The following is a 57,127-nucleotide window of genomic DNA, read 5'->3' on the forward strand; positions in this document are numbered from 1 at the left end:
GCCTGGGTCGTGGCAATATCGGCGCTGTAGAAGATCAGCAGGGCGCCTCCCTGGTGGCTGTGGCTGCACAGATCCGCCCGGTAGAAGCCGCCATCCAGCCCTTCTCCCGCAAAGGCGCAGTAGTCGGGGCCGTAATCGACGAACTGCCAGCCAAAGGCTCCCTCGAAGAAGGCTTTGGTGGCGGCGAGATCCCTGGCGGCAAACTCCACATAGTTCAGTTTTTCATGGGACTGGGTCATGCACGGCTCCTTGCTAGATGGATGTTGCCTGAGTGGTTGCCCTATCTGGGCTGCCAGCGCTGCTGGGTCCGTGGGGTGGAGCCGGGTAGTGCCTTCCAGGGAGTCAGCTTGAGTTGCTTACGGCGCACCCAGAAGACGATGGCCATCAGCAGCCCGACACCGATGGCAAAAAAACTGGTCTGGCGCAGGGCATACCCCAGGCTCACCTCATGCTCCCAGCCGAAGAACCACATCAGCAGACCCCAGATGATGCCTGTCGGCAGCCCCATGGTGAGCAGGTTGACCATAAAGTGCTCATAGTAGGGCGGTCTGATATTGATCCCCGCCTTGCGCAACAGCCAGATGAGTGGCGGGTTGTAGTTGAGTTCCTTAATGCCCTTGCTGGCCAGCTCTTTGTGGGCGGCGAACAGGCGGTGTTCAAATGACATCTGCTTCCCTTTCATAACAGCAAAGCGGAGCTGGCGACAAGACGCCGGCTCCGAATATCCCTATGTAGGCGTCGATTGTAACCTTGTTGTGGGCTGGAGAGTTAGCGCCAGATCCCATCCTGGGGGTGAGGGATTGACCGAGCCTGAGGGAGGGGCGGTGGTGCAAAGGGGGGCACGCCAAGGCTCGACTGCCCCGGCGTGCGGATGACAGGGCTCAGCACCTGCTCACAGAGCCCGGCCATCGTAGTGCTGCACCGGCAGGGCGTCGGGATCCACCCCTTCCAGACAGCGGACATTGACGGCGACGATGTGATTGCCCTTGGGATCCACGCCGTCGCAATAGGGGTGGATGCCGCACACCGGGCAGAAGCGGTGTTTGACCACGTGTTTGTGGAAGGTGTAGGTGCTGGCCGCCTCGTCCGGGGTCAACAACGTCAGCTTGGCGCGCGGCAGCATCCACAGCAGGGATCCCTTGCGCTGACAGATGGAGCAGTTGCAGGCCATGGCCTGGGTCAGCTCCCCCTCCACTTCAAATGCCACCTTGCCGCAGTGGCAGCTTCCCTTGTACTTCATGACTGACTCCTTGGTTGATGGATCCCCGAGCAGGCGCCTGCGTGATCCAGGGCATGCCTGTCACGGGGCGATAAGCGACCCGCCTCAGTATAGTCAGGCCCCATTGCGGGGGCCGGGAGCGACAAGGGGACTGTCTGCAGGGAATGGTTGCGGCGCCAGTAAAGGGGCTGATCGTCCTCATCCGTCTTGCCAACTAACGGGCATTACGCCTATAAAGACCCATCTTTCTTGCCGGGATAACAACAATGAAGACCCATTCCGATGAACTGACCCTGTTCGTGGCCGTGGTGGAGGCGGGCAGTTTTCGCCAGGCGGCGGAGAACCTGGGGATGGACAATTCCGTGGTGAGCCGCGGCATCAAACGGCTGGAGGAGAAACTCTCGACCGTCCTGCTCAATCGCACCACGCGGCGGGTCAGCCTGACGGAGGAGGGGAGCTGGTTCTATCAGCGGGCGGTGCGGATCCTGACCGAGATGAGCGAGGCGGAGGGGCATCTGCTGATGCGCCGGGAGCAGCCGGAAGGGGTATTGCGGGTCGATGCCGCCACCCCTTTCATCCTGCACCGGCTGGTGCCCCTCATCGGCGAGTTCCGTCGCCGCTACCCCGGCATCGAGCTGCAACTGCACAGCTCCGAGGGTTTCATCAACCTGATGGAGCGGCGGGTGGACATGGCCATCCGCATCGGCGAGCTGACGGATTCCTCCCTGCGGGCCCTGCCGCTTGGTCGCTCCCGGCTGCGGTTGCTGGCGTCCCCCGCCTATCTGGCGGCGCGAGGCACGCCGCGCCAGCCGGCGGATCTGCTGGCAGGCCACGAGCTGCTCGGCTTTTTGCACCCCGATCACCTCAACCACTGGCCGCTGCTGAGCAGCGAACAAGGAGACAGATTCGCCATCACCCCGACGCTTAGGGCCAGCAGCGGCGAGACCTTGCGTCAGCTGGCGCTGGCGGATCAGGGGATCGTCTGTTTGTCGGATTTCATGACAGGGCCGGACAGGGCGAGCGGCGCCCTGGTGGAAGTGCTGGCTCGCAGCAACAGCGGCGCGTCCCGCCCTATCCATGCGGTGTTTTACTCCGATGCCCAGCGGGATATCCGGCTGCGGGTCTGGCTCGACTTCCTGAAGGAGCGACTCGGCGCCAATGAGCTGTGACGGGCCGATTTTGACAGCGCATTTGTGCTGTTTTTATGGCTTTCAAAGCATAAACAAGAGGCCGACATCGCTGTCGGCCTCTTTTTCATCTCACGAAAGGACAGGTCGCCCTATCAATCCTCTTCTGCCCAGCGGCGGGAGCGCTCCACGGCCTTCTTCCAGCCGTTGTAACGCTTGGCGCGATCGTCTCTGTCCATCTGCGGGATGAACTCGCGGTCCACGCTGAACTTGTCTTCCAGCTCTTCCGAGCTCTTCCAGAAGCCGACCGCGAGGCCCGCGAGGAAGGCCGCGCCCATGGCGGTGGTCTCGATGCGGGTCGGACGCACCACTGGGGTGTGCATCATGTCGGCCTGGAACTGCATCAGGAAGTCGTTGGCGACGGCGCCGCCATCCACTTTCAGGGATGCCAGCTTGATGCCGGAGTCCTGCTGCATGGCATCCAGCACGTCACGGCTCTGGTAGGCGATGGATTCGAGCGCCGCGCGGATGATGTGGTTGCGGTTCGCACCCCGGGTCAGGCCGACCATGGTGCCGCGAGCGTAGGGATCCCAGTAGGGGGCGCCCAGGCCCACGAAGGCCGGTACCAGGTAGACGCCGTTGGTGTCACCCACCTTGGAGGCGAAGTAGTCGGTGTCGCGGGCATCGTGGATGATCTTGAGTTCATCACGCAGCCACTGGATGGTGGCGCCGCCCATGAACACGGCACCCTCGAGGGCATAATTCACTTCCCCTTTCGGGCCGATGGCGACCGTGGTCAGCAGGCCGTTGCTGGAGCGAACCGGCTCGGTGCCGGTGTTCATCAGCATGAAGCAGCCGGTGCCGTAGGTGTTCTTGGCCATGCCTTTCTCGAAGCAGAGCTGGCCGAACAGGGCGGACTGCTGGTCACCGGCGATGCCGGCGATGGGGATGCGGGAGCCGCCGCCACGGGTGGTGTAGCCATAGATCTCGGAAGAGGGTTTCACTTCCGGCAGCATGGACATGGGGATGCCGAGCTCGTCCAGCATGCGCTCATCCCACTTCAGATCGCGGATGTTGTAGAGCATGGTGCGTGACGCGTTGGTCGGATCGGTGACATGCACCTCGCCGTTGGTCATCTTCCACACCAGCCAGGTGTCGATGGTGCCGAACAGCAGTTCGCCGTTCATCGCCTTCTCGCGGGCCCCTTCCACGTTGTCCAGAATCCACTTCACCTTGGTGCCGGAGAAGTAGGCATCCAGCACCAGGCCGGTGTTCTCGCGCACATACTCTTCCAGGCCGCGGGCTTTGAACTCCTCGCAGATGGCGGCGGTGCGGCGGCACTGCCAGACGATGGCGTTGTAGATGGGCTTGCCGGTGGCCTTTTCCCACACCACGGTGGTTTCACGCTGGTTGGTGATGCCGATGGCGGCGATCTGCTCGCTGTGCAGGCCGCTCTTGGCCAGCACCTCGGTGAAGACGGAAGACTGGGTGGCCCAGATCTCCATGGGGTCGTGCTCGACCCAGCCCGCCTTCGGGTAGTGCTGGGTGAATTCGCGCTGGGAGGTCGCGACTATGTTGGCGTCCTGGTCAAACACGATGGCGCGGGACGAGGTGGTGCCTTGATCCAGGGCGACGACATATTTCTTTTCAGCAGACATGATGTTCTCCACGTTTTTATTTTCCACGTTTTTATACGCAGGGGAGGGCCGCTCTTACGCGGCGGCCTCTTCTTTATTGGACAGCTTGGCGGCCTCTTCGGCGGCGGCAACACGGTTGCCCGGCACGCAGGGAGCCAGCACTTTCACATAGAGGGCGGTACCAATCTGGGCGCCGACGATGGGGCCGAGGATGGGAACCCAGAAGTAGGGGTTGTCACGACCACCGGTCAGGGCCACGTCACCCCAGCCGGCGAAGAAGGCGAACAGCTTGGGACCAAAGTCACGGGCCGGGTTCATGGCAAAGCCGGTCAGGGGGCCGAGGGAGGCGCCGATCACCGCGATCAGGATACCGATCAGCAGGGCGGCGGCGAAGCCCTTGGGAGCACCGTTGTTGTTGTCACCGAGCGCCATGATGCCGAGCATCAGCACGGCGGTGATCACCAGTTCCACCGCAAAGGCCTGCATGTTGGAGAGCAGGGCATTGGGATAGGTGGAGAAGATGCCGGCGGTACCGAGGCTCTCGACGCTGCCACGCACCACGTTGTGAGTCAGTTCCCACTGGGTGAAAAGGTTATCATACAGGAAGTAGACCAGGGCGGCGGAGGCGAAGGCACCCGCTATCTGGGCGATGATGAAGGGCACCACCTTGCGCTTGTCAAAACCGGCGAAGGTCATCAGTGCCAGGGTCACGGCCGGGTTCAGGTGGGCACCTGAAATGCCGCCGGTGACATAGATGGCGATGGCAACGCCCAGACCCCAGGTAATGGAGATTTCCCATTGCCCGAAGTTGGCGCCAGCCAGCACCATGGCGGCCACACAACCGACGCCGAAGAAGATCAGCAGGCCGGTTCCGATAAACTCGGCGATGCACTCGCCAAGCAGGGTATTGGGTCTTTGTATGCTCATACCTTTTATTCCTTATATCCACCCAGAGTAGGTTTGATGTTCCGTTTCGTTATCTTTTCGTCCTAGTTATTGCGCCCGAAAACGTTTCTTCTTGTTGTTTGAGTTGACGCAAACGTTATGCTCGTTTGCGCTCGTTCTTGGACGAGTGAGAAAATAACTCTTCTGCGCCGATTCACCATCCCCTCGCCATCGGAAATGTGGGCAAGATCCCACTCATTGCTAATAAAATGTGACTAATAACCGCTAACTTCGATTGGATTACCACTTAGTGGGTACTGCGAAACCTTGTTTCATAAGGCCTTTTGGTTAATGAGCAAACGCTCATTCGATGGTTTATTTTGTAATAAAACTGCAATAATTGAGTCTTCATCACAGATTAAATGTTCACAAGTGAGCACAATTGGCTCGCTTGCGAATGAGGTCTTCCTTGGTCGCAGCTGTACTCGGGGCACTCTCAACGGCCCATAACAACAATAAGGAAGCAGAACATGCTTAGTCTCTTCAGGCCCGCACCCCATATCGAGCGGTTGCCGGCCGACAAGGTCGATCCCTTCTACAAGCGCATGCGCTGGCAGGTGTTCTTCGGGATCTTCTTCGGTTATGCCGGTTATTACCTGGTGCGCAAGAACTTCAGCCTGGCCATGCCCTATCTCATCGAGCAGGGCTTCTCCCGCGGTGATCTGGGTCTGGCCCTGTCCGGGGTCTCCATCGCCTATGGACTGTCGAAATTCCTGATGGGGAACGTGTCGGACCGCTCCAATGCCCGTTACTTCCTCTCCGCCGGCCTGCTGCTCTCGGCCGGCATCATGTTCATGATGGGGACGGTGCACTGGGCCACCTCCAGCATCGCCATCATGTTCGTGCTGCTGTTCCTGAACGGCTGGGTGCAAGGGATGGGCTGGCCTCCCTGCGGCCGCACCATGGTGCACTGGTGGTCACAGAAAGAGCGGGGCGAGATCGTCTCAGTCTGGAACGTGGCCCACAACGTGGGCGGCGGCATGATAGGCCCGCTGTTCATCCTCGGCATGGGCTGGTTCAACGACTGGCGCAGCGCCTTCTATGTACCGGCGGCGGCCGCGGCAGCCATCGCGGTGATCGCCTTCTTCGTGATGCGCGACACCCCGCAGTCGGTCGGTCTGCCTCCCATCGAGGAGTACAAGAACGACTACCCGCAGGACTACAACGAGAGCCACGAGCAGGAGTTCTCCGCCAAGGAGATCTTCATGAAGTACGTGCTGCACAACAAGCTGCTGTGGTACATCGCCATCGCCAACGCCTTCGTTTACCTCATCCGCTACGGTGTGCTGGACTGGGCACCGACCTACTTGAAAGAGGCGAAAGACTTCAGCGTGGATCACTCCTCCTGGGCCTATTTCCTCTATGAGTGGGCGGGCATCCCGGGCACCCTGCTGTGCGGCTGGATCTCCGACAAGATGTTCAAGGGCCGCCGCGCACCGGCCGGCATCCTGTTCATGGTGCTGGTCACCATCGCCGTGCTGGTCTACTGGCTGAACCCGGCGGGCAACCCGAGCGTGGACATGATGGCCCTGGTCGCCATCGGCTTCCTCATCTATGGCCCCGTCATGCTGATCGGCCTCTACGCCCTGGAGCTGGCGCCGAAGAAGGCCGCCGGTACCGCCGCAGGCTTCACCGGGCTGTTCGGTTATCTGGGGGGCGCCGTGGCCGCCAACGCCATGCTGGGCTATACCGTCGACCACTTCGGCTGGGATGGTGGCTTCATGGTGCTGGTGGTCTCCTGCGTGCTCTCCATCGTGCTGCTGGCCATGACCCTCAAGCACGAGAACCAGTCTCTGGCACACAAGGCTAGCGTCAACAAGGCATAAAACGTGATCCTGCCCTTATCGATCCGAAAAGGGATAGGGTACACTGCCAAAGGCCCCGCACTGCCGGGGCCTTTTTTCGTCTCATCTGCGGAGTGCAAGCGTGAAGCAAACCCAACGACATCTGGAGATCCTGGACGTCCTGACCCGGCAGGGCTTCGTCTCGACCGACGATCTGGTGACCCATTTTGACGTCAGCCCCCAGACCATTCGTCGGGATTTGAACGATCTGGCGGAGCAGAACAAGATCCGGCGTCATCACGGCGGAGCCTCCCTGCATTCGAGCACGGTCAACACCGCCTACAGCGCCCGTAAAGTGATGCAGCTCAAGGAGAAGGAGCGTATCGCCCGCGAGGTGGCCGCCAATATCCCGGACGGCTCGTCGCTGTTCATCGACATCGGCACCACCACGGAAGCCATCGCCCGCGCCCTGCTCGATCATCGCGAACTGCGCATCGTCACCAACAACCTGAACGTCGCCAGCATTCTCACCGCCAAGGATGACTTCACCGTCATCATCGCAGGGGGCGAGATCCGCAACCGGGACGGCGGTATCGTGGGGGAGGCGACCCGGGACTTCATCGGCCAGTTCCGCATGGATTACGGCGTCATCGGCATCTCCGGCATCGACAACGATGGCTCACTGCTCGATTTCGACTATCACGAGGTGAAGATCGCCCAGGCCATCATCGCCCACTCCCGTCAGGTGTTCCTGGCCGCGGATCACACCAAGTTTGGCCGCAACGCCATGGTCAACCTCGGCAACCTCAGCCAGATCCATGCCCTGTTCACCGACGAAGAGCCGCCGGAGCGGCTGATGCGGCTGATGACCCAGCACCAGATCCCCTGCCACATCTGCTGAACCTTCTGCACCCGCATTAGCACAGGCCGCCTCCGGGCGGCCGCTTTGACTCTGCGCTTCGCCCAATCCCCCGCACATTTCCCTGCGCCTGCCGCGCACGCTTGTGCACGGCACCTTCACGGCCACTCTCGCGGCTTCGTCTGCGCGTCGTTATCCGGGTTGCGACCGAGTGACCAGACGGTCACCGACTGGCAGCATTTTTAGCATTGTCAGAACAATCCCGATCACATTTCCTCCATGAAATGTTCGTTTATCATTTTTTAATGTTCTAATATGAGCGAAATCAAACATTGCCACCGTGGCAAACCCAAAATAAGAAAGTAGGTGAACATGAGCGAACATTATGATCTGGTCGTCGTCGGCGGCGGCATCAACGGGGTCGGCATTGCGGCAGATGCGGCGGGGCGCGGGCTGAAGGTGGCGCTGTTCGAGGCGCAGGATCTTGCCTCGGCTACCTCTTCCAACTCCAGCAAGCTGATCCACGGTGGCCTGCGTTACCTCGAGCATTACGAGTTCCGGCTGGTGAAAGAGGCCCTGGCGGAGCGGGAGGTGCTGCTTGGCATGGCCCCCCACATCGCCCGTCCCATGCGCTTTCGCCTGCCTCATCGCCCACACCTGCGACCGGCCTGGATGATCCGCGCCGGCCTCTTCCTCTATGACAACCTGGCCAAGCGGGATCGCCTAAAAGGCAGCTGCGGGGTGCGTTTCCTGCCGCAAGATGGCCTGAAACAGGGGATCAACAAGGGGTTCGAGTATTCGGATGCCTGGGTGGATGATGCCCGCCTGGTGGTGCTCAACGCCATGCTGGCCCGGGACAAGGGGGCCGAGGTGCAGACCCGCACCCGCTGCGTCAAGGCGGTGCGCGGCTCCAAACATTGGACCCTGACCCTGGAGCGGGAAGGGGGCGAGCAGTTCAACGTCAGTTGCCGCGCCCTGGTCAATGCGGCCGGCCCCTGGGTCAAGACCTTCTATGACGAGAGCCTGCACGAGAAATCCCCCCGTGGCATTCGCCTCATCAAGGGCAGTCACATCATAGTGCCGCGCATCCACGAGCGCGAAGAGGCCTATATCCTGCAAAACGAGGACAACCGCATCGTCTTCGTCATTCCCTATCAGCAGGACTTTTCCCTGATCGGCACCACGGACGTGGAGCATAAAGGGGAGCCGCGAGACGCCAAGATCAGCAGCGCCGAGGTGGAGTATCTGTGCAAGGTGGTCAATGGCCACTTCAACCACCAGATAGCGCCATCCGATGTGATCTGGACCTACGCCGGGGTACGTCCGCTGTGCGATGACGAGTCGGACTCCCCCCAGGCGGTGACCCGCGACTACACCCTGGAGCTCAGTGGCGAGTCCGATGGCGCCCCGCTGCTCTCCGTGTTTGGCGGCAAGCTCACCACCTATCGCAAGCTGGCCCAGGCCGCCTGCAACAAACTCAAACCCTGGTTCGGCCAGATGGGGGAAGACTGGACCGCCACCACCCGCTTGCCCGGCGGCGAGTTCGACTGCACCACGAGCGAACTGGCCCGCGCCTATCAGCTCGAGTTCGACTGGCTGGATGAACGCAGCGCCCATCGTATCGCCGAGGCGTATGGCAGCCAGGCCCGCCTCTGGCTGCACGAGGAGCGCGGCCAGCACTTTGGTGCCGGTCTGTATGAATCCGAGGTGCGCTACCTCATCAACCGGGAGTGGGCCCACAGTCTGGAAGACATCCTGTGGCGCCGCAGCAAGCTGGGGCTGCGCCTCTCCGAGCCCGAGCAGCAACAGCTGCAAGCCTGGCTCGGCGAACATCATCACGCCTTGCCCAAGGCGAGCTGACATGATGGCGGGCGGCCCTGGCCGCCCGCCGCATTACTGCAACAAACCTCTGCTATAACAATCACCTACATCCAATAAACAATAACAAAGAGCACTAGCCATGAAAAAATCCTCCCTTTCCCTGGTCGCCCTTGGCCTCGGGGCCGCACTCAGCTTGCCTGTACTCGCCGTCGACGAAGGCAAGGTGGTCATCGCCCACCGCGGCGCCTCCGGTTACCTGCCCGAACACACCCTGGAATCCAAGGCGCTCGCCTATGGCATGGGGGCCGACTATCTGGAGCAGGATCTGGTGATGACCAAGGATGACCAGCTGGTGGTGATGCACGATCACTTCCTGGATGGCATCACCGACGTGGCCGAGCGCTTCCCGGGCCGTGCCCGCGCCGATGGTCGCTACTATGTGGTGGATTTCACCCTGGCTGAGGTGCGCTCACTGCGCATGACCGAGCCGTTCCAGCTGGTGGATGGCAAGCAGGTGCCCGTCTACCCGGCGCGCTTCCCCCTTTGGCAGTCCAGTTTCAAGATCCACACCTTCCAGGAAGAGATCGAGATGATCCAGGGGCTCAACAAAAGCACCGGCAACAACATCGGCATCTACCCGGAGATCAAGGCCCCCTGGCTGTTCCGTCACGAGGGCAAGGACATCTCCAAGGCGGTGCTGAAGGTCTTGAAGCAGTACGGCTACACCAGCAAGGAGAGCAAGATCTACCTGCAGAGCTTCGATGCGGATGAGCTCAAGCGCATCGACGGCGAGCTGATGCCGGCGCTTGGCATGGACTTGAAGCTGGTACAGCTGATGGCCGAGACCGACTGGAACGAGACCATGGTCTACGACGCCAAGGGCAAGGCGACCCCCTATGACTACGACTGGATGTTCAAACCGGGGGCCATGAAGACCATCGCCACCTACGCCGATGGCATCGGTCCCTGGAAGCCGATGATCGTCACCGAGCCGGGCACCCCGGGCAAGCCGGTCATCACCGGCATGGTGAAGGAGGCCCACGCCGCCGGTCTGAAAGTGCATCCCTATACCTTCCGTCAGGATGAAGGCCAGATCCCGGCCTATGCCAAGGACTTCACCGATCTGCTCAACATCTTCCTCTATCAGGCGGACGTGGACGGGGTGTTCAGCGATTTCCCGGACAAGGCGGTCGCCGTCATCAAGGCGCACGGCAAGGCATAACAACGAAAAGAGAGCATGGGAACGCAAGCGGGGCCGGTGCCCCGCTTTTTTATGCCTGATAATGGCAAAGGGGAGTCATCTGCCTGTGACCTAGGCTCTTTGTGTGTAAAATTATATTTACGATCATTTGTGCTTTGGAGGTAAGGAACACCCGTTTTTATGGCTGTTTAGATTCGCGGGGTGGTCGTTTATTCACCTGTTGAGCCGTTTCACCGCTGGTTTCACTTGATTGTTTGTTTTTCCTTGGTAAGGTGGGGGCGGTTGCGTAACAAAGTGCTGACTCGTGTAAACATAAAAATACACTCGCACTTTTGGCTTGATACAGTAGAGAGAATGAGAAAATGCAAAGAGATCCCCTGAACAACATCCATATCCAGTCCGAACAAGTGATGATCACGCCTGCCCAGCTCAAGGAGAAACTGCCCATCTCCGATCGCGCGCTGGCCTTCGTGCAAGGGGCCCGCAACACCATCGCCGACATCATCCATCGTCGCGATCACCGTCTGCTGGTGATCTGTGGGCCCTGTTCCATCCACGACATGGACGCCGCCAAAGAGTACGCAACCAGACTCAAAGCGCTGCATGATGCCTATCAGGATTCTCTCTACATTGTCATGCGGGTCTACTTTGAGAAGCCACGCACCACGGTCGGCTGGAAGGGCTTTATCAACGATCCCAACCTCGACGGCACCTTCGATGTGGAGCTCGGGCTGCACCGCGCCCGCGAGCTGCTCTGCTGGCTCGCCGAGCTGGAGTTGCCACTCGCCACCGAGGCGCTGGATCCCATCAGCCCCCAATACCTGGCGGAGCTCTTCTCCTGGTCGGCCATTGGTGCCCGCACCACGGAATCCCAGACCCATCGTGAGATGGCGTCCGGGCTCTCCATGCCGGTCGGCTTCAAGAACGGTACCGACGGTAACTTGGGCACCGCCATCAACGCGCTGCAGGCGGCTTCCAGCCCCCACGCCTTCATGGGCATCAACCAGCAGGGACAGGTCGCCTTGCTGCAGACCCAGGGCAACCCGGATGGCCATGTGATCCTGCGCGGCGGCAAGCACCCGAACTACGATTCGGTCAATGTGTCGCTGGCGGAAGAGGCGCTGGAGAAGGCGGGTCTGCTGCCGGGCCTGGTGGTGGATTGCAGCCACGGCAATTCCAGCAAGGATCACCGCCTGCAACCCAAGGTGGCGGACAACGTCATCCACCAGATCCAGGAGGGCAACCGCTCCATCATCGGGGTCATGCTCGAATCCAACCTGCTGGAGGGCAACCAGTCCAGCGAGCAGCCCAAGGCGCAGATGCGCTACGGCGTCTCCATCACCGATGCCTGCATCGACTGGGACACCACCGCCGACTTGCTGGCTCGCTGCCATCGCCAGCTGGCCGCGCCCCTCAAGGGCAGAACCGCGTCTTAAGCCGTGGTATCTTGTCATCACTGACTTGGGAGGAGAGCGCCACGGCCAGCGGTCGTGGCGCTCTCATGACATCTGTTGCGATCGATTGGATCACAGGGCGCGGCCAGGGGCGGCGCCAACAAGGACTGGATATGGCCGAAGAGTTGAATGCCCTCAGGGACAAGATAGACGCGGTGGACAAGCAGCTGATCGATCTGCTGGCCGCCCGTCTGGCCCTGGTGGGGGAAGTGGGTGAGGTGAAGAGCCGTCATGGCCTGCCCATCTATGCGCCGGACAGGGAGGCGAGCATGCTGGCCCGCCGCCGCGCCGAGGCCGAGACCCTGGGGGTACCCGGGGATCTTATCGAGGATGTGCTGCGCCGGGTGATGCGCGAATCCTATATTCTCGAATCCGCCAGCGACAAGGAGCATCACTTCAAGTGCATGAATCCGGCCCTCGGCAAGGTGGTGATCATCGGCGGACAGGGCCAGCTTGGTCGCCTGTTCGGCCAGTTGTTCAGCCTGTCGGGTTACCGGGTCGAGAGCCTGGAGCAGGCCGACTGGCCGCGCGCCGACGCGATATTGAGCGGCGCCGGCATGGTGATGGTGGCGGTGCCCATCGACGTGACCTGCGACATCATCGACCGGCTCGGCAACTTGCCCGCCGACTGCCTGCTGGTGGATGTGACCAGCGTCAAGGCCGAGCCCCTTGCCCATATGATGGCGGTGCACAAGGGGCCTGTATTGGGGCTGCACCCCATGTTCGGGCCCGACGTGGCGAGCCTCGCCAAGCAGGTGATCGTCTGCTGTCAGGGACGGGAGCCCGCCGCCAGCCAGTGGCTGCTGGATCAGATGACCATCTGGGGTGCCCGTTTGCAGCAGGTGGAAGCCAAGGCGCACGACGAGGCCATGACCTTCATCCAGGCGCTGCGCCACTTCGCCACCTTCGCCTACGGTCTGCACCTCTCCCGGGAGCAGGCCAATCTGGACCGGCTGCTGAACCTGAGCTCCCCCATCTACCGGCTGGAGCTCGCCATGGTAGGGCGGCTGTTTGCCCAGGATCCCCACCTCTACGCCGACATCATCCTGTCGTCACCGCAGAACCTCGCCATGATCCGCCGCTACTACCAGAACTTCGGCGAGGTGCTGGGGCTGCTGGATCGGGGGGATCGGGCGGGCTTCATCGATGCCTTCTCCGAGGTCTCCGGTTACTTTGGCGAGAAGGCGGACGACTTCCTGCGCGAGAGCCGCATGCTGCTGGCCCAGGCCAACGATCGTCGCCACCACGGCTGACACCCGGTTTTTACCCAGACAAAAGGGGCCATCAGGCCCCTTTTTCGTTGCACTTGCGCTGCCTTTTTTGAATCACACAGATAAATGATGAGGTAAAACTGCAATCAGGCAGCATGACATGGGGCCGAAAGAGCCCCAATCAGCCTGCCGTGCTCACTGCCGCTGGCTCATGGCGTGGCGGGCAGTCGCAGATCCGCGCCATCCCAGCCAAGGGGCAGGGTCAGCAGCTGATCGATGAGCTCCCGGCGATCGGATTTCTCCAGATAGGCGAGGTAGAGCGGTCGGCTCAGGGCCTGGGCCCCGTCCACCAGGTGCAGTTTGCCCTGCTCCAGGAAGGGGCTCACCATCCGCCGCGGCAGATAGGCCGCGCCGCCGTTGGCCAGCACGAACTGCAACGCCATGTTGGCGGAGCTCGAGTGCAGCACCGGCGTCTTTTGCAGGCTCTGCAACCGGCTCGGCTGGGCCTCGAAGCTGGTGCCCCAATCCAGATGAATATGGGGCATCTGCATCAGGCTGTCAGCGTTGGCGCTGGCATCCCGGCTCACCAGTTCGAACACCAGCTCGCCGATGGGGTGCAGGGCAATCTCGTCGATCTTGGTCGGCTCGGAGAGCAGGGCCAAGTCGAGGGAGCGCTCCAGCAACTGGCGGCACAGGTGCTCGCGCGATGCGGTTTCGAGGCGTACCGCGAGACCGGGAGCCAGGGCATAGACGTGATTGAGCCAGTCGTTGAAATCGAGCTCCCAGAATACCGCAGGGGCACCGATGGCGAGTTGTTGGCTGAACCCGGGGGAGAGGGCCACGTCCTGCTTGGCGCGGCCCAGGGTGTGCAAGATGGCATCGGCGTAGGGCAACAGCCGCTCGCCGGAGGCGGTCAGGCGGATGTTGTTGCGATGCCGGGCAAACAGACTGACCCCGAGCTGCTGCTCAAGCTGGCGGATCCGAAAGCTCACCGCCGACTGGGTCAAGTAGAGATTCTCAGCAGCCCGGCCGAAGTGCCGGGTCTTGCTCACCTCGATAAAGGTCCGAAGCAGTTCGGTATCCATTAATCGAGGGACTCGTCACTGCCGCCACCGCCACTGCTCTCGAAGCTGCCACCGGCATCTTCGTTGGCACCACCGGCCACGGTACACAGGCGATGAACCCGCTTGGGGCCGATGACCTTCAGATACTTGAACCACACCTTGGCGTGGGGGTTGCTGCCGGCGGCACCGGATTTCACCTGCTCGATAAAGGCGGTTTCGACATCATCACGGGGGGCCAGATTGCCCTGATAGAGCGCCAGCATGACGGTACCGTATTTTTCCAGACTGTCCGCTTCGGCGACGGTAAATTCACCGCTGCGACGCAGGCCACGGGGGAAATGTTTGAAGTCATTGAAACGCTTATCTGATTCGAAGCTCATAGTCTCTTGTTCTGGTTAGTTTGACCTTTGCGGGCAAGTATCATCAGGCCGTCGCAGAGTGCAAAATCAATTTTCTTACTATGTTAATAAATATCTTTCATCGAACAGCCTTTGTCTCATCCCGCACCGGGATTTTGCGCTGCCGGACACAAAAAAGCCTGAAAAATAGTGGAGTTATGTCAGTTTCTGTAAAGGAAACGTCACCGTTTGACAGACAAAAGCCAAAAAATAAAGCGCCAAATGGCGCTTTATTTGAGTCTGGGTGAAGCCGCTGAACCTGAACTTCAATACTCACTCGATCATGGCTGGCTGGGCCAGGTTGTCGGCACGCCACAGGCGGTAGCGTACTTCATACTCCTGCGGCACATAGATGACGAAGGGCAGCTTAGAGTTGTAGTTCACGAAGAAGCCCTGACCGTAGATCTGGATGAAGGTCTCCTTCTTCTGGCCATCCGGGCAGGCCATCAGGGTGCTGACGGGGCCGGAGACCTGGCCAAGTGCCAAGTAGTTGTAGCCCCAGCCCTTGACGCTGTGCTGTTCCAGGTTGCCGGCGAAGCGCGGCAGGTTGCAGTCCACCAGCATCTTCTTGCCGACCTGCAGCTCGACCATCATGTCCGCTTCATTCTCGACTTCTGGCAGACGGATCACGACACGTTCCTGGTTCACTTCGGCGGCGGGGAACATGCTGATATCGAATTTTTTAGGCTCGGCGGCGAAGGCATGGCCGCCCAATAACAAGGCGCCCAGCAGGCTAAAACGCAATACGGTTTTCATCTGTACCTCATGGGGTTGGTTCAACGCCGCTAGACTAACCGCTCTGCCGGTTTCATTCCAGCGCCCCGGGGGGCAAAACCTGCATGAACCGGCACGCAATGACGTAATTTGATGCTTTTTTGACGAGGCGCCTCACAAATATACGCCTTCTTTATATGGGAAGGGACCGGATCTCGGGGATCCGGTCCCTTTCATTGGTCAGCGAACCAGCAGCACCTGCTTGGCCCAGGCGCTGGGGGCGCGCAGTCCGACAGAACCGCTGGTGATGTCGAGGTAGGCCACCGTCTTGCCCGCGGGGAAGGGGGTGGAGGACCAGAGATAGACATAGCCGTCGTTCACCTCTTTGCCCTCACCGGCCATGGCCCGCGGGAAGATGGTCTCGTTCAGTGCCGGCTTGTAGCAGGCCGATTCCAGCAGGCTGGTGAGCTCCTTGATGGTGGGCAGACGCCAGTCGGTGTGACCGCCAAAGCCATAGAGAGCGTGATTGGATTCGGTGCGGATCCGCTCGGCGGTCAGCAGGGCCTGCTGCCAGTAGAGGCGGGTCGGCTCGCCGCTACAGCTGTTGCCCTGCCAGCTTTGCCCCAGTTGGCAGCGCATCCAGGTGAGGCCGGAGGCTCGGTCCGTCACCGTGCCGTTGCCGTGATCGAGGAAGCGGGACGTCGGACTGGTTCTGGGCAGGCTGTCGTCACAGATGGCGATGGCCAGGGCCAGCGGGCTGCAGAGACTGAGCAGCAGAGTCAGGAGAAACTTGTTCATCGGGTTACCTCGGCCACCAGGCGCAGTTGCAGGGCATTGACTTCATCGGGATTCTGGACCGCATAGGGATAATCGGCGCCCGGATCCTCCCCTAGGAACTGGGGACCCAGGACCGCGATGGGCACACTCTCAAGGCGTCTGGACGGGGTCAGGGTCTGGCTCCAGTAGATGCCATCGTAGTCCCCGTTGGAGGGACCAACATCCGGGAAGTAGCGCACATCCATGCTGACCACCTGGCCATCTTGCTGAGTGAGGGAGCCGAAATGCTGCAGGCTCATCAACTCCTGATTGTGGGGCAGGCGCCACGTCTGGATGCCGCACAACTTCTGGCTGTTGAGCCATTGACGGTACTCCTCGGTGGAGCAGATGGCATCGCCATCGGGGCAGGCGTAGTCCCGCTCATCCTGGCTCGGGTGATAGTTGCCAAATTCCCAGGCGAAGACCCGGTGCAGATCCCGCGGGCTGTCCGGATCATCCAGCTTCTTCTCCCAGACGAGGCCGGTGTTGAGATCTTCCACGCAATCCCACTGGGTGGCACTGTCTGGCAGCGGCTGTCCCTGGCTGTCGAGCTTGCGATAACGCAAGGGGGACTGCTTTAGGCTGGCATCCTGACCTGGGTGATCCGCAGGCTCGCTGGTCAGCAGGTAGTCCACCCCGTCCGTGTAGGTGGTGACGCCGCTGGCGGTGACCAGGGCCCTGGGTTGTTGCTGTCTCAGCACGTCGGCGAGACGGGATTGCAAGCTCAACAGTTCGGGGCTTTGCGCAAAATGTTGGCCAAGCTCGGGCAGCAGGGTCATCAGACCCTGCCAGATCTGGCGGCGACGTTCATTGGCCGCCACGCCCGGCAGGGTAGTGGCATCGTCGAGGGCGGCCAGCGCCAGTTCGGCGAGGGCCTGGTTGAACGCCTCAAGCTGGCCGAGGGCGGCCAGATCCTGGCCCGGCTGCAGGGGGGCCAGATCCGCCAGCAGGGCGGTCAGCGCCTGGGCGGGGGGAAGGCCGTCACCGATGCGCACCTGCAGCAAGGTACTGAGCGGGGTCGGGGTGAGGGTTTGACCATCCAGACGTGCCGCCGGGTGGGTCAGGGTCAGGGCCGCGGCATCCGTCGGGATGAACAGCAGCGGGCTGGTCAGCAGGGCGGGAGAGGTGCCGTTCAGCTGGCGGGCACCGGCAGTGCCGCTGACCTCGGGTTCACCGGCATCGCAGCTCTCGTTCTGGTTGAGGTTGACACAAAGGGTGCCCGCCTGGGGCAGGTTGACCGTCAGGTGATAGTCCGGCGCCGCCAGGGGGGCCTCATCCGTGCCGCCACCGCCGCAGGCGGTGAGCAGGGGCGCCAGCAAGCAGGCCAGCGGGGTCATTCTCATCTTCATCTTTGTTCCTTGGAGGGGCACCGGCCCCTCGCGCTTGATTAAGGGTTGATCGGGTCTTTAGCCGCGACGGCTCCATCGACGCCAGAACGCCAGCGGCAGCAGCCAGAGCAGATTGAAGGCACCGCCTCCGCTGCTGTCGGGGACGTTGAAGTGAAGGATGCCGTCATCCGGCAGGGGGATGGGCTCGCCGCACTGGGCACCGATGCGCTGGCTGATGCTCCAGCTGTTGAGACGACCCTGTTTGCCGGGGGCGTTGTCGACGATCTCCAGGGTCCATTGGCCCGCCAGTGGCTCGCCATTGAACAGGCTCAGAGACTGGAGGGATTGCAGATCGGTCGGGAAGGTCCCTTTGAGCCGTGGCAGCGGGCTGTGGCCCTTGTCCCAGATCTGCACCCGGGTGCCGGAGGGGGAGTTGAGCCAGATCTCCAGCTCGTCCAGGGCCTCGTGCTGCAAGTCAATATTCAGCAGCAGCTCGCCACTCACGCGGGCATCGCTTCTGGCCATCACCAGGCTGGCCTGACTCAGTCCCTTCTCGTCGGTGCTCTGGGCATCCTTGAGGGTCTGGGCCTGGCCGCTCGCCCGGGCGATGACAGGGGTACCGATGGGCAGGCTCAGGGACTGCTGCCATTGACGCTCGCTCGGACTGGCGCCGGTGAGGCCCAAGGTCAGGGGCAGCTCGGCCACATCGCCACAGGCGAGGGGGCTCTGGGCTTGCAGACGCAGGGTGGTGTTCATGCTGGCCCCCGCCGCCAGGGTGCTGGTCTGCCACTGATAAGGATCGGCCTGCAAGCCGCTCGGCAGGGCCAGGGTCAGGCTGTGCAGGGTCACCGGGCTGTTGCCCGGGTTGCTCAAGGTGAGCACCACGGACTGGGGTTGACCCAGTTCGATGGCACTGCCATCGGCCAGGGCCAGGTTGACGGGGGCCTGCAACAGACCGTGCTGGCGGAACGCCTGCTCCAGATGACGGCCGTAGTGACGGGCCGGATAGAGCCGCTCGGCGGTTTCCACCGTGAGGCGGGCTAGCTGCGGCATCTTGATGGCCGGGCCCAGGCCGAAGTGGGACTCGATGATCAGACGATCGAATTCATCGCGCGCCGCTTCGCCGTGTTCGGCGACCGAGGCCAGCAGGGCCTGGAACAAGGGGGTGCCCCAGAGTTGATCGCCGTTGCTGCCGTTGACGGTTCTGTGGGCCGGGTAGGTGTAGTCCGGGTGGTAGCGGGCGCGCATGTCGTCCAGCTGGCGCGGGGCACGATCGGTGAAACGGGCATCCCAGTTGAATACCAGGGCCGGTTCGAAGTTGCGGCCCGCTTCGCTGCGCTGACGATGGCTGGCGGCCAGATAGTCGCTGAAGCCCTCGCCGATGGCGCCCCAATCCGCCTCGTCCCCCATGTCCGGCACTATGTGGTGCTGCACCGCATGACCGAACTCGTGCCAGACCACCATGGGATCCTCGGCATCGGGCACCCCGCTGCGACCCAGCTCCAGCCTGCGCTCGAAGGGGTCATAGAGGGAGTTGTCCTGATAGCCGGAATCGGTATCGATATCGATGGCACCCGGGATGAGATCCGCAAAGCCGAGCGCCTTGATGTGGCGCTGGGCGAGATCCAGGTGGTAGTAGGCATTGATGTCGGCAAAGCCGATATCATCCCGGGTCAGGCGAAATGCCTGCGGATTGTCGGCGCTGTAGGGTGCCGTGTTGGGCTCCATGGCATCCACCACCCGGGCGTTGGGGCCGCTCAGTACATAGTCGCTGCCGCGCAGGGTGACCGGCAGGGCGACCCTGTCCTGATAGGCGGCATCCGCAAGTACCAGGGATTCGTGCCAGACCAGGCTGGCATCTTGCAACTGGGTGCGGGGGTCCGGATCGAACACCCGCGCCTCTACGCTGACGTCGCCGGCATCGGCAGGGTCCGTCGGCGTGGTGGTGGCGGCATCGAGCCAGCGACCGAGCTCCTGGCTGCCATCACAGCTGGCAAACAGCTGCTGGTAGGCCGCCTTGGCGTTGCCATCCCGATGTTCGCGGATGCGCAGACGCAGGGCCGGCGTCAGGGTCTCCCCGTCGCGCCAGTACCAGGCCTCCACCGGGCCGAGAGAGTCAATCTCGGCTCCCGCATCCCGCAGGCTGGTGAGCAGGGGATCCAGGTCCGTGCTGGGATCGCAGCCGGCCTGGGTGCTCTGGAGCGGGCGCAGGTTGTGATAGAGGCGCCAGGGTTTGCCGGCGGCATCGAGGCTGACGGCGGCCTGGGTGGTGGCCACCGGCAGGCCGTTGACCTGCTGGCGGAAGCTGTAGTGATGGCCGAGCAGGCTGGCCCTGTCATAGTCGGGGGTCAGGGTCACGCCGAGGCGCTGTTCGAGCCAGGCTTGGGGCGTGGTGGAGAGCGGCGCCTCATCGACATAGATGAGCTCGGCCGCGACGAGGGGCTGGGCGAGCAGGGTGGCCGCCAGCCAGAGGGCCAGGGAAGAGGGCTTCATAAATGACTCCAAAACAGGAAGATTGAGTGCTGGCATCAGTGTTTGACTCCGGCCAGATCGAGCAGGAAGGCATACTCCTGGGCTGCCCGCTGGGTGGCGGTGTTGGGGTTGGCCAGGTGCCCCCCCTCGAGCTCGGTGTTGAGCAGATAGGGACCCGTCCCCGTGCTGTGGGCACGCAGGCGGGCCAGCCACTTGAGGGGTTCCCAGTAGGGGACCTGACTGTCATGCAGGCCTGCTGTCACATAAAGTGGCGGATAGTGAGCCTCATGCAGATTGTCATAGGGGCTTAATCGGCGCATGGCAGCATAATCATCGCTATTTGCCGGATTGCCCCACTCCGCATACTCCTGCCGGGTGAGGGGAAGCTCGGGGTCGGTCATGGTGCCCAGCATGTCGACGAAGGGCACTTGCAGCACGGCACCGGCGAAGCGGGTCGGCGCCTGGTTCAAGGCTGCCGCCACCAGCAGGCCGCCAGCGCTGCCGCCCATGGCGAACAGTCGGGCCGGATCGATGGCGGGATCCCGGGAGAGGCTCTCGGCCACCGCCAGGAAGTCATCCACGCTGTGCTGCTTTTGCTGGCCACGGCCTTCCCGATACCAGGGGTCGCCGAGCAGGCCGCCGCCGCGCACATGGGCGATGGCGTAGACGAAGCCGCGATCAAGCAGGCTCAATACCCTGGGCTGGTAGTAGGGGCGCATGGGGGTGCCGTAAGCGCCATAGCCGTAGAGCAGCAGCGCCTTGGGGGTGGTGATGTCCTTGCGCCACACCAGGGAGACGGGCACCTTGACGCCGTCCTTGCCCACTATCCAGCGTCGCTCGCTCTGATAGGGGGAAGCGACGGCCCGGGTGTCATCGTCCTGCCACTGACCCGAGTCCAGACTCAGCCAACGCTGGTGCGGTGCCTCTGCCATGCCCTGACGGCGAATGAGCACCCCTGTGTCGGCCGGATCCTGACTGCCCTGGATCCAGGCCGTGCCGGCGCCCTCGGTCAGGGGAACGCTGTGACGCAGCCTGCCGTCGGCATCCAGCACGTCGAGCCAGTCGTCTCCTTCCTTGCGATATTGCAGCACGGTGTGGTGCTCAAACAGGCGCCACTTCTCGAGGCTGTGACCCTTGCCGGACCAGAGCGGGCGCCAGGGTTGGCTTCCTGCCTCGGCCAGGCTGCCGGCCTGATAGAGACCGAGATCCCCATCCAGATTGCTCTTGATGAGTACCCGATCGCCCTGGGTATCCAGGTAGTACTCGAGCCCGCGCTGGCGAGCCTTGACGAGGGTCGCCTTGCCGTCATCCAGCAGGTATTGCTCCGAGCTGTTGTGGTTGTTGCTCTGCAGGATCAGGTGACGCCGATCCGTGGTGCGGTAGAGGCCGATGAGCCAGGCGGGATCGGCTTCCTCGTACACCAGGGTCTCCTTGCCGTTCTGCCATGCTTGCAGTTGCCAGGGGCGCAGGGTGCTGCGCTCGTTGGCCACCGTGTAGAGGGTCTTGCCGTCCAGGCTCCAGAGCAGATCGCTGGCACGATGGGGCAGAGTTGCCAGGGTTTTGCCGCTCGCAAGGTCCAGCAGGGTGATGCGGTAATCCCGATCGCCACGGCTGTCCTCGGCCAGCGCCAGCCAATGGCCGTTCGGATGCAGCGCCCAGGCGGCAAGCTCGTAGTAGCCCTCTGCCGGTTGGCGCGGCGCCAGCCGCTGGCGTGGCTCCGCCTGCTCGTCCGTGCGCTGCCACAGGCTGCCATCGGCGCCCATGCGCCACTGGCTGCCGGCCTGGCTCAACCACTCCACGGGCATGGGTTCGCCCCTGGCCTGGCGCTGCCACTCCCCTTGCAGGGTCTTGACCAGGGGTTGCAGGCCGGCGAGCCGTTGCTCGGTCCAGCGGTTCTGCTCGCGCAGCAGGGTCAACAGCTCGGGTGAACTGCGACTGTCATCGCGCCAGCCGCCGTAGGGGTCGACCCGGGCGATGCTGCCTTTCATCAGCGCGGGACGCTCCGGGATGAGCGGCGCCTCTTCCTCGGCCAGGGCCGGGATGGCCAGCAGGCTGGCCAGTATCAACAGGCGACGCATCAGAGCCCCACGAAGGTGTAGCGCAGGCTGGCGCTCAGGGAGCGGCCTGTCTGGGTGAACAGATCGGCGTCGGTACCGGCTTCCAGCCCGGCCACATCCTGATAGCGGGTGTAGCGGGTGTCGAACAGGTTATCGAGCTTGAGGTTGACCTTGAGGGCATCGGTCACCTGCCAGTCGGCGGTCATCGCCATGCTGAACCAGCCGGCGCTCTTCAAGCAGTCCCCCTGGCTGCTGGTCAGGCTGTTGCTGCAAGTGGGCACCCGGTTCATGGCGGCGGCGTAGTCCGCCTGCAGGCCGAGGCTCCAGGCATTGGCCTGATAGGTGAGGCGGGTGTTGCCTTCCAGCGGTGTGAGGGTACGCAGGGCCTCGCCCTGACTGTCCTCTCCGTCAACCCAGCCGAGCTTGGTGGCGAGTTCCCACTCCGGGGTCAGCCAGTAGCTGGCGGCCACTTCGGCGCCCCAGGTCTCGGCCTTGGCCACGTTGCGGTACTGACGCAGGTAGACGCCGTCGCGCAGGCGCATGCCCACTTCCCGCCAGTCGATGAAGTTGTAGTAACGGTTGTAGAAGAGGGACGGTTTGATGCTCCAGTTCTCTCCCTCGCCGCTGACCCCCCATTCGAAGCTGTGGCTGGTCTCTTCCTCCAGCTCGGTATTGGCGATGATCTCGAACGGCGGCAGGGCAAAGTAGTGGGGGATGTTGCCGTATACCTTGTCATAGGAGGGGGCGCGGAAGCCGTTGGCGTAGCTCAGCCAGCTGCGCCACTCCTCGTTGAAGCGGTAGCTGGTGGCCAGGCTCGGGGAGAGGTGCCAGCTGTGGTTTTCGCCATTGCTGCCATCGAGGGGCTTGAGCCACTGGTGATCCATGCGCAGGGTAGGGGTGAACTGCCACTGGCCGAGGGAGGCCACGTCACTCAGCCAGACCCCGGCCCGGTCGGTGCGGGCACGGCTGAAGGGGGCGGATTGCTGGGGCTGGGGCACGCCGGCCTCCAGGCTCAGTTTTTCGACCGGTCGCTCGTGGGTGGTGCGCTCCAGCTCCAGGCCGTAACTCAGCTTGTGGGCGATATCACCGGTGACGAGATCCCGGCGCACGTCCAGCTCGGTGCCGACCCTGTCTTCGGTGAAGGTGGCGAGTTCCCGCTCGCTGCGATAGCGGGGATAGCCGCTCAGCAGATCGTTTTGCAGCAGGCTGCGCTTGTTGGCGGTGTTCTTGGAGTGGTTGCCGTAGGCACTCCAGGTAAAGCTGTCGGCCAGCAGGGTGCCAAGGTCGCTGGCCTCCCAGCCGAGCTTGCCCCCCTGGGTTTTCTGGCTGGCATTTTCCCGGTACTGGCGCACCTGCCACTTGCCGTCTGGCTGGGGGACTTCGAGAGGCCCCTGATCCCGCTCGGCATTGTCCTCGAAATAGTCGAGCTCGAGGCGCAGCAGGTGATGGTCGCTTAGCTGGAAGCGGGAGCTGGTGGAGGCACTGAGCCCGTCCAGATCCGCTGGAATGCGGCTCTCGTCATAGTTGGCGGTCTCGTGCCCCTGCCAGCCGGAGACCCGCAGCAGGTGCTCGGTATCCATGATTCTGGCGGCGCCGGTGGCGCTGAGCTTCTGTTTGTCTGAGCTGCCGTCTTGCAGCACCTTGCTGCTGAGGTAGGCATCCTGACCTTGCAGGTAGTCTTCCGGCTGCTTGGTGCTGATGACGATGGTACCGCCGATGGCGTCCGAGCCATGCAGGGATGACCCAGCGCCCTTGGCGACTTCGATCTGCTTGACGTCATCGAGGTCGAAGCTGAAGCGGCCCACCTTGTCGTTGAGATCGTCGGCGCCGAAGCCGTCGCTGACCCGGACCCCGTCCTTGATGATCAGCACCCGGTTGCCGCCCATGCCGCGGATGATGATGTTCTGGGGCCGGCCTGCGGAGCCGGTGACCGAGACACCGGGTTCGTTCTTGAACACGTCGGTGAGTTCGGTCGCCACCTGACGATCCAGGTCTTCCTCGGTGATGACGGTGATGGCACCGGACACGTCGGATAACTTCTGCTCTATTCGCTGGCCCTTGACCACGATGGTCTCGCGCGCCTTGAGTTCCGGATTCATGTCGGTTGAGTCGATCCTCGCCGGATCGCTGGCAGCCAAAGCTGTACCGGACAGCAGCATGGGCCAGTAGTGCAGTAGTGTTTTCATTGTTGATAATGATTGTTATTTAAGCCTGAAGGGCGCGGATTATTGCAGATGAATCTTTTTAGTTCAATGATTGATAATCATTATCATTTTGTTTTTATGATCTTGATCGGATTGGACTTTTTCTGACTGATAACTCATTAGTGGTTGATGAGGTATTCCGGATGGAAATCGAAAAGCAGCGCAAACGTCTGCGGGACAGAAGGGGAAAGGTGGGCCCGGGAGGCCATAAAAAAGCCCGCCATGAAGGCGGGCCTGGTGACACTTATCGCATCGATCAGGGGGAGCGATAGAAGCGATTGAGCTCGTTCATCACCTGGATCATGGCCCCCATATCCGGCGTACCGTGTTTGATGGGTTTGTAGCTCGCGCGATCCAGCAACTCGAAATCCCCCTGCTTGTTGAAGTGGGTGATGGTGTTGTCCTGGTAGATGGCGAAGTCATTCTGATCCCCCGCCAGCAGCCAGTTGCGCGGACTGATATCGAACAGGCTGCGGCCAATGCTGTAGTCTCGCGGCGGGTTGCGCACGCCCAGCATACCCTTCATCAGGGTCGGCACCAGATCCAGGTGGCTGCTGGCCTGCTCCTGAGGCTTCTCCTCGGCCCCTGGCCAGGCGAGTACGAAGGGCACCTGCACCTGATAGGGGGAGTAGTTGCTGCCATAGCCCCAGCTGTTGCTCTGGGTTTCGTTGAACTCCTGACCATGATTGGAGGTGATGACGACGATGGTCTTCTCGCTCAGGCCCTGCTGCTGCAACTGATCCAGCATCTGCTCGAGCAGCTGATCCGTATAGAAGACGGTATTCTTGTAGCGATTCTCCAGCTTCTGCAGATTCTCGGACCGATAGGCCGTCGCCGGGTTGAAGCGGGTCAGCTCAGGCTGGAAGGGACCCTTCACATCGGCGGGCACCTGATAATCCCCGGGGCTCGACAGATAGACCAGGGAGAACCAGGGGCGATCGGTCGAGCGCTTGCCGAGCCACTGCTGCCAGTCGCCGATGAGGCGGGTATCGTCGGTCTGCTCGGAGACAAACACCTGCTTGCGCAGGCCGGCCAGCAGGCTCTGGCGGTACTTCTGGGCATCTTCCAGCGAGCCGAACAGGCCAAACTGGTAGTCCTGGCGCAGCATCTCGTCAAACAGCACCGGGGGGCGCTTGTCGGCACTGATGTCGTCGTAATAGTGGCCGGGCAACCCGTAGAAGAGCCCGAACATCCCCATGACATCGTCATTGCCGCCACTCATGTGTTGGCGGAAATTGAGATGATTGTCTGCGTAGCGCTGCAGATTGGGCATGTTGATGTTGTTGAGCATGTCCGCCCGCAGGGAATCCACCACGACGACCAGCAGGTTCATGTGCTCGACTGGGGCGCTCACGTTGAGGGGGCGCAGGGGATAGATCAGCCTGTGTTCGGCACTGCCCTGGCTCTCGGCCTTCTTCTCGTACTGTTCCAGATCCAGCCAGCCGTGCTTGGCCAGGAAGCTGCGCGCGGTCATGGGGTAGGAGAGGGGGAAGTTGGCCCGCTGCATGGTGATGGGCTGATAGAGGGTCGCATCGGCCCAGCTGTTGACCAGATGGGTCAGGATGAAGCAGACCAGCAGGGCCAGCCCGACCTGATTGCCGTACTGGCGGCGCTTGCGCTTGTTGATCTTGCGCCACACATAGGCCGACAGCAGCAGCTCAAGCAGGAAGATGGTGGGCACCGCCACGAAGATGATGCTCCAGATTGAGCCCTCCTCGGTCTGGGCCTGATCCAGCAGCAATTGCCACACCTGACCGTTCAGGTGGAACTTGAACAGCTGGAACACCTGGGTGTCGATGAGCAGCAGCACCAGCGCCAGGGTGGCGATGATGGCCGAGGTGAAACGCAGCACCCGCTCCTTGGGCAGCACGAAGCTCAAGGGGAAGATGGTCAACAGATAGGTGACGAAGCTCAGGAACGAGAAATGCCCTATCCAGCTGATGATGAGATAGGTGACACCGAGCGTGGTCGATGGCCAGCTGATGGAGCCCAGATAACGGGTGGCGATCAGCATGGCCAGGATGATGTTGAAGAAGGAGAACCAATGCCCCCAGGTGATCAGGCGAGAGACATTATCACGATAGGGGTTGCCGGTTTCGACCATAGTGATCCATCAGGGTTGAGAAACGTCAAAGAATGCGAAGAAACTCAGTGAGCATCGTGACGAAGACTCACCGAGGCGGTGAGCGCCTGGATGTACTTCTCGGTGATCGCCTGACGCTGGGCCGGGGCCATACCGTTGATGATATTGGTGGTCAGGTTGCCAAGCACCATCAGACTGAGATCCACCGGGGCCTTGTGCTTTTCCAGGGCGGTGATCAGGTCGTTCATCAGGGCGTCAAACTGCTCGTTATTGTACTTTGATACGATGGGCATAATCTTCAGTTCATCTCGGTTCAAAGCGCCTTATAATACTTCACCCTTTCGGCTAACACTATGGCTTTGTGACATGAGTCTCGATATCGACAAGATCATTCTTCACTCCCTGCGCCAGGGCGGCGATGGTCAACCGCACGCCGACACCCGCAGCCAGACCCTGCCCGCAGACGAGGCGGTGCAAGGGCTGATGGCTGAACTGCATCGCATCTACAACGGCAAGGGTGGCAAGGGCTTCGGCTTCTTCGCGGACCCGGAAGCCGCCGTCGCCGAGCTGGCAGAAGGGAGCGATGCCCCCAAACAGCCTTCCCCCGCATTTCGCATCGCCCTCGAACAGCTGCTCGCCGAGCAGACCGAGTTCGTTCCCTTCTCCGTGACCATGACCCAGCTGCTGGTGAAGAATTTGGTGGAACATGCCCTGGGAGAGCAGGGGGTGCTGCTGTTTGCCAAATACAACTATGTGGGGGTTGATTATCTGATGGTCGCCCTCCTGGAGGGCAAGGAGAGCGTCACCGTCAGCGAGGCACTGGAGCTGCGTCATATCCAGTATCTGGATATCGGCAAACTCAATCTGGTGGCCCGCATCGATCTGACCGAGTGGAAGACCCAGCCCGATTCCCGCCGTTATATTACCTTCAGCAAGGGGCGGGTCGGCCGCAAACTGGGGGACTTCTTCATGGATTATCTGGGTGCCCGTGAAGGCATGGATGCCAAGGTGCAAAACAAGGGATTGCTGCAGGCGGTGGACGATTATTGCGACAGCCGCCAACTCGAGCCCGCCGAGCGCCATGATTACAAGAAACAGGTCTTCCAATATTGCACCGAGCAAGCCAGTGCCGGTGCAGAAATAGAGATAAAAGAACTCTCGGCTGAACTGGCTGCAAAAGATGAAGGAGATCTCGACTTCTACAGTTTCATCGGCCAGGAATATGAACTGGAGGATCGTTTCCCGGCGGACAGGTCCACCCTGCGGGGGCTCACCAAATTTGTCGGTTCAGGCGGTGGTCTGACCCTGAGCTTCGAGCAGAAGCTATTGAACAGCCGCGTGTTTTACGATCCCCAGACCGACACGCTGACCATCCGTGGCGTCCCCCCCAACCTCAAGGATCAACTGCTGCGCCAGTCATAATGTGATCCACTCTTCATTTTCGGCAAAAAGACACCCGGGCTGCCCCGGGTGTCTTTTTATTTATGGGGTTGGCGCACATCGAAATGGACTCGGTACTTTGTTAACACATTGGACAAAATAAAGGGTTTGAAAGGGCTTTCATGGGGGTGAAACCCCTTTCATTCATGAAATTTTATTACCGATTGGTAATTTTATTTCCTTGTGGAGTCAAAAATACGGGAATAAACCCCCGGTATTCGCGGAAATAAGAAAATGTTTTCAGAACTTTCTGGAAGAAAATACGTAATTGCATTTCAAAAATGCGAGGCGTGTCATGTGAGGCATGCACGGCTTGGGATAATATTCACTTGCACACAATGCTCTTACAGCGCGGAACTTATACAAGGAAAGGCTCATGAAAAAGAAATTGCTGTCATCCCTGATCGGTCTGGCTACTCTGGGTGTGGCTTGCTCTGCCACGGCTGCCATTGACGAAGGTCAGCTGACCATCTGGATCAACGGTGACAAGGGCTATAACGGCCTGGCCGAAGTCGGCAAGAAATTCGAAGCGGAGACCGGCATCAAGGTGACCGTGGCTCACCCGGATCAGGTTGAAGTGAAATTCCAGCAAGCCGCTGCCACCGGCAACGGTCCCGACATCTTCTTCTGGGCTCACGACCGTTACGGTGAGTGGGTCAAGGCCGGTCTGCTGGTGCCGGTGACCCCGAATGCCGCCGAGAAGGCCAAGTTCGAGCAGTTCGCCTGGGACGCCATGACCGTCGACGGCAAGACCTACGGCTACCCGGTTGCAGTTGAAGCCGTCAGCCTGATTTACAACAAGGATCTGCTGCCGAACCCGCCGAAGACCTTCGAAGAGATCGCCAAGATCGACGAAGATCTGAAGAAGAATGGCAAGCGCGCCATCATGTGGGCCTATGACACCCCCTACTTCAGCTATCCCCTGGTGGCTGCCAACGGTGGTTATGCCTTCAAGAAGACCGCCACCGGTTATGACGTGAAAGACACCGGCGTGAACAACGCGGGTGCCAAGGCGGGCGTGGGCTACATCTCCGAGATGATCAAGTCCGGTCACCTGGAGAAGGGCATCGACTACGGTGTCATGGATGCCAAGTTCAACAAGGGCGAAGTGGCCATGATGATCAACGGTCCCTGGGCCTGGAGCAACCTGGACAAGAGCGGCATCAAGTACGGCGTAGCGCCGCTGCCGACCCTGCAGGGCAAACCGGCCAAGGCCTTCGTTGGCGTACTGGGTGCGACCATCAACGCTGCCAGCCCGAATAAGGACCTGGCCATCGAGTTCCTCGAGAACTATCTGCTGACCGATGCCGGTCTGGCGCCGGTGAATGCCGACAAGCCGCTGGGTGCCGTGGCATTGAAGTCCTTCCAGAAGACCCTGGAAGCGGATGCCAACATCAAGGCCACCATGCAGAACGCCCAGAATGGCGAGCCGATGCCGTCCGTGCCTGAGATGAGCCGTTTCTGGTCCTCCTTCGAAACTGCCCTCAAGAACGTCACCTCTGGCCGTCAGAGCGTTGACGAAGCCCTGGATACTGCAGCCAAGCGTATCGTCCAGTAAGCATGCACTACCCGGGAGGCCTTCGGGCCTCCCACTCTCTCAACTCTCTCTTGGCGTAATAAAGGTTAATTGGCATGGAAGTAGTACCTTCTATTGAATCCTATGCCGGTCCGAAGGCTAAGCACTCCTGGCTCAAGTGGACCATCGCTGCCCTGGTCGCCATCCTCAACGGCTATGCCGCCGTGATGATGTATGCCAGCGGTGAGTGGGTGTTCGCGCTGCTGGATCTGGTGGTGGTTTCCGTCGGGCTGTATGTCTTCATGAACAAGAAGACCTATGCCCACCGCTATATCTTCCCCGGTGTGGCTGGCATGGTGGTGTTTATCATCTTCCCTCTTGCCTACACGATCGGCATCGCCTTCACCAACTATTCGGGCACCAACTTGCTCTCCCTCGAGCAGGCACGCAATTTCCATCTGAAAAAGATCTACAAGGTGGCGGGGGGCGAATTCGACTTCACCCTGCTGGGTGGGGACAAGGGTCAGTACCAGTTGCTGTTGCAGCAGGATGACCAATCCTTCATCAGCCAGCCTCTTCACCTGCAGAACAACAAGGCGCACACCCTGGCCGTTCGCGAGGGCAGCGCACCGAGTGAGCCTGAAACCGTGCAACTGCAGCCCCTGAACGGGGAAGCGGTCGGCCAGGCGGCGCCCATTCGCGCCATCGTCGATCACCGCAGCCATCTCAATGCCCTGGATCTGGTGCTGCCGGACGGCAGCGTGCACCTGACCATGAGCAGCCTGCGCAAGTTTGCGGCGCAAAAACCGCTCTACACCCAGCTGGTGGACGGCGCAGTGCTCAAGTCCGGGGTCATGATCAAGGATGTCAACCTGCTGCGTGACAACCAGACTGGCGAGCTGATGCTGCCCAACCCCGACACCGGCTTCTACCAGTACATCGACGCGGATGGCCAGTTCGTCGGCAAGGGGCTGGCACCGGGCTTCGTGGTCAGCGTGGGCTGGAAGAACTTCGTGCGGATCATGACAGACCCGGGTATCCAGGGTCCCTTCATGCAGATCTTCGTCTGGACGGTGATCTTCTCCGCCTGCTCCGTGGCCTTCACCCTGGCCATCGGCATGGTGATGGCCTGCCTGGTACAGTGGGAACAACTGCGCGGCCGTGGTTTCTACCGGGTCATGCTGATCCTGCCCTATGCCATACCGGCGTTCATCTCCATCCTGGTGTTCAAGGGCTTGTTCAACCAGAACTTCGGCGAGATCAACCTGTTCCTGGAAGCGGCGTTCGGCATCAAGCCGGACTGGTACACCACCCCCTTCCTGGCCAAGATGATGATCCTCATCGTCAACACCTGGCTCGGCTACCCCTACATGATGATCCTCTGCATGGGCCTGCTCAAGGCGATTCCGGAAGATCTCTATGAGGCATCCGCCATGGACGGGGCGGGTCCGGTACAGAACTTCTTCAAGATCACGGTACCGCTGTTGATGAAGCCGCTGACGCCGCTGCTCATCGCGTCGTTTGCCTTCAACTTCAACAACTTCGTGCTTATCCAGCTGTTGACCAACGGAGCACCGGACATCATCGGGGCCAGTACCCCGGCCGGTACCACGGATCTGCTGGTGAACTACACCTACCGGATCGCGTTCCAGGGTTCGGGTGGTCAGGACTACGGTCTGGCCAGTGCCATCGCTACCGCCATCTTCCTGATCGTCGGCGCGCTCGCACTGCTCAACCTGAAATTGTCCAAAGCGGACAAGCTGTAAGGAGGCTCGAAAATGGCTATCGTACAACCCAAATCAGTCAAATACCGGGTGTGGGCAACCCACCTGGTCATGTGGGCCTTCCTGGCGCTGATCATCTTCCCGGTGATCATGGTCATCGCCATCTCGTTCCGTAACGGCAACTTCTCGGTGGGGGAGATCATCCCCACCAATCCGACCCTGGATCACTGGAAGCTGGCGCTCGGCATGTCCATCACCAACGCCGACGGCAGCATCACGCCGCCGCCGTTCCCGGTGCTGACCTGGTTGTGGAACTCCATCAAGATCGCGGGCATCACCGCCCTGATGATAGTGGTGCTCTCCACCACCTGTGCCTATGCCTTTGCCCGCCTGCGTTTTCGTGGCAAGCAGACCATCTTGCAGGGGATGCTGATCTTCCAGATGTTCCCGGCGGTGCTGGCCCTGGTGGCCATCTATGCGCTGTTCAACAAGATTGGGGACTACATTCCCTGGCTCGGCCTAAACACCCACGGCGGCCTGATCCTGGCCTACATGGGAGGCATCGCCCTGCACGTGTGGACCATCAAGGGCTACTTCGAGACCATCGACTCCTCCCTGGAGGAAGCGGCGGCCATCGACGGTGCGACGCCCTGGCAGGCATTCAGGCTGATCCTGCTGCCCCTGTCGGTGCCCATCCTGGCGGTGGTGTTCATTCTGGCCTTCATCGGTTCCATCACCGAGGTGCCCGTGGCGTCCATCCTGCTGTCGGATGTGAACAACCTGACCCTGGCGGTCGGTGCCCAGCAATACCTCTATCCGCAGAACTATCTGTGGGGTGACTTCGCCGCAGCAGCAGTGCTGTCTGGTTTGCCGATCACCGTCGTATTCCTGCTGGCACAGCGCTGGTTGGTAGGTGGTCTCACTGCCGGTGGCGTCAAAGGTTAAGGTTCATGGCCGGGGAGGCTTCTCCCCCCGCCATCACGATTTGCAAAGATTCAAGAGCGGAGCTCGACATGGCTGAAGTAGTACTCAACAAGGTTCGCAAGAACTATGATCCGGCGGTCCACAAGGACACCCTGCGCAACATCAATCTGGCCATCAAGGAAGGGGAGTTCATCGTCTTCGTCGGCCCGTCCGGCTGTGGCAAGTCCACCCTGCTGCGGATGATCGCGGGCCTGGAAGACATCACCAGCGGCGAGCTGACCATCGGCGGTCGCTACATGAACGACGTGCCGCCGGTGGAGCGCAACGTGGGCATGGTGTTCCAGTCCTACGCCCTCTACCCGCACATGAACATCTACGAGAACATGGCCTTCGGCCTCAAGCTCAAGAAGATGGACAAGGAGAACATCCACAAGCGGGTGATGCGCGCCGCCGAGATCCTCGGCCTCGAGCCCCTGCTCGACCGTAAGCCCAAGGCCCTGTCCGGCGGTCAGCGCCAGCGGGTGGCCATCGGTCGCTCCATCGTCCAGCAGCCTCAGGTGTTCCTGTTCGACGAACCGCTGTCGAACCTGGATGCGGCCCTGCGGGTCAAGATGCGCATCGAGATTGCCAAGCTGCACAAGGAGCTCAACTCCACCATCATCTACGTGACCCACGATCAGGTGGAGGCCATGACCCTGGCCAACCGCATCGTGGTGCTGAGCCCTCTCAAGGGTGAGGCCGAGACCAACCTGGAACAGTTCGGCACCCCGCTCGAGCTCTACCACAACCCGGACAACAAGTTCGTGGCGGGCTTCATCGGCTCTCCCAAGATGAACTTCCTCTCCGGCGAGTTGCAGGAGATCGGTGAGCAGGAAGCCGTGGTCAAGCTGACTTCCGGCGATACCGTGCGGGTGCGGGTGGATGCCCGCCGCGGTGCGGTCGGTGACAAGGTGGAACTGGGCATTCGCCCCGAGCACCTGGTGCCGCTGGATCACGCCCATGCCGACAGCAAGGTAAGCGGTATGGTGCAGGTGGCCGAGCACCTGGGAGCCGAGTCCTTCGTCTACATGGACGTGGATGGTCACGACTTCACCGTCAAGGCGAGCTCTGACGTGGACGTGGCCACCGGCCAGACCTACAGCGTCGGCATCCCGGCCGAGGCCTGCTACCTGTTCGATGCCAAGGAGCAAGCCTTCCCGCGCACGGCCAAATATATCCGCGTCTGATGACGCCAGGTTTTCCGTTATCTTCAATGCCTTTTGCCGGTCTGACGACCGGCTTTTTATTGCCCGCTCGCAGGCTGGCCGGAGGCCTCGCCCGTCTGGGGAGGTCAGGCGCCTGCCCCTCGTGCTACACTGGCGCCAGCTAGCGGGTCATAGGAGAAAACATGAAGAAAATGATGGAGATAGCAGGGCGTCGCCTGGCCTATCTGGATGAAGGGCAGGGGCCTGTGCTGCTGCTGGGGCACAGCTATCTGTGGGACAGCACCATGTGGGCGCCGCAGATCGAGGCTCTCAAGGGGCAGTACCGCTGCATCGTGCCTGAGCTCTGGGGTCACGGGGATTCAGATCCCGTGCCGGAGGGCCCCTGCACCCTGGCCACCCTGGCCCGGGATCACCTGGCCCTGCTCGATGCCCTCGGCGTCGAGGAGTTCGTGCTCATCGGCCTCTCCATCGGCGGCATGTGGGGCATGGAGCTGGCCAGACTGGCGCCGACCCGTCTCAAGGGATTGGTGTTGATGGACACCTTCGTCGGCTGGGAGCCCCAGATCACCTGCGAGCGCTATCTCGCCATGCTCGCCGCCATCGAGCAGCGGGGCAACCTGCCGCCTCCCATCATCGATCAGGTGGCGCCGCTGTTTTTCGCCAACCAGCCGGATCCGGCCCTGATGGCCGGTTTCAAGGCTCGGCTGGCGAACTGGCCGCTGGACAAGGTGGCCAGCCTGGTGGCGGTGGGGCGCAGCTTCGTGACCCGGGAGGATCGCATGGAGTGGCTCGAAGAGATCACAGTGCCGAGCCTGGTGATGACAGGCTGCGAGGACAAGGCGCGTCCCGTGCTGGAAGGCTACCTGATGGCCGAGACCCTCGGCTGCCCCTTCAAGGAGATCCCGGCGGCGGGCCATATCTCGACCCTGGAGAACCCGGCATTCGTCAACCAGGCGCTGGCGGCGTTTCTCGCGGCGCTCTGAGGCGTGCCGGCCACGACCTGATTGCGAAGAAGGGAGCCTCGGGCTCCCTTCTCGTTATGTTGCACCGTTACCAGATGTATCCGACGCCGACCCCGGCATAGAACTCGCCCTGGTGTTGCACCAGGGGGCTGTCTGCGATGTCGTCGTCATAGCGCTCGTAGTTGAAGCCAAACCCGCCAATCCAGTTGGGACTGAAGCGGTAGCTGCCGATGATGGAGGCCATGGGGGAGAGGGTGGTGCCGGTATTCCACTGGGGACGACCGGGGGCCACTTCATCCGCCCCGATGCCGCCGAAATAGTAGTTCGCCAGATTGTGGCTGCGCAGCATCAGACCCGCCCCCGGCATCAGCAGCAGGCGGCCTCGCACTATGGGGAAGTTGGCCCAGAGCATCACCTCCTGGCCGTTGCTGGTACCGGTGACATCCGTGGTGGCCCGCATCGACCAGAGGGCATAGGGGGTGATGAGATCCGCGCCAAAGCCTGCCTCGAACTCCCCTTTGCGTTTCTCCATGCCGGTGAAATAGGCATCGTCATCGGGATCCAGGTTGCCAAAGCGCACCCGCCCGAAGGCATAGGTCGACAGCCCGCCATCCCGGCTGAGGTAGTAACGGGCCCGATCCCCCAGGTACATCAGGTTGTCGCCAAAATAGAGGGCCCCCGGGATGGGGAGCAGGGCATCATCCTGATACTGATAACGGGCCTGGCCGCCGAGGACCACGCCGCCCAGCACCAATCCCTTGGGGATGGGGCTGCTCGGGCTGTCGCTGGAGAAGGCGCTGAGAGCACCGATGTCGATGTCGGCCCGGGCCGGGGCGACGAGCAACAGGCTCAGGAGTGCGGGGAGACAGGCGTGGCGCAAGGAGACAGGGGGCATCAAGGGATCCTTTTGGGTTTTCAGGCCGGGGCGTAGGTGGAGTCTTCGTCAGTGAAGCGTGTTTTTGCTGTGAATTCAAGTCGATAGCCGCAGGAATTCAGGTTGGTGTCAGCAAGTGGGGGCTAAGGGGGGAGGAAAGTACGCCGGTGTGTCCAACCACGTCGCGGGGGAGAGTAAATACGCAAAGAGGCAACAAGAAGAGAGGCCGGGGCCTCTCTTCTTGTTGGATTGTCATGGGGCTTATGGCGCGGGGCGGGGCAGCTCCTCGCGCTTGGGCCAGGCATTGATCACCGCCTTGACCAGGGTGGCGAGGGGAATGGCGAAGAAGATCCCCCAGAAGCCCCAGAGGCCGCCAAACACCAGCACGGCGATGATGATGGCCACAGGGTGCAGGTTGACCGCCTCGGAGAAGAGCAGGGGCACCAGCAGGTTGCCATCCAGCCCCTGGATGACCAGATAGGCCACCATCAGCCAGGCGAAGTCCGGGGTCAGCCCCCACTGGAACAGGGCCACCATGGCCACGGGCACGGTCACCGCCACCGCCCCTATGTAGGGGATGAGCACGGAGAAGCCCACCGCCACCGCCAGCAGCACCGAGTAGCGCAGCCCCATCAGGGCGAAGGGCACATAGGTGGCGATGCCGACGATGAGGATCTCGATCACCTTGCCGCGGATGTAATTGATGATCTGGTCGTTCATCTCCACCCAGACCCGGTTCACCAGGGTGCGGTTGCGCGGCAGGAAGCGGCGCAGCCCTCCCATCAGAACCTGCTTGTCCTTGAGCATGAAGAACACCATCAGGGGCACCAGGATGGCGTAGACCAGGATGGCGACCACGTTGACCAGGGAGCTCAGGGAAGCGCTCACCAACTGCTCGCCCCCCGCCAAGATGCGCTGGCGGATGTTGTCGATGATGGTCTCGACCAGGCTGACGTCGATGATCTCCGGGTACTTCTCCGGCAGGGCACGCACATAGTCCTGAGCGTGGTTGAGCATGGCCGGCGCTTCCTTGGCCAGGTTGATGCCCTGGCTCACCAGGGTCGGAATGAGCCCGAGGAAGGCCGTCACGGTGAGGGCGATGAACAGCAGCAGTACCAGGCTGGTGGCCAGGGTGCGAGAAAGCCCGGCCCGCTGCAATCGGCTCACCGGCCACTCCAGCAGGTAGGCCATCACCAGTGCGACCAGCAGCGGCGCCAGGATGTCGCCAAACAGCCAGAGCACGGCGAAGCAGAACACCAGCAGCAGGAACAGGGTGACCGCATCGGGATCGGAGAAGCGGGTCTGGTACCAGCGCTTCAGGACTTCTAACATCGGAGCTTCCTTACATTACTGGGGCATGGGATGACATGCGCCCGACGACGGTGTGCAAAGAGACGCATCATGACGAGGGACTGCTGACCACCAGTTGCAGCCTTAGACAGGTCTCGGTTTCCTGCAACGGTTGTACCTGATGGCCCTGTCGGCGCAACCAGACGGGAATGTCCTGTCTGGAACCCGCATCGGCCAGCAGGAGCTGCACGCACTGGCCGTCATGGGCCGCCCTCAGCCAGAGCTTGAGCCGGATCAGGGGCTCGGGGCAACGCCAGGGGGTCAGGTCGAGCTGTTCCCAGTGCTGTTCCATCTCGGGGAGGGCTCCATCGCGTATGATGGCCGTCATTATGGCCGCGATGGCAGGATGAAACAACGCTTGTAGGCCTTGATGGGCAAGGGTATTCTGCCCGAGCACTTTCTGATGGAGATAGAGACACAGTGGCCCGCTTTTCCCCCTTGATGGCATCCTTTCCCCTGCTGGTCTCCCTGATGAGCGCGACCTTCCACGCCCAGGCGAACAACCAGCTGCCCGACATCGGCACCGCCGGGGTAGCGGCCCTGCCCATCGAGCAGGAAGTGCGCTATGGCAATGCCTTCATGCGATTCGCCCGGGCCGGCCTGCCCATCATCGACGATCCCGTGCTGAGCGAATACATCGACGATCTGGGTCAGCGACTGCTCACCAACGCGGACGGGGTGCGCTTCCCCTTCACCTTCTTCCTCATCAACGATCCCAGCATCAACGCGGCCGCCTTCCTGGGCGGACGAGTCAAGGTGCACACCGGCCTGTTCCTTTACGCCGACAGCGAGAGCGAGCTCGCCTCGGTGCTGGCGCACGAAATCACCCACGTGACCCAGCGCCATATCGCCCGCTACATGGAGTCCCAGGCGAGCAGTTCCGCCATGACCCTGGCCGGGCTGGTGGGTTCCATTGCGCTGGCGGTGATCAACCCCACCGCCGGTATCGCCGCCTTGCAGACCACCCTGGGTCTCTCCATGCAGTCCGCTATCAACTACACCCGGGACAACGAATACGAGGCGGACCGGATCGGCATGAAGACGCTCTATGACGCCGGTTTCGATCCCATGGGGATGGCCACCTTCTTCCAGAAACTGGCGGCGGAGTATCGCTACGCCAGCAAGCCGCCGGAGATGCTGCTCACTCACCCCCTGCCGGAGACCCGGATCAGCGAGGCCCGCGCCCGCGCCAGCAGCTATGGCCGCCGCACCCTGCCTCCCAGCCTCGACTTCTGGCTGGCCAAGGTGCGCATCCAGGTGCGCTACGGCACCGAGACCCCCCAGGGACTGCTGAGCTATTTTGACAACCGCCTGCAAAAGGGAGACTACCCCCTCAAGGATGCCGCCCTCTACGGCAAGGCCCTGGCCCTGCTGCAGCTCAAGCGCACCGATGAGGCGGATGCGCTGATGCAGGAGCTGGCGGCGCGCCACCCCGAGGATCTCTTCATGGTGGATGCCATGACCGACATCGATCTCGCCAAGGGGCGCAGTGCCCAGGCCATCGCCCGGTTGGAGCGCTTCCGTACCCGGATGCCGGACAACGAGGTGGTGGTGGTCAACCTCGGCAACGCCTATCTGGAGGCGGGCAATTACAAGAAATCCATCGCCACCCTGGATCCTTACGCCCGCGAGCACGAGGAGAACAGCCTGGCCTGGAGCCTGTTGTCGGACGCCTATCGCAAGTCGGGCCGGATGACGGACTTGCACATGGCGCGGGCGGAGACCCTCTCCCTGCGTGGTGACTATCAGGCGGCTATCGACGAGCTGGTGGTGGCCCGCGGCACCACCACCGACAAGCTGACCTTGGCCCGCATCGAGGCGCGCATCACCCAGCTGGAGCGGGCGAAGAAGGATCTCGATAGCTTGAAAGGCTGATCCCGAGGCGGGTGATGACAGACGGGGTGCCCCATCAGGGGCACCCCGTCTCTTTTTTTTGGGTATTCATGCTGCCGATGATGCCTGTTGAAGAAGGCTTGCGAGGTCAATGCGCTGATTGGCAGCTACTGATGCTGCCGGGGTGTGACTGTCCGGGCTTTTATCTCGGCCAGTTTCTGCTCGTCCAGCTCCCCGACCAGGGTCTCCAGCAGCTCGCCTTCGGCACTGAGCAGGTAGCTGGTGGGCAGCATGGCGGGGCGGGGGAAGGGGAGGCGTGACTCATCTGCCGGGGTCAGCAGGGGCACGGTTATCCCGTGCTGGCGGGCGAGCGCGGTCAGCTCGGCGGGGGTGGCGGCATCATAGTTGATGGCGATCACCCCTATCACCCCTTGCTGCTGCAGGGCCGCCAGCAGCGGCATCTCCCGCAGGCAGGGGGGACACCAGGGGGCGAAGTAATTGACCAGCAGCGGCTTGCCGGTGAAGTCGTCGAGGGTCACGGCTTGCCCCCCGGCGTCGGTGAAGCTCGGTGCCGGCGAGCAGGCCGTCAGCAGAGCGACCACAATCAGCCAACAAATTCGTTTCATTTCTGGCACCATTGCCCTTACCCTCATCCGACGTTTCCCCTACAATAGCGCGGTTTCTTGTCCCATCAGTCATATCAGGGAGTTACCATGAGCGAGACCCAAATCTACCACAATCCGCGCTGCTCAAAGAGCCGTGAAACCCTGGCGCTGCTGGAGCAGCACGGGATCGCCCCTGATGTGGTGCTCTATCTGGAACAGGCGCCGAGCGAGGCGCAGATCCGCACCCTGCTGAGCCAGCTCGGCTTCAGCGATCCGCGTCAGCTGATGCGCACCAAGGAGGATCTCTACAAGGAGCTGGGACTGGCCGAACAAGCGGGTGAGGCGCTGATCGCCGCCATGTACCGGCATCCCAAGCTCATCGAGCGCCCCATTGTCATCAGGAACGGACAGGCCCGCATCGGCCGTCCTCCCGAGCAGGTGCTGGAGATCCTCAAGTGAGCACCCGCTTCGCCCGTCTGCTGACCCTGACCGGTTTCTTCGGTCTGCTGGGATGGGTCCTGCTGTGGCATCTGTGGCTCTCTCCCCATCCGGATCTCAACCCCTGGCTGCTGCCGGTGATCTGGACGGTGCCCCTGCTGTTCCCCCTAAAGGGCATAGTGCAGGGCAACCCCTACACCCACGCCTGGGGCAACTTCGTGCTGATGCCCTATTTCCTGCACGCCCTGACCCTGATCACCACGGACGAGGGGGAGCGCTGGCTGGCGGTGGTGGAGCTGGTGTTCACCACCCTGGCCTTCATCGGCACCATCTACTACGCCCGCCTGCGCGGCCGCGAGCTGGGTCTCAGTATCCGCAAGAAGAAAGAGTCGAGCTGACAGAGCCTGACCATCAAACCGGACCACGCGTCCGGTTTTTTTGGCGCCATCCGTCAGCTATTGACCCTGACAGCCTCTCCGCTCCCATCTCCAAAGAGGTATGGTGATAAAATAAAGCCTCGGCTGGAGCTTGACTGCCCTCTGTATTGATCAGGCTCCTGAACGTCATCCACGGGATGACCTGATGAGTCGGGTGCCCCTGGCCCCGATCTGCGAGACCTCTATGACAATCCAACTTGCTCCTCTCTTTCGACACTCCCTGTTGACCCTGGCGCTGGCCTGCTCGGTCGGTGGCGCGGCGCAGGCCTGCACCCGCGCCCTCTATCAGGGGGAGGATGGCCTCATCGTCACGGGGCGCACCATGGACTGGCGCACCGCCATGCCCACCAACCTCTGGTCGCTGCCACGGGGCATCAGCCGGGACGGCGCCGCTGGCCCCAATTCGCTGAAATGGCAGGCACGCTATGGCTCCGTGGTGGCGGCGGGGTTTGATGCGGGCACGGCGGATGGCATGAACGAGCGGGGGCTGGTGGCGAACCTGCTCTATCTGACCGAATCGGAATATGTGACCCCGAGCGCCGCAGACAAGCGCAAGACCCTCTCCATCTCCCTCTGGGCCCAGTATGTGCTGGACAACTTCGCCACCGTGGACGAGGCGGTGACGGCGCTCGCGAAGGATGAATTCTACGTGATGACCGGCATGACGCCGGATGGGCGACCGGCCCAGTTGCACCTCTCCCTCTCGGATGCGAGCGGTGACTCGGCCATCTTCCAGTATGTGGGCGGCAAGTTGCAGATCCATCACGACCGCAGCTATCAGGTGATGACCAACTCCCCCACCTTCGACAAGCAGCTGGCCCTCAACGACTACTGGGAAGAGATCGGGGGGCTGACCATGTTGCCCGGCACCAACCGTTCGGCGGATCGCTTCGCGCGGGCCTCCTTCTACATCAAGACCCTGCCCAAGACCAGCAAGATGGAGCAGGGGGTGGCCGGGGTGATGAGCGTGATGCGCAATGTCTCCGTTCCCATGGGGATCAGCACGCCGGATCAGCCCAACATCTCCACCACATTGTGGCGCAGCGTGGCGGATCAGCAGCATCGCCGCTACTTCTTCGAGCTGACCAACCTGCCCAACACCTTCTGGGTGAGCATGGACAAGCTGGATCTCAAGGGAGGGGCCGCGGTGAAGAAGCTGGGGCTGACCGAGGGGCAGCTCTATGCGGGAGAGACCGCGGAGAAGTTTGTGGCCAGCAAGCCGTTTGTCTTCCAGCCTGCGATCTGAATCGCACGCAGATAAAAAACGCCCATTGGGGCGTTTTTTTATGGGTGCTCGCCCCGCCGATAGGCTGCCAGCTGCTGCTCGCTGGCGGCCATCAACTCGGGGTAGAAGCGCAGAAAGCCCTGCTCACTGGCCCGCCACTGCGCCGCATCCAGGGTGAGGAGCGCCTCCCCGAGGGGCAGGGGCCGGCGCAACCGGCGTCCGATACCGTCGAGGGCCTGGGCCAGCCCTTCCTTGTGGTGGTACGACGCTATCCAGTCCTGCTCCGCCATCCGTCTGAGGGGCAGGGGCAAGCCCTGGGGCAGGCGCGCATCATCGGCCAGCAGACGGCCATAGCTCTCCCGCAGAAAATCGGGTTGAGGGAGGCTGGCGTAGCGGGACCAGTGTCGGCAGAGCCAGTGGTCATAGAGCATGTCCACCAAGATGCCGCCGAAGCGGCGCCAGGGGGCCTCGAAGCGGGCGACCGCGGCCCTGTGTTCGGGGTGGGCATCGGTGAAGGCATCTATCTTGCGGTGCAGCCAGATCCCCTCGTCCAGTTCGGGCCCGAGCTGGCTCGGGAGCGAGCCCTTGACGAAATCCCCCAGCAGGTTGCCGGTGAGGGAGCTCTGGGTGTGGGCGGCCAGGTGCAGGTGAGCCAGATAGTTCATGGGAGCGATATCGACCAGCGAAGATTGCAGGTGAGCCTAGCGGATCCGCGCGGCTTTGCCTATGGGCAATACGACATGAGCCCTTCCCCTGGCGTGCCAAAGGTGGGTTAATGACGCTTCCCGCCTCGCCGGCTTCCAGACAATGTTTCGCAAGGAGTGACCCCATGTTGACCCTGATCGAAGGTGCCGAGATCTACAGTCCCCATTATCTTGGCCAGCAGGATCTGCTGGTGGCCGATGGCCGCATCGCCTGGGCAGGCAAAGGGCTGGATGTGCCCGCCAACTGGCCGCTGGTACGGGTGGATGGCCGTGGCCACTATCTGGTGCCGGGCTTGGTGGATCCCTTGGCCCATATCACCGGCGGTGGCGGTGAGGGGGGCTTTGGTTTTCGCACCCCCGAGCTGGCGGCGGGAGAAGCCCTGCAGGCGGGCGTCACCACCCTGGTGGCGGCGCTGGGTACCGACAGCCTGACCCGGAGCCCATCCCAGGTGCTCGGCAAGGTGCGCGAATTCAACGCCGCCGGGGTAAGCGCCTTCATGTACACCGGCTCCTACCATCTGCCGGTCAAGACTCTCACCGATTCGGTGGAGTCCGACATCATGCTGATCCCCGAGGTGTTGGGGGTGGGGGAGGTCGCCATCAGCGATCACCGCTCCAGCGCGCCCACCCATGACGAGCTGGCCCGGCTGGTGAGCGAGGCGCGGGTGGCGGGGCTGCTGTCGGGCAAGAGCGGAGTCAGCTTCTTTCATCTGGGGGATGGCAAGGGTGCCCTGGCGCCGCTCAGAGCCCTGCGCGATAACACCGACATCCCGCTGCGCCAGCTCTATCCGACCCACTGCAACCGCAACCCCTGGCTGTTTGCCGAAGCCATCGACTGGGGCAAGGTGGGAGGCTGGGTCGATCTCACCACGTCGAGCTTCCCCGACCTGCTGGAGGATGGGGAGCGGCTGGCGGCGGATGCGCTGGTGGAACTGCTGGCCGCCGGTGTGTCAGCCGATCGCATCAGTTTCAGCTCGGATGCCAACGCCAGTCTGCCGCGCTTCGATGGCGAAGGGCGGCTCATCGAGCTGCGCTGCGGCCAGATTGGCAGCCTGTGGCAGGCGTGCGTCAAGGCGCGGGCGCTGGGCGTGGCGTGGGAGACGGCTCTCGGGGTCGTGACGGTGAATCCGGCGAGGGCGCTCGGTCTTGCAGGCAAGGGAGTGATCGCTCCTGGCAAGGATGCGGATCTGCTGCTGGTAGACCCGGAAACCATGGCCATCAGATGGGTGATGAGCGCCGGTCAGTGGCGAGTGTGACTCGGGGCGCTGCGCCCGTCATGCCCCCGTCTTTTAAAGAAGTAAAAAGCCCGGCAGCGATGCCGGGCTTTTTCGCAGGAGAGAGGAGGACGAGGTCAGATAGCCAGGAAACCCAGGATCAGGATGGGGCCGAGCAGACTCAGAATAAAGCCAGAAACGATGGCCACCGGCACCACCTGGATACCCCCTGACTTCTGGATCACCGGCAGGGTGAAGTCCAGTGCCGTGGCGCCCCCATAGCCGATGGCGGCGGAGGGGTGGCGGCGCATCAGCACAGGAATGATGAGGATGGCGATGAGTTCGCGACCGAGATCATTGATGAAGGCGGCGGAGCCGAGCACCGGCCCGAGCTTGTCCGCCACCAGGATGCCGGAGAGGGAATACCAGCCGAAGCTGGAGGCGAGCGCCAGGGCGTGACTCCAGGGCATGGCCAGCAGTTGGGCTGCCAGCAGGCTGCCGACCCAGCTGCTCAAGATCACGGTGGCGGCTATCTTCATGCCCCAGGGATTGAGGAGGATCTGGCGCAGCCGCATGCCGGAGTTGCGCATCTGGATGCCGATGAGCAGCAACAACAGCATCAGCGCCCACTCGCTTAAGCGGTCGATGGGCAGGGCGCGCAAGTCTACCAGCAGGCCGAGCCCGACCCCCGCCAGCACCACGAAGCAGAGCTGCAGTGATTCCCACAGCAGGTGCCACTTGCTCGGCATCTTGCCGTCGCTAGCCTCGTGGGTCGGCGGGCTGCGCCTGTCCAGCCACCAGAGCGCCAGCAGATTGCAGACGGTGATGGCCCCGAGCATGATGGCCGCCACCTTGAAGATCACTCCCAGGTTGGTGCCGAGGTTCTCCACATAGGCGAGCCCCAGCCCCATCAGGAACAGGATAAGGTAGACCATCTTGCCGAGGGATTGGTTGACCAGCCTGATGAGCCGAGCGGAAGAGAGGGGGACAAGATAGCCGATCACGAGCGGCAGCAGGATCAGCAACACATTCAGCAACATTGGGGCCTCGGTCACAAAACTTGGAAAAACGACACACTATCACTTCTTATTGCACAAGGGTCACAAATCCAGTGGTTTGAGCGGCTCATGCGAGGCTTTTTTACCATATTGTTGTGATTTCTGGGTAGTCTCGAATGGAAAAGTAGTCACATTCTGGCAACGTCATCGTCAGTAAAATCAATTTCATCCTTCGAAAAGTGCCAGATGGCAGAGCGCAAGGGTGGTGAATAAAGTTGTTCTGGTCGTGATTTCGACCTGATCGCGAAATTTTCTTGCCACTCGTGCATTGGGGGTATAAAAATGCGGTATTCGGCGCATGACAAAACTCGGATTTTATGCAGACAAACTGCTGAAAAAACCGTTAATGACCAATAAAAATACAGATAAAACACCAAATACCTCGGTTCTGTATTGTTTTTTGACTACCTGAGTGATATTTTCGCTGGAGGTTGCCATCGGTTAACGATTTGTTAAATGGACGATGGTTTGAGTCACGCCCAACGGGGCGTCTAGGGACAGACAAGGTTGTAATGGATGAGCGACGTCGCCGCACTGGAAGTTCGTGATCTGCACAAGTATTTTGGCACCCACGAAGTGCTCAAGGGCATCGATATGACCGCCCACAAGGGGGATGTCATCTCCCTGATCGGCTCCTCGGGTTCTGGGAAGTCGACCTTTCTGCGCTGCATCAATTTATTGGAAACCCCCTCGGCCGGTACCGTCTCTCTGCACGGTGAACTCATTCGCATGAAGAGCAATCGCGCTGGTGAACGCCTGCCGGAGGACATGCGCCAGGTGGAGCGGATCCGCAGCCGGCTGGCCATGGTGTTTCAGAGCTTCAATCTCTGGTCCCACATGACCATCATGCAAAACATCATCGAAGTCCCCATCCAGGTGCTCAAGGTGCCCCGTGCCGAGGCCATCGCCAAGGCGGAGCATCTGCTCAACCGGGTGGGACTCTGGGAGCGCCGTGACTATTACCCCGGCCACCTCTCCGGCGGCCAGCAGCAGCGTGCGGCCATTGCCCGTGCGCTGGCGGTGGACCCCGATGTGATGCTGTTCGACGAGCCCACCTCGGCGCTCGATCCTGAACTGGTGGGGGAGGTACTCGGCCTGATGCGCGAGCTGGCCGAGGAGGGGCGCACCATGCTGGTGGTGACCCACGAGATGTCATTTGCCCGGGATGTATCGAACAAGGTGATGTTCCTGCATCAGGGGCGGGTGGAGGAGGAGGGCAATCCCAAGGAGATTTTTGCCCACCCCAAGTCTGAGCGATTCAAACAATTCATCTCCTCCATCTATTGATGGCGGGCGTTATTTTCAACAAGCTGCACTTTCAACGATCGACGTGTTTATCAAGGAGAGATACATGAACAAGCTGATGCTGGCGACTGCCATTGTGACCGCCCTGTCTTCCGGCAGCCTGATGGCCAAGGAGTGGAAAGAGGTGCGGATCGGGGTTGAGGGTGCCTACCCCCCCTTCTCCTGGACCGAGCCGAGCGGCGAGGTGAAAGGCTTTGACATCGACATCGCCAACGCCCTGTGCGAAGAGATGAAGGTCAAGTGTACCCTGATCAAACAGGACTGGGATGGCATCATCCCGGCGCTGCTGTCGCGCAAATATGACGCCATCATCGCCACCATGGACATCACCGAAGAGCGCAAGAAGAAGGTGGACTTCACCCAGAAGTACCAGCACATTCCGGCCCGCTTCGCAGCCAAGAAGGGCACCGAGGTGAAACTGGAGAAAGCCTTCATGGATGGCAAGACCATCGCCGTGCAGCGCGCCACCTCCATGGATACCTACATCACCGACAACTTCCCCAATGCCACCATCAAGCGCTACGGCACTGCCGACGAGGCCTATCTCGACTTGAAATCCGGCCGGGTTGACTACGTGATGGCCGATTCTGCCGCCATCAGCGACGGCTTGCTGAAGAAAGAAGGGGGCGATGCCTTCGAGTTCGTCGGCCCGAAACTGACCGATCCCAAGTGGTTTGGCGAGGGTGCCGGCATTGCGGTGCGCAAGGCTGACAAGGATCTGAAAGAGAAATTCAACGCTGCCATCCTGGCACTGCGTGCGAATGGCAAGTACAAGGCGATCAACGACAAGTACTTCGACTTCGACGTCTACGGCGAATAACGACCATTCGGGTGGTGGTCCCGTCGATGGGGCTACCGCCAGTCGTCATCAGGCCCGTTGGCTCCCGCCGGGAGTGGCGGGCCTACTTGATTGCAATGAAGCTGTATCTGGTTGATTTGACAATGCCGGCCTCGTCGAACACGACGCGACGGGTGGCATGACATGGATCTGACAAGGATATGAAGCTGCTGATTGAGCCCACTCAATGGCGATGGAGCCGCATATGTTTGACTTGAAAGGATACGAAGCCTCCCTGCTGGAGGGGGCCTGGGTCACCCTGGAAGTGGCGCTCGCCTCCCTGCTGCTGGCCCTGCTACTCGGCATGCTGGGGGCGCTGGCAAAGCTCTCTCCCTACCGCTGGGCGCGCGGAATAGCCGCCGGCTACACCACCCTCATTCGCGGCATACCTGATCTGGTGCTGATGATGCTGCTGTTCTTCGGCGGCCAGGTGCTCATCAACAACTTCTGCACCTGGGTCAACGAGAGCTACAACAACTATCTGCTGGCGAGCAATCCGAACCAGGAATGGGTCTCCTTGCTGCCGGATTACATCGACATCAGTCCCTTTGCGGCCGGGGTCGCCACCATCGGCTTCATCTTCGGCGCCTACATGACCGAAACCTTCCGCGGTGCCATCCTGGCGGTGGACAAGGGAGAGCTCGAGGCCGCTCGCGCCTTCGGCATGCGGGCTCGCCAGGTGTTTGTGCGGATCCTCTTCCCCCAGATGATGCGCCACGCCCTGCCGGGCTTTGGCAACAACTGGCTGGTGCTGCTCAAGACCACGGCGCTGGTCTCCATCATCGGGCTCGATGACATGGTGCGCAAGGCGTCGCTGGCGGCGGGTTCGACCCAGTTGCCCTTCACCTTCTACATGGCCGTGGCGCTGATCTTCCTGGTCTTCACCGCCGTCTCCACCTCGGCGCTCAAGTGGGCCGAACGTCACTACGCCATCAAAACGAGGTAAGCCATGGACTTCTCAATCATCCTCAAGGAGTGGCCCACCTACTGGCAGGGGCTCTACACCACGGTATTGCTGGTGGCGGGCTCCCTTGCACTCGGGTTGGCGCTGGCCATTCCTCTCGGCATCTTGCGCAACAGCCGCAACTGGCTGATCAAGGGGCCGATCTGGGCCTATATCTACTTCTTCCGTGGCACCCCGCTGCTGGTGCAACTGTTCATCATCTACTACGGCGCCGCCCAGTGGGAGTGGCTCAGAAACAGCATCGCCTGGGATCTGTTCGCCCAGGCCTGGTTCTGCGCCTTGCTGGCGTTCACCCTGAACACCGGTGCCTATACCGCCGAGATCGTGCGTGGGGCCGTGATGAACATGCCCAAGGGACAGATTGAAGCGGCCAATGCCTTTGGCATGACCCGCTGGCAGACCCTCACCCGCATCATCCTGCCGAACTCCTTCCGCCGTGCGTTGCCCGCCTACAGCAACGAGGTGATCTTCATGCTGCAGGGCTCGGCGGTGGCGGGCATCGTCACCATCGTCGATCTCACCGGCGCGGCGCGGATCATCAACTCCCGCTACTACAGCCCGTTCGAGGCCTTCCTGACTGCAGGCCTGCTCTACATGCTGCTGACCTTCGTCATCGTCTGGCTGTTCAAGAAGTGGGAAGCCCGCTGGCATGCCCACCTGCGCCCCCGCAGCGTGTAGCGGATGCAAAGGCCATGAACAACAAAGCCCGCAATCGCGGGCTTTTTTGTTCATGTTTCCAGGATGATGGCTCAGCGCCCCAGATATTCCCGATCGAAGAAGGTATTGACCCAATGGGGGCGGTAGACGGCGAGCAGGGTCATGGCCATGCCGTTGAGCAGGGCCTCGGGGAAGAGCAGCAGCGGCCAGATGGAGAGATAGTCGCTGCTGATGGTTTGCCAGCCGTATCGGCCATCCAACCCCATCCAGAGGGCGCTGGCGATCACCTTGACCGAGATGGCGAGCGCACCGCCGAGGAAGGCGGCCACGAACAGGTAGACAAACAGGTGGCGGGGCAGCCAGGCCCAGCTCGCCAGAAAGAGCAGCCAGCTGGTGGCGACCGGCAGGGCGATGCCAAGCAGCGCCTGCCAGCCAAAGTCTGCCAAGTCCGTGACGCCGAAGCAGCCGAGGATCAGCAGGGTGAGGCTGGGTGCCAGCAGGGCGAGGCGCCAGCCCAGCAGCAGGGTCAGGGCGGTCAGGCCGAGAAAATGGATCTCGAGCCCCTCGTGCAATCCCGCCCGCAGCACCCAGAGGGGGATCAGGGCGATGGCGCTGCCGAGGCAAAGATGCTGATAGAGGGGGTTGGCATGGAGGGTGCGCAGCAGCGGGCCATTCAGGCTGAAGGCGAGCAGTACCAGCCAGAGCAGCAGGGCGGCGACTTGTCCGTCAGTCATGGCAGCGTCCTTGGCCTGTGACGAGGGAGGGGGCGGCTGAAGAAAAGGGCTGACCCGAGAGGGCCAGCCCTTTGTCATCAATATTTGACGTTGGGGTGGTACTTGCCAAGGATGGCCTGGACCCTGTCCATGATCTCCTTGCTGGGGGGCTTGATCCCGGTGAGATCATAGTGATCGCCCAGCACGTCCCATTTGTGCTTGCCAAGCTCGTGGTAGGGCAACAGCTCCACCTTCTCCACGCACTCTCCCAACTCGGCGATGAACTGGCCGAGCCCCTCGGCACTCTCGTCATCGTCGGACCAGGTGGGCACCACCACGTAGCGGATCCACATGGTCTGGCCCCTGGCCGCCAGGTAGCGGGCAAATTCCAGGGTGTATTTGTTGCTGACGTGGGTGAGGGGAATGTGCTTCTCGTCGTTGATCTGCTTGATGTCGAGCAGCACCAGATCGGTGTTGTCCAGCACCCGGTCGAGCAATTCATCGTAGTGGCGCACGAAACCGTTGGTGTCGAGACAGGTGTGGATCCCTTGTGCCTTGCAGGCGCTGAACAGCTCGGCGATGAACTCCTGTTGCAGCATGGCTTCCCCACCGGAGGCGGTGACGCCACCGCCGGAGGCATTCATGAAGTGGCGATAGCTGGTGAGATCCTTCATCAGTTCGGGCACCGTCACCTCGCGACCGCCCTGGGTGTCCCAGGTGTCCCGGTTGTGACAATACTTGCAGCGCATCAGGCAGCCTTGCATGAACACGATGAAGCGGATGCCGGGGCCATCGACGGTGCCGCAGGTCTCAACGGAATGGATACGGCCAATAACGTCGGTGCTGCTGATGGCCGGGATCCGGTTTGTGACTGACATAGACGACTCCAATAGTTCGTGCTGGGGGCGAGCAGGTCGTTATTTTATTACAAAAGGCCCTATAAATCCTACCTGTTTAGCCCAGGGGGCTCGCACCGAGCAGACTCTCCAGCGCCTTGACCGACAGGGGGCGGCTGGTCAGGAAGCCTTGATAGTGCTGGCACCCCAGCCCCTTGAGGACGCCAAGCTGCTCTTCATCCTCCACCCCCTCGGCGGTCACGGTGAAGCGAAACACCTTGGCCAAATCCAGGATGGCCTTGACGATGGCCCTGTCCTGTTCGCTGTGCACCAGCGTCTGGATGAAGCTCCTGTCCAGTTTGACCTCATCGGCGGGCAAATCGCGCAAATAGGCGAGGGAGGAGTAGCCGGTGCCAAAATCATCGATGGAGATGAGGATGCCGAGGGCTTTCAGTTGGCGGATCCGGGCAATACTCTCCAGCCGGTTTTCCAGCACCACGGACTCGGTCACTTCCAGCAGCAGGCGGGAAGGGGGCACCCCGGTGTCGCGCAATATATATTCCACCTGCTGCACGAAGCCGGTGGTGTGGAATTGACGAGCGCTGACGTTGACCGACAGGTGAGGAATGGCGAGGCCGTTGTTGAGCCAGAAACTGTATTGGGCGCAGGCGGTCTTCATCACCCAGTAGCCGATCTCCTGAATGAGCGTGGTCTCCTCGGCGACCGGAATGAAGTCGCCGGGCGGCACCATGGTGCCATCGCTCTTCTGCCAGCGCACCAGGGCCTCCACCCCGGAGAGACTGCCATTGTCGACCCGGTATTGAGGTTGGTAGTGCAGCACCAGTTCGTTGTTGCGAAGGGCGTCCCGCAGCTGGTTGTTCAGGGCCAGCTTGCTTTTCTCCTTCTCCGCCATGGCTTCGCTGAAGAAGACATAGTTGCCCTGGCCGGCCCGCTTGGCCATGTGGGCGGCGGTATCGGCCTGTTGCATCAGGACGAGGTGATCCTTGTCCTCGTCGCTGAAGAGGCTGATCCCCACCGAGGCGCTGCAGTGCAGCTTGTGATCCCCCACATCGAAGGGGTTGCGGAACATCCCCATCAGCTCGCGGGCGAAGTGCTCCGCCAGGATCTTGGCGGTCACATACCCCTGGCCGAGGGCGGTAAACAGCAGGGCAAACTCATCCCCCGAGGTGCGGGCCAGCACCAGATTCTCCTGGGGCAGGGACTTGAGTCTGATCACCACGGCCTGGAGCAGCAGATCGCCACAGGCGTGGCCGAGGGAGTCATTGACCGACTTGAAGTTATCCAGATCCAGCAGCAGCAGGGCGCCCCATTGCCCGGTCGGGTGTTGCAGGGTGCGCTGCATGATGTCGTTCAGGCTGCGCCGGTTGTAGAGATCGCAGAGATCGTCGTAGTAGGCCAGGCGCTCGATATGGTGGGCCGCCTCCTTCTCGCTGCTGATGTCGTGGAAGCTGCAGACGAAATGGCTGATCTCCTCCTCTTCCTTGACCCCGGTCACCATGAGCCGAACCGGGAAGAGGTGCCCGCTCTTGTGCAGGCACTGCTCCTCCCCAAGCCAGTAACCCTCGTTGTTGACGGCGGTGGTGACGTCCGCTTTCAGGCTGTCCCCATAGTAGGTCGGGCGCAGCTTGGTGATGTGCAGGCCTATCATCTCATCCCCCTCGAACCCGGTGACGCGGGTGAAGGAGTCATTGACCTTGAGGATGATGCCGTCCTGATCCATCACCAGCAGGCCGTCATGGGTGTTGAAGGCGACTTCCGCCAGGCGCAGGGCCACATCGGTGGCGAGGCGCTGCAACTCGATGGCGGCCCGCGCCCGCTGGCCGCTCAGGATATCGAGCACGGGGATGGGATCTGCGATGGGCTCATCGAGCAGCAGGGTGAGCTGGCCGAAGGGGTCTCCCGGCTGACTGGAGAGGGGGATGCCGATGTAACCCCTGGCCTTGAGGGCGTTGAGCTGCTCGGCCTGCGGGTAGCGCTGGGGCAGATCGTCGATGTAGAGGGCCTGGCCGTGACGGAAGATCTCGAGTCCGGGGCCGGCTTCCAGCCGCAGGGGTTTGACGGTGGAGAAGGTTTCTCCTTCCAGGGTGCAGCGCGGGATGATCCAGAGCTCCTGACCGCGGGGTTGGAACTCGGCGAGCCAGCCGATGCGGGCACCGCTGATACCCATGGCCCAGTGGAGCAAGGCCCGGCAATAGTCGTGTCCCGTCTTGAGGGCGAGATCCGCAGGCGGGGTCAGGGTGGGGGCCTCGGTCATCACCGGCTCGGGTTGCCAGTGGCCGAGCAACTGGGCGCAGTGTCGCACCAGTTGCAGCGCCTCTTCGCCGGGCAGGGTCGACTCCAGGTATTCGAGACTGAGGACGCCGATGAGCTTCTCCTGCTCCAGCAGGGCGCCGTCCAGGCGAGAGCAGACATTGGCCTCCCCCAGATAGTAGTGCTGCCCCAGCATGGGCTGGTGGGCGGCCTCGGAGAAACTCAAGGCGCCGCGGGTACGCAGGGCGCGGATGTAGCGGCTGTCTCCCCGGATGGGGGCAAGCGAATCCACCCCCAGTGTGAAGACAGGGGTCAGCTGCTCGCTGCCGAGGGGGCCGTTGGCCTGATAATGCCAGAGGATGAGCCGGTCGGCGCCGAGGCACTCCTTGAGGCTCTCCAGCATGGGGGCATATTGCCGTTGGCTGGCCATCTGGCTCAGACGTGGCAGCTGCAGGGCGAGGCTGGCCACGCTGTCCTGGCGCTGGGTCTGCAGGCAGATTAACCAGAAGGCATCTTGCTCATGGGATAGTGAAATATTCCACTGCAGGTCGGCGAAGCGAACTAATAGTCTGCCGCCCTGGCCGCTGGCCAGTTTTTGCTCTATGGGCAGGCGCAAGGCCTCGGGCAACTGGGCGGGCCAGGCGTCTCTGGGCTCATCGAGCCAGTGAAGGGGCGTCTGCATCACATCGGTCAGGGCCACCAGCCGCTGGCTGCGGGTGTCCAGGCGAAAGAACAGCGGCGCCGGGCTGGCGGTCGGGAGATGACTGAGCGCGGTAGACGACATGAACGGGCACTGTCCTGTTGGGAAACGGTCGGATGGCAAGAATACTGCAAAACCGCGTCAAACAACATTTTGTTGGCGTGATGCAGGACGCACTCTGCCGCCCTGGCGGGGCTGAAAATCAGGGGGAGGTGATGTGGCCCCGCCGCTTCGCGTTATCTCGGAAATTGCTTGCGGACATGATGCTGCAGCACCGCCAGCATGCAGGCACCGGAGAGGCCAATCATCAGGGCGCCGTTGACCGCCTCCAGTGGCCCCAGCAGTCGCCATTGCGGGCTCATGACGATATCCCCGTAACCCAGGGTGGCGAAGTTGACCGCGGAGTGATAGACGGCGTCGTGCAGGGTGGAGAACTCCCCCAGCCAGAGGAAGAGCCCCCCCCAGATGGCGATCTGGGCCAGGTTGCCCAGCATCACCAGAGTGATGATGCCAAACAGCGCCAACACCCCGGCGACGATGCCTTCCCGCTCGCCAAAGCGTCTGAAATAGAAGCGGATGCACCAGACCGATACCAGGGATTGCAGCAGCATGTTGGCCAGGATCACCGGGATCCCGACCAGAAAGATGGTCAACATATCACTCTCCAACGGGTTGCTCTGCCAGGGGGCGGCCGACCGGCCACCGCTGCTCGAACAGCCAGATACAGCACCAGCCGTAGCCAGCCACCAACAGATAGAGGCCGCAGCGCATCGCCGCCGCGAGCCAGACATCCTTGCCCGCCGCGCTGTCTTCGATGGCCGGGCCGAACAAAATGATCGCCGTGATCCAGGCATTGCTCCAGAACGAGGGCGGGAAGCGGGTCGGTGTCAGCCCCAGCAGTCGCCGCGCCAGCCAGAGGGTCATCAGGGCCAGCATCAGCATCAACATCAGCAATGACGGCCAGATGCCGAGCCCCATCCAGAGCGCAAAGGCCAGCAGGGCCCCCATCAGGGTCGAGCCCAACAACTCCTTGCCCGCCGCTTTGGCGCTGAGGGCGCTGCTCTGCTGGCCCAGGGCCACCGTCTTCATCACGGCGGGAATGTAGAAGGCGGGATTGCCGAGGGCCAGCAGCCAGACCGGCAGCACTATGATGACAGCGCGCAGCGCCAGCCGCTCTGGATGCTCCGGGGAGGCGGGCCTGGGCCTTGGGGCGGACTCTGTCGCCGGTATGGGTGGAAACAGGCGATGAGCCAGGGCGTTGACCAGGGCCCCCACCAGGATCCCCACCGCCATCATCTGGGCGATGGCGATGGCAAGTCGCTGCTCGATGAGGCCGGCCACCGGGATCACCGTGATGGCCATGATGAGCAGCATGGAGGCCACCCCCTTGCCCGCCATCCCCTGCAGCATCAGCAAATAGAGCAGCAGGGTGACGAGCAGCACGGCCGCCGGGGCGTAGTGGGTCAGCAGGGGCACCAGCAGCACGCCCCCCATCATCACGACCATCAGCAAAAGGCCACCCACCAATCCCTTCTGTAAGCACAGGGGGTCTCCCGGGCGGCACAACACCACCCAGGCCATGATGAGTCCAAGGTGGGGCATGGGCAGGGCGAGTCCGTAGCAGAGCCCCGCCGCCAGTGCGATGCCGGTGCCGATGCGAAGGATTGCCCTGTCGGCGTTATGCATAGACCACCTAGTAGAGGAAGGAGCAGAGGCTCATCAACCGGATGTAGAGCCCCCCCAGCAGGTTCATCAGGCCATTGTCGGCGGCATAGATCATGACATCGGCCTGGCCACCGACCCGCAGCCCGTCGGCCGGTGGCAGATCCCCCTCCTTGAAGGCGACCTTGACCGGGAAGCGCTGGGCCTGCCGCAGCCAGTCCCGGTTGTTGTCCACGCTCGGCAGGGTGCCGGCGGGCTGGCTCTTGCCATCGCTCACCCCGTAGCCGATGCTGCGCACTTCCCCTTCAAACAGGCGACCGGGCAGGCTGTCCAGCAAGATGGCGACCCTGTCGCCGGGCTGGACGTTGCCGAGGTTGTTCTCCGTCAGATCCGCCGAGATCCAGACGTCGTGGATGGCGATCAGGGTCATGGCCGGGGCACCGGCACCGATGAACTGACCGCTGTCCGTGCGAAGATCCGTGATGAGGCCGCGCCCTGGCGCCACCACCCGGGTGTTGGCGCGATCCAGCTCGGCCTTGTGGACCGCCGAGCGGGCGCTGAGCAACTGGGAGTTGTCATCGCCGCTGGCGCCGGCGGCTTCGATGGCGCGGCGCACGTCGGCTTCGGCCGCCGCCACCTGGCTCTTGGCGGTCTCCCGGCTGGCCTGGGCGACCTCGAGACGGCGTACCGAGATGGCCCCCGGATCCTCCCGATAGAGCCGCTCCTGGCGGGCGGCATCCTTGGCGGCATTGTCATAGGCGGCGCGCATGGCCATCAGGGCCGCCTCGGCCGCCTTGACCCCCTCGTTGCCCGCCTTGACGCCGCTCAGCACCGTCTGGTAGTCGGAGCGTGCCTTGGCCAGGGCGATCTCATAGGGTTCGGGATCTATCTCGAACAGGGGATCCCCGGCCGCCACGTCCTGGTTGTCGCGCACATGGACCCGCTGGATCTGGCCGGCCACTTCGGCGGCGATCGGGACCACGAAGGCCTGTACCCGGGCCTGGGAGCTGTAAGGGGTCAGCCGGTCGGCCAGCAGATACCAGCCGAGCAGCAGGGCGATGAGCCCGAGCAGCCCCAGGGTGGCGTTGCGGCTGGCCTTGCCGGGGGGAGTGTTGTCAGTCATGGGCACTTACCTTCTGGGAAGAGGGGGCTGGCGGCTGGACCTGGTCGAGCAAGGGGGCCCAGTCGGCGCGCTTGCGCAACTGGGCTTCGACGGCGGGCGTTACCAGGGGGCGGGATCGCCCCTGCTCCCAGCCGCCACCCAGGGCCTTGTAGAGGGTGATGAGGTCGCGCATGCGGGCGCCCTGGCTGTTGACCAGCCGTTCCTGCTGGCTGAACAGGGCGCGCTGGGAGTCGAGCACCCGCTGAAAGTCGGCCATGCCTTCCCGGTACTGGGTGTTGGCGATGTCCAGAGAGCGCCGTGCCGCGGCCCCCGTCTGGGTCAGCAGGGCAATTTCGTCCTGGCCATTGGCGTAGGCGATGGCTGCATCATCCACCTCCCTGGCTGCCTTGAACAGGGTGTCGCGATAGCGTTCATGAAGCTGCTGGAAGCGGGCATCCTGCACCAGTACCTGATTGCCGAGGCGCCCCTGATCCAGCAGGTTCCAGCTGAGCGACGGACCCACAGCCCAGGAGTAGGTGCCGCTGCTGCCACCGGTGGCGCTGACCCCCAGGGTGCCGAGCAGGGTGATGGAGGGGTAGAGCTCGCTCTCGGCCACTCCGATGAGGGCCGACTGGGCGGCCAGCTGCCGCTCGGCGACCCGCACATCGGGGCGGCGGCGCAGCAAGTCGGCAGGCAGTTCGGCGACCAGGGCGAGCTGACCCCGGGGGATCTGCCCCGTCCCTGCGCCCATCTCGGGCAGGGGGCCCGGCGTGCGGGCCAGCAGGGTCGAGAGGGCGTTCTGGCTTTGGCGCAAACTGGTCTGCAGTTGCGGTATGCCGGAGAGGGTGCCCAGATACTGGGTTCTGGCCTGTTGCACATCCAGCTCGGCGCTGTTGCCGCTCTTGAACAGCCGCTCGGTGATCTCCAGGCTGCGGCGCTGGAGGCGGGCGTTGTCATGGGCTATCTGGAGCCTGGCCTCGACGGTTCTGATGCTCACGTAGAGCTGGGCGACCTGGGCAATCATCAGCACCTGCACATCGTCGTATTGCGCCAAGGTCGCGAAGTAGTTGGCATCCGCCGATTCGATCCCGCGCCGGAACTTGCCCCAGAAATCGAGCTCCCAGCCGAGGTTGAACCCCGCGCCATAGTTGCTGCCTGCGCTGCTGTGACCATCCCGGCTCCGGCCGGCCTGCAGGAACTCCCCGGTACCGACCGTGGCCTGCGGGCCGAGCAGGCTCTCGGCGATGCCGAGCTGGGCCTGGGCCTCGAGGATCCGCAGACCCGCGATGCGCACATCCGGGTTGTTGCGAAGGGCCTCCTCGATCAGGGCGCTGAGCACGGGATCGTGCAACTGCGCCCACCATTGCCGGTAGTCAGTCGCGGTGGCGACACGCTGCCCCTGACTGGCGTTTTGCCAGCCTGCCAGCTCGGTGACTTGGGGAGTCTGATAGTCGGGGCCAAGCAGGGTGCAGGCACTCAGAAACAGGCATGCGCCCCCTGCGAAGAGGGGGCGCATGGCATGATGAACGACGACCATGGGTTATTGCTTCACGCCGGGCTGACCTTCGTTGACCCAGGCCATGAAGATGCGATAGCCGATGGAGAGCATGGTGGCACCGATGAACATGCCGAGGATGCCGTTGGTGGCCATGCCACCGAGGGCGCCGAGCAGCACCACGGGCATGGGGGCGTCCACCCCGCGGCCGAGCAACAACGGCTTGAGCACGTTGTCCGCCATGCCGGCGATGACCAGCAGCACGGTATAGACGATGTTGACGACGGTGCCGTGATCCCCGGCCATCCACATGTAGGCAATCACCGGCCCCGTGACCAGGATGACGGGCACCTGGGCGATGCCGAGGATCAGCGCCAGCACGAAGAAGATGCCCACCGCCGGGATCCCCGCGAGAGACATGATGATGCCCGCCAGCAGCGCCTGGATGAAGGCCACGCCGATGACCCCCTGTGCCACCGCCCTGATGGTGCTGGAGCACAGCTTGATGAGGGCGATCCCCTTGTTTTCATCGGTGAAGCGAATGGCGATGCGGGTGGCGCTGACGGCGCCCGGTGCCCCCCAGGCCATGATGATGCCGGCGACGATGAAGGAGGCGACGAAGCCCAGCAGACCGCCCCCCATGCTGGCCAGCATGCCGACGACCTGCTTGGCAATGTCGCC

At 62.1% G+C, this 57,127-nt stretch carries 51 protein-coding genes (2 of these 51 only partly in view); 22 read left to right on the forward strand and 29 right to left on the reverse strand.

The window, feature by feature from the left end; translation table 11 throughout:
* The 3 genes from VZC39_RS07145 to VZC39_RS07155 form a co-directional block, all read right to left on the reverse strand.
* Positions 1-239, reverse strand: partial view of a VOC family protein gene (locus tag VZC39_RS07145; protein WP_349921699.1) — the 5' portion only. Its footprint begins 127 nt before the window's first position; 239 of the gene's 366 nt are visible here — the first part of the coding sequence; it begins with the start codon at positions 237-239; its stop codon lies beyond the left edge, outside the window.
* Positions 240-280: 41 nt separating this feature from the next.
* Positions 281-667 carry a DUF6404 family protein gene (locus VZC39_RS07150; protein WP_349921700.1) on the reverse strand — a complete coding sequence of 129 codons (387 nt, stop codon included), beginning with the start codon at positions 665-667 and terminating at the stop codon, positions 281-283.
* 225 nt (positions 668-892) lie between these two features.
* Complete coding sequence (locus tag VZC39_RS07155) at positions 893-1,240, reverse strand: GFA family protein (protein ID WP_349921701.1); 348 nt, start codon at positions 1,238-1,240, stop codon at positions 893-895.
* A gap of 245 nt (positions 1,241-1,485) precedes the next feature.
* Between VZC39_RS07155 and VZC39_RS07160 the strand changes: the two genes are divergently transcribed.
* Positions 1,486-2,388, forward strand: coding sequence for a LysR substrate-binding domain-containing protein (locus VZC39_RS07160; protein ID WP_434667031.1), 903 nt, complete (start codon positions 1,486-1,488; stop codon positions 2,386-2,388).
* 113 nt (positions 2,389-2,501) lie between these two features.
* On the opposite strand, the gene glpK is transcribed toward VZC39_RS07160, so the two are convergent.
* On the reverse strand, positions 2,502-4,004 hold the full coding sequence (gene glpK, locus VZC39_RS07165; protein ID WP_434667034.1) for a glycerol kinase GlpK: 1,503 nt from the start codon (positions 4,002-4,004) through the stop codon (positions 2,502-2,504).
* A gap of 54 nt (positions 4,005-4,058) precedes the next feature.
* The gene (locus VZC39_RS07170; protein ID WP_349921705.1) at positions 4,059-4,910 is read right to left on the reverse strand and encodes an MIP/aquaporin family protein; all 852 of its coding nucleotides are present in this window, start codon (positions 4,908-4,910) and stop codon (positions 4,059-4,061) included.
* A gap of 488 nt (positions 4,911-5,398) precedes the next feature.
* Between VZC39_RS07170 and glpT the strand changes: the two genes are divergently transcribed.
* The 6 genes from glpT to tyrA all read left to right on the forward strand — a co-directional run bounded on the left by glpT (position 5,399) and on the right by tyrA (position 13,300).
* Positions 5,399-6,754, forward strand: a complete 1,356-nt coding sequence (gene glpT / locus VZC39_RS07175) for a glycerol-3-phosphate transporter (RefSeq protein ID WP_434667037.1) — start codon at positions 5,399-5,401, stop codon at positions 6,752-6,754.
* A gap of 100 nt (positions 6,755-6,854) precedes the next feature.
* The gene (locus VZC39_RS07180; protein ID WP_349921707.1) at positions 6,855-7,613 is read left to right on the forward strand and encodes a DeoR/GlpR family transcriptional regulator; all 759 of its coding nucleotides are present in this window, start codon (positions 6,855-6,857) and stop codon (positions 7,611-7,613) included.
* A gap of 330 nt (positions 7,614-7,943) precedes the next feature.
* Positions 7,944-9,431 carry a glycerol-3-phosphate dehydrogenase gene (gene glpD / locus VZC39_RS07185; RefSeq protein WP_434667040.1) on the forward strand — a complete coding sequence of 496 codons (1,488 nt, stop codon included), beginning with the start codon at positions 7,944-7,946 and terminating at the stop codon, positions 9,429-9,431.
* Positions 9,432-9,531: 100 nt separating this feature from the next.
* Complete coding sequence (gene glpQ, locus VZC39_RS07190) at positions 9,532-10,614, forward strand: glycerophosphodiester phosphodiesterase (protein WP_434667043.1); 1,083 nt, start codon at positions 9,532-9,534, stop codon at positions 10,612-10,614.
* 341 nt (positions 10,615-10,955) lie between these two features.
* Positions 10,956-12,029, forward strand: coding sequence for a 3-deoxy-7-phosphoheptulonate synthase (locus VZC39_RS07195; protein WP_349921710.1), 1,074 nt, complete (start codon positions 10,956-10,958; stop codon positions 12,027-12,029).
* A 131-nt stretch (positions 12,030-12,160) separates the two neighbouring features.
* On the forward strand, positions 12,161-13,300 hold the full coding sequence (tyrA, locus tag VZC39_RS07200) for a bifunctional chorismate mutase/prephenate dehydrogenase (protein ID WP_434667046.1): 1,140 nt from the start codon (positions 12,161-12,163) through the stop codon (positions 13,298-13,300).
* A 167-nt stretch (positions 13,301-13,467) separates the two neighbouring features.
* Here the strand turns inward: tyrA and hdfR are convergent, their stop codons facing one another.
* The 10 genes from hdfR to VZC39_RS07250 form a co-directional block, all read right to left on the reverse strand.
* Complete coding sequence (gene hdfR / locus VZC39_RS07205; RefSeq protein ID WP_434667049.1) at positions 13,468-14,343, reverse strand: HTH-type transcriptional regulator HdfR; 876 nt, start codon at positions 14,341-14,343, stop codon at positions 13,468-13,470.
* Positions 14,343-14,702 (reverse strand): DUF413 domain-containing protein, encoded by a 360-nt coding sequence (gene maoP / locus VZC39_RS07210; protein ID WP_349921713.1) that lies wholly within the window; start codon positions 14,700-14,702, stop codon positions 14,343-14,345. The genes hdfR and maoP overlap by 1 nt, the downstream gene beginning before the upstream one ends.
* A 291-nt stretch (positions 14,703-14,993) precedes the next feature.
* Positions 14,994-15,476 (reverse strand): serine protease inhibitor ecotin, encoded by a 483-nt coding sequence (eco, locus tag VZC39_RS07215; protein ID WP_434667054.1) that lies wholly within the window; start codon positions 15,474-15,476, stop codon positions 14,994-14,996.
* A 198-nt stretch (positions 15,477-15,674) separates the two neighbouring features.
* A complete protein-coding gene (locus tag VZC39_RS07220; protein ID WP_434667057.1) occupies positions 15,675-16,232 on the reverse strand; it encodes a DUF1566 domain-containing protein in 558 nt (185 codons plus the stop codon).
* Positions 16,229-17,587 (reverse strand): Lcl domain-containing protein, encoded by a 1,359-nt coding sequence (locus VZC39_RS07225; RefSeq protein ID WP_434668397.1) that lies wholly within the window; start codon positions 17,585-17,587, stop codon positions 16,229-16,231. Before VZC39_RS07225 ends, VZC39_RS07220 begins: the two co-directional genes overlap by 4 nt.
* 69 nt (positions 17,588-17,656) lie before the next feature.
* Positions 17,657-20,071 (reverse strand): proprotein convertase P-domain-containing protein, encoded by a 2,415-nt coding sequence (locus tag VZC39_RS07230; RefSeq protein WP_349921716.1) that lies wholly within the window; start codon positions 20,069-20,071, stop codon positions 17,657-17,659.
* A gap of 35 nt (positions 20,072-20,106) precedes the next feature.
* The gene (locus tag VZC39_RS07235; RefSeq protein WP_434667061.1) at positions 20,107-22,128 is read right to left on the reverse strand and encodes a prolyl oligopeptidase family serine peptidase; all 2,022 of its coding nucleotides are present in this window, start codon (positions 22,126-22,128) and stop codon (positions 20,107-20,109) included.
* Positions 22,128-24,293 (reverse strand): TonB-dependent hemoglobin/transferrin/lactoferrin family receptor, encoded by a 2,166-nt coding sequence (locus tag VZC39_RS07240; RefSeq protein WP_349921718.1) that lies wholly within the window; start codon positions 24,291-24,293, stop codon positions 22,128-22,130. Before VZC39_RS07240 ends, VZC39_RS07235 begins: the two co-directional genes overlap by 1 nt.
* A 274-nt stretch (positions 24,294-24,567) precedes the next feature.
* Positions 24,568-26,415: a DUF3413 domain-containing protein gene (locus VZC39_RS07245; RefSeq protein ID WP_349921719.1), complete on the reverse strand. Its 1,848-nt coding sequence runs from the start codon at positions 26,413-26,415 to the stop codon at positions 24,568-24,570.
* A 44-nt stretch (positions 26,416-26,459) separates the two neighbouring features.
* On the reverse strand, positions 26,460-26,687 hold the full coding sequence (locus VZC39_RS07250; RefSeq protein WP_349921720.1) for a DUF1414 domain-containing protein: 228 nt from the start codon (positions 26,685-26,687) through the stop codon (positions 26,460-26,462).
* A 73-nt stretch (positions 26,688-26,760) separates the two neighbouring features.
* On the opposite strand from VZC39_RS07250, the gene yejK reads away from it, so the two are divergent.
* From yejK to VZC39_RS07280, 6 genes are all read left to right on the forward strand, one after another.
* A complete protein-coding gene (yejK, locus tag VZC39_RS07255) occupies positions 26,761-27,816 on the forward strand; it encodes a nucleoid-associated protein YejK (protein ID WP_434667066.1) in 1,056 nt (351 codons plus the stop codon).
* Positions 27,817-28,210: 394 nt separating this feature from the next.
* On the forward strand, positions 28,211-29,392 hold the full coding sequence (malE, locus tag VZC39_RS07260) for a maltose/maltodextrin ABC transporter substrate-binding protein MalE (RefSeq protein WP_349921722.1): 1,182 nt from the start codon (positions 28,211-28,213) through the stop codon (positions 29,390-29,392).
* Positions 29,393-29,466: 74 nt separating this feature from the next.
* Positions 29,467-31,116, forward strand: a complete 1,650-nt coding sequence (malF, locus tag VZC39_RS07265; protein ID WP_434667070.1) for a maltose ABC transporter permease MalF — start codon at positions 29,467-29,469, stop codon at positions 31,114-31,116.
* Positions 31,117-31,128: 12 nt separating this feature from the next.
* Positions 31,129-32,019, forward strand: coding sequence for a maltose ABC transporter permease MalG (malG, locus tag VZC39_RS07270; RefSeq protein ID WP_349921724.1), 891 nt, complete (start codon positions 31,129-31,131; stop codon positions 32,017-32,019).
* Positions 32,020-32,087: 68 nt separating this feature from the next.
* Positions 32,088-33,224 carry an ABC transporter ATP-binding protein gene (locus VZC39_RS07275; RefSeq protein WP_349921725.1) on the forward strand — a complete coding sequence of 379 codons (1,137 nt, stop codon included), beginning with the start codon at positions 32,088-32,090 and terminating at the stop codon, positions 33,222-33,224.
* A gap of 161 nt (positions 33,225-33,385) precedes the next feature.
* Complete coding sequence (locus VZC39_RS07280; RefSeq protein WP_434667074.1) at positions 33,386-34,186, forward strand: alpha/beta fold hydrolase; 801 nt, start codon at positions 33,386-33,388, stop codon at positions 34,184-34,186.
* Between the two features lie 67 nt (positions 34,187-34,253).
* On the opposite strand, the gene VZC39_RS07285 is transcribed toward VZC39_RS07280, so the two are convergent.
* The 3 genes from VZC39_RS07285 to VZC39_RS07295 all read right to left on the reverse strand — a co-directional run bounded on the left by VZC39_RS07285 (position 34,254) and on the right by VZC39_RS07295 (position 36,681).
* Positions 34,254-35,060 carry a MipA/OmpV family protein gene (locus VZC39_RS07285; protein WP_349921727.1) on the reverse strand — a complete coding sequence of 269 codons (807 nt, stop codon included), beginning with the start codon at positions 35,058-35,060 and terminating at the stop codon, positions 34,254-34,256.
* A 240-nt stretch (positions 35,061-35,300) separates the two neighbouring features.
* Positions 35,301-36,371, reverse strand: coding sequence for an AI-2E family transporter (locus VZC39_RS07290; protein ID WP_349921728.1), 1,071 nt, complete (start codon positions 36,369-36,371; stop codon positions 35,301-35,303).
* A gap of 67 nt (positions 36,372-36,438) precedes the next feature.
* A complete protein-coding gene (locus VZC39_RS07295; RefSeq protein ID WP_349921729.1) occupies positions 36,439-36,681 on the reverse strand; it encodes a sulfurtransferase TusA family protein in 243 nt (80 codons plus the stop codon).
* 128 nt (positions 36,682-36,809) lie between these two features.
* On the opposite strand from VZC39_RS07295, the gene VZC39_RS07300 reads away from it, so the two are divergent.
* Complete coding sequence (locus VZC39_RS07300) at positions 36,810-38,264, forward strand: beta-barrel assembly-enhancing protease (protein ID WP_349921730.1); 1,455 nt, start codon at positions 36,810-36,812, stop codon at positions 38,262-38,264.
* 125 nt (positions 38,265-38,389) lie between these two features.
* On the opposite strand, the gene VZC39_RS07305 is transcribed toward VZC39_RS07300, so the two are convergent.
* Positions 38,390-38,848: a TlpA family protein disulfide reductase gene (locus tag VZC39_RS07305; protein ID WP_434667080.1), complete on the reverse strand. Its 459-nt coding sequence runs from the start codon at positions 38,846-38,848 to the stop codon at positions 38,390-38,392.
* Between the two features lie 87 nt (positions 38,849-38,935).
* On the opposite strand from VZC39_RS07305, the gene arsC reads away from it, so the two are divergent.
* The 3 genes from arsC (at position 38,936) to VZC39_RS07320 (ending at position 40,948) form a co-directional block, all read left to right on the forward strand.
* Complete coding sequence (gene arsC / locus VZC39_RS07310; protein ID WP_434667083.1) at positions 38,936-39,286, forward strand: arsenate reductase (glutaredoxin); 351 nt, start codon at positions 38,936-38,938, stop codon at positions 39,284-39,286.
* On the forward strand, positions 39,283-39,663 hold the full coding sequence (locus VZC39_RS07315; protein ID WP_349921733.1) for a DUF2069 domain-containing protein: 381 nt from the start codon (positions 39,283-39,285) through the stop codon (positions 39,661-39,663). The genes arsC and VZC39_RS07315 overlap by 4 nt, the downstream gene beginning before the upstream one ends.
* Positions 39,664-39,886: 223 nt before the next feature.
* The gene (locus tag VZC39_RS07320; protein ID WP_434667087.1) at positions 39,887-40,948 is read left to right on the forward strand and encodes a linear amide C-N hydrolase; all 1,062 of its coding nucleotides are present in this window, start codon (positions 39,887-39,889) and stop codon (positions 40,946-40,948) included.
* 38 nt (positions 40,949-40,986) lie between these two features.
* Here VZC39_RS07320 and VZC39_RS07325 read toward each other — a convergent pair whose 3' ends face one another.
* Positions 40,987-41,592: an ACP phosphodiesterase gene (locus VZC39_RS07325; RefSeq protein ID WP_434667090.1), complete on the reverse strand. Its 606-nt coding sequence runs from the start codon at positions 41,590-41,592 to the stop codon at positions 40,987-40,989.
* Between the two features lie 164 nt (positions 41,593-41,756).
* Here VZC39_RS07325 and iadA point away from each other — a divergent pair, with 164 nt between their 5' ends.
* Positions 41,757-42,887 (forward strand): beta-aspartyl-peptidase, encoded by a 1,131-nt coding sequence (gene iadA, locus VZC39_RS07330; protein WP_434667093.1) that lies wholly within the window; start codon positions 41,757-41,759, stop codon positions 42,885-42,887.
* A gap of 95 nt (positions 42,888-42,982) precedes the next feature.
* Here iadA and VZC39_RS07335 read toward each other — a convergent pair whose 3' ends face one another.
* Positions 42,983-43,885, reverse strand: coding sequence for a lysine exporter LysO family protein (locus VZC39_RS07335; RefSeq protein WP_349921737.1), 903 nt, complete (start codon positions 43,883-43,885; stop codon positions 42,983-42,985).
* Positions 43,886-44,419: 534 nt separating this feature from the next.
* Here VZC39_RS07335 and VZC39_RS07340 point away from each other — a divergent pair.
* The 4 genes from VZC39_RS07340 to VZC39_RS07355 all read left to right on the forward strand — a co-directional run bounded on the left by VZC39_RS07340 (position 44,420) and on the right by VZC39_RS07355 (position 47,688).
* The gene (locus VZC39_RS07340; RefSeq protein WP_349921738.1) at positions 44,420-45,190 is read left to right on the forward strand and encodes an ABC transporter ATP-binding protein; all 771 of its coding nucleotides are present in this window, start codon (positions 44,420-44,422) and stop codon (positions 45,188-45,190) included.
* A 64-nt stretch (positions 45,191-45,254) separates the two neighbouring features.
* Entirely contained in the window at positions 45,255-46,028 is a 774-nt protein-coding gene (locus VZC39_RS07345; RefSeq protein ID WP_100859508.1) for an ABC transporter substrate-binding protein, read from the forward strand.
* A gap of 223 nt (positions 46,029-46,251) precedes the next feature.
* A complete protein-coding gene (locus VZC39_RS07350; RefSeq protein WP_349921739.1) occupies positions 46,252-46,992 on the forward strand; it encodes an ABC transporter permease in 741 nt (246 codons plus the stop codon).
* A gap of 3 nt (positions 46,993-46,995) precedes the next feature.
* Positions 46,996-47,688: an ABC transporter permease gene (locus VZC39_RS07355; protein WP_349921740.1), complete on the forward strand. Its 693-nt coding sequence runs from the start codon at positions 46,996-46,998 to the stop codon at positions 47,686-47,688.
* Positions 47,689-47,759: 71 nt separating this feature from the next.
* Here the strand turns inward: VZC39_RS07355 and VZC39_RS07360 are convergent, their stop codons facing one another.
* From VZC39_RS07360 to VZC39_RS07395, 8 genes are all read right to left on the reverse strand, one after another.
* Entirely contained in the window at positions 47,760-48,401 is a 642-nt protein-coding gene (locus VZC39_RS07360; RefSeq protein WP_349921741.1) for an energy-coupling factor ABC transporter permease, read from the reverse strand.
* 77 nt (positions 48,402-48,478) lie between these two features.
* Positions 48,479-49,258 (reverse strand): pyruvate formate lyase 1-activating protein, encoded by a 780-nt coding sequence (gene pflA, locus VZC39_RS07365; RefSeq protein ID WP_434667101.1) that lies wholly within the window; start codon positions 49,256-49,258, stop codon positions 48,479-48,481.
* A 76-nt stretch (positions 49,259-49,334) separates the two neighbouring features.
* Complete coding sequence (locus VZC39_RS07370) at positions 49,335-52,271, reverse strand: putative bifunctional diguanylate cyclase/phosphodiesterase (protein WP_349921743.1); 2,937 nt, start codon at positions 52,269-52,271, stop codon at positions 49,335-49,337.
* Between the two features lie 152 nt (positions 52,272-52,423).
* On the reverse strand, positions 52,424-52,843 hold the full coding sequence (locus VZC39_RS07375; RefSeq protein WP_349921744.1) for an ion channel: 420 nt from the start codon (positions 52,841-52,843) through the stop codon (positions 52,424-52,426).
* Between the two features lies 1 nt (position 52,844).
* On the reverse strand, positions 52,845-53,873 hold the full coding sequence (locus tag VZC39_RS07380) for a hypothetical protein (protein WP_349921745.1): 1,029 nt from the start codon (positions 53,871-53,873) through the stop codon (positions 52,845-52,847).
* Between the two features lie 7 nt (positions 53,874-53,880).
* Positions 53,881-54,972, reverse strand: a complete 1,092-nt coding sequence (locus VZC39_RS07385) for an HlyD family secretion protein (protein ID WP_349921746.1) — start codon at positions 54,970-54,972, stop codon at positions 53,881-53,883.
* Complete coding sequence (locus VZC39_RS07390) at positions 54,965-56,488, reverse strand: efflux transporter outer membrane subunit (protein WP_434667107.1); 1,524 nt, start codon at positions 56,486-56,488, stop codon at positions 54,965-54,967. Before VZC39_RS07390 ends, VZC39_RS07385 begins: the two co-directional genes overlap by 8 nt.
* A gap of 3 nt (positions 56,489-56,491) precedes the next feature.
* A protein-coding gene (locus tag VZC39_RS07395) for an AI-2E family transporter (protein WP_434667110.1) crosses the window boundary here: on the reverse strand, positions 56,492-57,127 show its 3' portion. The gene runs 402 nt beyond the window's last position; only the last 636 of its 1,038 coding nucleotides appear in the window; its start codon lies beyond the right edge, outside the window; it ends in the stop codon at positions 56,492-56,494.

The organism is Aeromonas sp. NJAU223 (genome assembly GCF_051125555.1).
GTDB lineage: Bacteria > Pseudomonadota > Gammaproteobacteria > Enterobacterales > Aeromonadaceae > Aeromonas > Aeromonas veronii_G.

Excerpts from the sequence above, each read along its gene's own strand:
- VZC39_RS07235 (WP_434667061.1), bottom strand. The coding sequence starts at position 22,128 with ATGCGTCGCCTGTTGATACTGGCCAGCCTGCTGGCCATCCCGGCCCTG.
- VZC39_RS07360 (WP_349921741.1), bottom strand. The coding sequence starts at position 48,401 with ATGACTGACGGACAAGTCGCCGCCCTGCTGCTCTGGCTGGTACTGCTC.
- glpT (WP_434667037.1), top strand. The coding sequence starts at position 5,399 with ATGCTTAGTCTCTTCAGGCCCGCACCCCATATCGAGCGGTTGCCGGCC.
- VZC39_RS07370 (WP_349921743.1), bottom strand. The coding sequence starts at position 52,271 with ATGTCGTCTACCGCGCTCAGTCATCTCCCGACCGCCAGCCCGGCGCCG.
- VZC39_RS07195 (WP_349921710.1), top strand. The coding sequence starts at position 10,956 with ATGCAAAGAGATCCCCTGAACAACATCCATATCCAGTCCGAACAAGTG.
- VZC39_RS07290 (WP_349921728.1), bottom strand. The coding sequence starts at position 36,371 with ATGTTAGAAGTCCTGAAGCGCTGGTACCAGACCCGCTTCTCCGATCCC.
- VZC39_RS07305 (WP_434667080.1), bottom strand. The coding sequence starts at position 38,848 with ATGAAACGAATTTGTTGGCTGATTGTGGTCGCTCTGCTGACGGCCTGC.
- VZC39_RS07325 (WP_434667090.1), bottom strand. The coding sequence starts at position 41,592 with ATGAACTATCTGGCTCACCTGCACCTGGCCGCCCACACCCAGAGCTCC.
- glpQ (WP_434667043.1), top strand. The coding sequence starts at position 9,532 with ATGAAAAAATCCTCCCTTTCCCTGGTCGCCCTTGGCCTCGGGGCCGCA.
- VZC39_RS07285 (WP_349921727.1), bottom strand. The coding sequence starts at position 35,060 with ATGCCCCCTGTCTCCTTGCGCCACGCCTGTCTCCCCGCACTCCTGAGC.
- VZC39_RS07380 (WP_349921745.1), bottom strand. The coding sequence starts at position 53,873 with ATGCATAACGCCGACAGGGCAATCCTTCGCATCGGCACCGGCATCGCA.
- VZC39_RS07245 (WP_349921719.1), bottom strand. The coding sequence starts at position 26,415 with ATGGTCGAAACCGGCAACCCCTATCGTGATAATGTCTCTCGCCTGATC.
- glpK (WP_434667034.1), bottom strand. The coding sequence starts at position 4,004 with ATGTCTGCTGAAAAGAAATATGTCGTCGCCCTGGATCAAGGCACCACC.
- VZC39_RS07340 (WP_349921738.1), top strand. The coding sequence starts at position 44,420 with ATGAGCGACGTCGCCGCACTGGAAGTTCGTGATCTGCACAAGTATTTT.
- maoP (WP_349921713.1), bottom strand. The coding sequence starts at position 14,702 with ATGAGCTTCGAATCAGATAAGCGTTTCAATGACTTCAAACATTTCCCC.
- VZC39_RS07375 (WP_349921744.1), bottom strand. The coding sequence starts at position 52,843 with ATGTTGACCATCTTTCTGGTCGGGATCCCGGTGATCCTGGCCAACATG.
- VZC39_RS07345 (WP_100859508.1), top strand. The coding sequence starts at position 45,255 with ATGAACAAGCTGATGCTGGCGACTGCCATTGTGACCGCCCTGTCTTCC.
- VZC39_RS07320 (WP_434667087.1), top strand. The coding sequence starts at position 39,887 with ATGACAATCCAACTTGCTCCTCTCTTTCGACACTCCCTGTTGACCCTG.
- eco (WP_434667054.1), bottom strand. The coding sequence starts at position 15,476 with ATGAAAACCGTATTGCGTTTTAGCCTGCTGGGCGCCTTGTTATTGGGC.
- VZC39_RS07385 (WP_349921746.1), bottom strand. The coding sequence starts at position 54,972 with ATGACTGACAACACTCCCCCCGGCAAGGCCAGCCGCAACGCCACCCTG.
- arsC (WP_434667083.1), top strand. The coding sequence starts at position 38,936 with ATGAGCGAGACCCAAATCTACCACAATCCGCGCTGCTCAAAGAGCCGT.
- VZC39_RS07295 (WP_349921729.1), bottom strand. The coding sequence starts at position 36,681 with ATGGAACAGCACTGGGAACAGCTCGACCTGACCCCCTGGCGTTGCCCC.
- VZC39_RS07150 (WP_349921700.1), bottom strand. The coding sequence starts at position 667 with ATGTCATTTGAACACCGCCTGTTCGCCGCCCACAAAGAGCTGGCCAGC.
- VZC39_RS07170 (WP_349921705.1), bottom strand. The coding sequence starts at position 4,910 with ATGAGCATACAAAGACCCAATACCCTGCTTGGCGAGTGCATCGCCGAG.
- VZC39_RS07230 (WP_349921716.1), bottom strand. The coding sequence starts at position 20,071 with ATGAAGCCCTCTTCCCTGGCCCTCTGGCTGGCGGCCACCCTGCTCGCC.
- VZC39_RS07250 (WP_349921720.1), bottom strand. The coding sequence starts at position 26,687 with ATGCCCATCGTATCAAAGTACAATAACGAGCAGTTTGACGCCCTGATG.
- VZC39_RS07220 (WP_434667057.1), bottom strand. The coding sequence starts at position 16,232 with ATGAACAAGTTTCTCCTGACTCTGCTGCTCAGTCTCTGCAGCCCGCTG.
- VZC39_RS07355 (WP_349921740.1), top strand. The coding sequence starts at position 46,996 with ATGGACTTCTCAATCATCCTCAAGGAGTGGCCCACCTACTGGCAGGGG.
- VZC39_RS07350 (WP_349921739.1), top strand. The coding sequence starts at position 46,252 with ATGTTTGACTTGAAAGGATACGAAGCCTCCCTGCTGGAGGGGGCCTGG.
- hdfR (WP_434667049.1), bottom strand. The coding sequence starts at position 14,343 with ATGGATACCGAACTGCTTCGGACCTTTATCGAGGTGAGCAAGACCCGG.
- malF (WP_434667070.1), top strand. The coding sequence starts at position 29,467 with ATGGAAGTAGTACCTTCTATTGAATCCTATGCCGGTCCGAAGGCTAAG.
- glpD (WP_434667040.1), top strand. The coding sequence starts at position 7,944 with ATGAGCGAACATTATGATCTGGTCGTCGTCGGCGGCGGCATCAACGGG.
- tyrA (WP_434667046.1), top strand. The coding sequence starts at position 12,161 with ATGGCCGAAGAGTTGAATGCCCTCAGGGACAAGATAGACGCGGTGGAC.
- VZC39_RS07390 (WP_434667107.1), bottom strand. The coding sequence starts at position 56,488 with ATGGTCGTCGTTCATCATGCCATGCGCCCCCTCTTCGCAGGGGGCGCA.
- VZC39_RS07240 (WP_349921718.1), bottom strand. The coding sequence starts at position 24,293 with ATGAAAACACTACTGCACTACTGGCCCATGCTGCTGTCCGGTACAGCT.
- VZC39_RS07335 (WP_349921737.1), bottom strand. The coding sequence starts at position 43,885 with ATGTTGCTGAATGTGTTGCTGATCCTGCTGCCGCTCGTGATCGGCTAT.
- VZC39_RS07155 (WP_349921701.1), bottom strand. The coding sequence starts at position 1,240 with ATGAAGTACAAGGGAAGCTGCCACTGCGGCAAGGTGGCATTTGAAGTG.
- yejK (WP_434667066.1), top strand. The coding sequence starts at position 26,761 with ATGAGTCTCGATATCGACAAGATCATTCTTCACTCCCTGCGCCAGGGC.
- malG (WP_349921724.1), top strand. The coding sequence starts at position 31,129 with ATGGCTATCGTACAACCCAAATCAGTCAAATACCGGGTGTGGGCAACC.
- iadA (WP_434667093.1), top strand. The coding sequence starts at position 41,757 with ATGTTGACCCTGATCGAAGGTGCCGAGATCTACAGTCCCCATTATCTT.
- VZC39_RS07275 (WP_349921725.1), top strand. The coding sequence starts at position 32,088 with ATGGCTGAAGTAGTACTCAACAAGGTTCGCAAGAACTATGATCCGGCG.
- VZC39_RS07225 (WP_434668397.1), bottom strand. The coding sequence starts at position 17,587 with ATGACCCCGCTGGCCTGCTTGCTGGCGCCCCTGCTCACCGCCTGCGGC.
- VZC39_RS07280 (WP_434667074.1), top strand. The coding sequence starts at position 33,386 with ATGAAGAAAATGATGGAGATAGCAGGGCGTCGCCTGGCCTATCTGGAT.
- malE (WP_349921722.1), top strand. The coding sequence starts at position 28,211 with ATGAAAAAGAAATTGCTGTCATCCCTGATCGGTCTGGCTACTCTGGGT.
- pflA (WP_434667101.1), bottom strand. The coding sequence starts at position 49,258 with ATGTCAGTCACAAACCGGATCCCGGCCATCAGCAGCACCGACGTTATT.
- VZC39_RS07160 (WP_434667031.1), top strand. The coding sequence starts at position 1,486 with ATGAAGACCCATTCCGATGAACTGACCCTGTTCGTGGCCGTGGTGGAG.